Source organism: Lentimicrobium saccharophilum, assembly GCF_001192835.1.
GTDB lineage: Bacteria > Bacteroidota > Bacteroidia > Bacteroidales > Lentimicrobiaceae > Lentimicrobium > Lentimicrobium saccharophilum.
Window position 1 is genome coordinate 2380455 of record NZ_DF968182.1, and the last position, 57671, is coordinate 2438125.

Sequence of the window (57671 nt, forward strand, 5' to 3'; positions counted from 1 at the left end):
ATAGCGGTCACGGATGGCTTTCAGCTTATCCAGGGTCAGGTTCTCGCGGTACACCCTGACCATCTCCTTGATGCCCTTATCTTCATAGAACCAGGCATAAGCTGCATCAAAATAGAGAATGCCGGTATCATACTTTGCTTCTTTCGTCACTTCGCGGAACTCTTCGAACTCCAATACCCTTGGGATGGTGAAATAGGCATGATGCGGCTGAGCCCTGTCAATATAAAGTCCATCACCGGCAGGCTCCAGGTAGAAAAATTTTCTCAGCTTAATAATTCCTTTATCATTGCTGATTTTTCTCATTTTCTTCCTGTAATTAAACCCATGTTCAGCATAAAGCACCTGCAGTTCACGAATATCATCAAACTGCTTCAGATCGCGTATCCGGATTACCTCACAGGTATGATCAAACAGGGTTACACTGCCTGCAGCCGCATCAAAAGGTTTCTTAATTATCTGATGGATGGCCAATGTAGCGCGGACAATTTTCTCAAGCGGGTAATATCCGTCCAGTACCAGAAACAGATATATAGGTTTCATAGCGCCCCGCACGTCGTTGTAATATCCTGAAAACGGGGCAATGGCCTCCAGCATACAGGCATGGGGCATCATGCTTTTATCATCCAGGCAGGTAAGTGATTCTTCCTTTACCAGACCGCCAAAACGTTCAATGACTGATGGCTTTTCCATATCGGCATATATTTATAATTCCATGCTAAATATACGATCAAACAAGGCGATTTACAAGAAACCATCAATGAAATTTAATAAAAACGCAACGGATCATCCGATTTCCGGAGAGTTCAACTTTTGTTTCGGGTAAGGGCGCCTATGACCAACGTGGCATAAGTAGGCGAAACAGGAAGGGACAGATTGGCAATGCCTTCCATTTCTATGCGGAGGCCCTCCTTTTCACGACGGATCAGGCTCACCTTTTCACTGTTGACCATATAGGAGCGATGGCAGCGAACCAGGGCGGAATCTTGCAATTCCCCGTCCAGCCTTTTAAGATTACTGCGGAGCAGATGCCGGCTGAGTTTGCCGTTGTCGAGATAGTGAATATAAACGTAATTATCAGCCGCCTCAAGGTATAAAAGATTTTCCGCCTTCAGCGAAAAGCGAAGCCCGCCTCTTTCATCACAAAAGTGAACCATCCCCTTTACCGGCCCGTCAGGAGCCCCTTCTTTCCTGATCTTTTCAAGCCTGATCTTTTTATCCTCCCACGAAAAGTACAGCCAGAGCACACTGTATGGAAGCAGCAACACAAGGGCGGTATTCTGAACCGACAAAGCCAGCAGGTCAGGGAAAAACCTGGGGTCATGCAAAATCAGCTTCTGATAAAGTGTATAAAACAATCCCATGAAAAATACCTCGGCAAGCACCCATACCAGGTATTGCCAGAGTCTGAGCAGCTTCGTCCTGCGTGTATGGTACATAATGATGCGGCTGATTACCACCACCAGTACCCCGGTCAGCGTAATTACACTGGAATACAGTAATAGCTGCCAGCGTGTGGTGTGAAACCATACATCAACTCCAAAAGGCGCGTAAACATTGATGAAAATAAGTGCAAAGAAGGCCGTAAAGAGAATCAGTCTGACAATATTGCTTTTCAGCATAAGGTAAGCCGGAATCTCTTTCTGCAAGTCGGGCATAAATAACGGATCTTTATTGCAAAGATACAATTACATTATTGATATTATACTGCCCGCCCCTGCCGGTATATTGCAACGAGGACAATGCATTAAATATCAATTGACTTAATTCACCCCTCTCCCCGAACAGAAAACATATATTTAAGCGTTATTCACCGGATCCGTTTGACCTGACTGACACTTCACAGAATCCGCTATTTATTTTACCGTCTGTTCTTCCGGTTTCATCGATTTGATCATTTCACAACAACCTGAATTCCCTTATTTTGCGTATATTTGAGTATGTAAATCACAGCAACCTAAAAAAGCGATGAAGAGAAAACATGTGCTGCTGATCCATCTGTTTTACTGGTTCTACATCATCAATCAGGCCTTATTCCCCATGTACATCGGGAAAGTGGACAAATCTTTCCTGGAGAATCATCAATACCTGTTTGAGGTTTGTCTGGCTACGCTGATGAATGTGATTACGTTTTATACAATCTACTTTACATTTCCGGGGTTGATGAACTTTAAAAACCGGATTGCTGCCGTGTTTTCAGGATTAGTGATTATCGCCATTCTGACGTCATTCAGAACGCCACTGGAATTCATTTCCTGGAAATGGTTCGGCAGTATGCCTCCGGAAGAGCTGGTTTTCGAATGGGCTTATTTCTGGAATAACCTCCGGTTGGTGATTATTACCGGAATTTATGCCGTGCTGATATGGTTTATGATCCGCTCATTTGAAACGCAGAAACTCAGGGATGAACTTGTCAAACAACAACAGGCGGGAGAACTGGCCCTGCTCAGGTCGCAGATTAATCCGCATTTTCTCTTCAATACGCTAAACAACATTTATTCACTGGTCTACAAAAAGTCGGATGAAGCGCCGCCTGCCGTTATGAAACTGTCATCAATCATGCGGTATATGCTCTATGACGCAACCGGTGACCGTGTTCCGCTTGACAAAGAAATTGAATACCTCAGGAGTTTCATTGAATTGCAGAAACTGAGGATCAGGAACCCGGAGTCCGTTTCATTTACGATTGAAGGCAATACCGACGGCAGAACCATTGCACCCATGCTGCTGATCTCATTCGTTGAAAATGCCTTTAAACATGGCAGCAAAACCCATCAGCCCTTTGTCGTGATCAGGTTAGCGGTCAAAAACGACCGCATTACCTATGAGGTGGTCAATCATCTGCGGAAAACATCTCTGGCACGGAATGAAAGTGAAAGCGGCATCGGGTTGAGCCTGATCAAAAAAAGGCTGGCACTTCTTTATCCGGATAAGCATCATCTGAAGATTACCGAAGAAGCAGACACCTTCAGCATCAAACTTGAAATCATGAATTAATATGAAAATCAGCTGCATAGCCGTAGATGACGAGCCCCTGGCCCTCGATATTTTAAGGGAATACTGTGCCAAGGTACCCTTCCTTAATCTGCAATGTACTTTTGACAATGCGCTGGAAACGCTTGAATACCTCCGCAACAACAGCGTGGACCTTTTACTGCTGGATATACAGATGGAAGACCTCACCGGCATTCAACTTCTCAATGCCCTGAAGACAAAGCCCTATGTGATCCTTACCACGGCTTATGACAATTATGCCCTGCAAGGCTTCGAGCTCGACGTGGCGGACTACCTGCTGAAACCCATCTCATTTGAACGGTTTGTCAGGGGAATCGACAAAGTATATGAACGGATGCTCAAAGAAAAAACCGCCCCGGCCATAAAACCTGAAAACCACGTTCCGGCCGCGGGCGAGGCACAGGACTATTTTTTTGTTAAAACCGAAACCCGCATTGAAAAGATTACCACTTCCGAAGTACTTTACGTGGAAGGTATGGGCGACTACTGGCGCATCGTTACCACAAACAGGAGGATAATGACCCTGATGAACGCCCGCGGTATTGAAGAAAACCTGCACGAACCCAGGTTCTGCCGGGTGCACAAGTCCTGGTTTGTGGCCATCGACAAAATCGACTTTGTGGAGCGGAAACACATCAAAATCAGAGACCAGCGCATACCTGTCAGTGACACATACCTGAAAAATTTCTTCGACATCATAGAAAAAAGAAAAAAATAGCATTTACTTCCGGGTGAGCTATTGCTAACACCAGCCCCTGCCCCAGGCCACTCTGACATGGTATTCTTTGCGGATCCGGCTTAAGAACTGCCTTGATAATGATTAATTAAAATATCCTGAATCCGATTATAAAAATCAGCTTAATAATCAGTCCTGTCGATGGTTCAGTAAATGCACGGGGTGATTACTCATTATCTTTTATCAGTTCAGCTTGAAACACTTATAAATATTTTGTATATTTGAGATCATCTGTAAAGGGCGTTTGCTGATTGTTCTTCTCTGCACTGACCTGAAAGCAACAATAATTTCCGGATAAAACCCCTTAATCATCAGCTGGAAATGAGAATCAAGTCTGTGTTAACCCTTATTCTGCTCCAGGCCGCCATTTCAATGACGATGGCACAGCAGTTTTATTTTACAGGATACTCAATCGGAGATGGCCTTTCGCAGAGTGTCGTTAACTGTATCTTTCAGGATTCTCGGGGATTCCTTTGGATAGGCACCCAAAACGGGTTGAACAGGTTTAACGGATACAAATTTGAAGTCTTTACCTATAATCCGGATGATAGCTGTTCGATTCCAAACAACTGGATATATGCCATAACTGAAGATAAAGAAGCTAATCTCTGGATAGGTACCAAGGGGGGACTGGTCAGGTACAACAGAAAAGAAAACCGCTTTACTTCAGTAAGGTATGAAATCCCTTTTGACAAGCCTGTAACTGATTATGTTTACGATGTCAGATGTGAACAACACGGACAACTTATCATCAACACACCTCCTGTACTTACAATCTGTAATCCGGCAACCTTATCGTTCCGTCATTATCTGGTTCCGCTGGAGAATGATCCGAGTGTTAAGGACAACAACATTCCTGTACTTCAGGATAACAATGGTACAATATGGGTTGCATCAACGAAAGGGCTGGCTGCTTTTGATCCTGCAACCAAAACATTCAGCACTTATCATGCTCGGCCCGGCAATCCTGAAAGCCTGTCAGGCAACAATATTACAGCTTTGCATCTGGACCGGCAGGGGAATTTATGGATAGGTACAACCACCGGCCTCAGTTGTATGAATAAGGTTGACAACCACATTGTCAGCTATCAGCATCATCCAGGGGATAAGCATTCGCTCAGCAATAACTTTGTCAGAGCCATACTCTCCGATTCTTCGGGCAATATATGGATAGCTACCGAAGGGGGTGGGCTGAACAGGCTAAAGCCCGCGAAAGAAAAAAAGCGGACTGCTGAAACCTTTACTGCAGAAGACAACGGGCTGAATCACAACATCAACCTCTCCCTTCTCATTGACAACTCCAATAATCTTTGGATAGGAACATTGTCGGGGCTGAATAAAACCGACCTGAAAAAAAGAAACTTCAACCTCTATCAGCGCAACGACACTCCCTATTCCGTTGACCTTGCCGGAAACGTAATTGCTTCGGTATATCTGGACGATCATAACGTTTTGTGGATCGGCAACTGGGGGCAGGGGTTGAATCTTTTTGACCGAAACACCGGCCGTGTTGAACATTTTTCAACTGCAGGCAGGGGCAAAGCATATATTCCGAATGATTTTGTGCACGTAATATTTGAAGACAGAAGGCAATATATCTGGATTGGAAGCAGAGACGGGCTTATGGTATTTGACAGGAAGGAGCGAATGTTTAAACGACCCTCCGGATTCCCGGTCCTGACAAGTTTCCCTGATTTCTCGGGGCTCAGGATCAACAGCATGCTACAGGACAGACTGGGCAATTACTGGATTGCAACCAATCAGGGCGTATATAATCTTGCTGAAAACGGAAAACTCACCGAACACCTGCACACAGTCAGTCCATCAGGGCGCGGTATCAGCGCTAACCTGGTATATGCAATTCTGGAGGACAGCAAAGGCGATATATGGATCGGCACGACAAACGGACTGGATATGATTACGCCCGGCAATCCGTCAGTGACCCATTTCAAAAAATCTGACAATAAACCCGGCACGCTTTCGGATAACTTTATAACGACGCTTTGTGAGGATCATGAAGGTAATATCTGGGTAGGCACGAATTCATATGTCAACCTATACTCGCGCAAGAAAGGTTCGTTTACCTATTATTCCAGAGCCCATGGCTTTCCGGGCAATCTGGTCTACAGTATACTTCCTGATGACAGGAATAACCTTTGGTTTGCAACCGGTAATGGTCTTTGCCGGTACAACCCTGGCGGGAACAGTTTCAGGACATTTACGGAAGCGGATGGCCTTCAGGGACAGGAGTTTAATCTTGGTGCAGCTTTTAAGGGTGCTCACGGTGAGATGTTCTTCGGAGGGATGAACGGCCTGAACTCATTCTTCCCCGACTCGCTCCTCGACAACCCGAATATTCCGGTAATTACCATAACCTCTGCTTATAAAATCAGCAAAGGAAACAAGATGGATATAAATCTTGAAGAGACCGGAAGAGTCAGACTGAAGCACTACGAGAACACGTTTACCATTGAGTTTGCCGCGATGGAATTTACCAATCCTTCGAAAAATGCCTATGCTTATATGCTGGAAGGGATTGATGATAACTGGATAGAGATCGGTACCCGGAATTTTGTGGCATTCACCAATCTCACACCGGGCGACTATACCCTCAGGGTCAAAGGATGCAATAACGATGGAATCTGGAATGAAACCGGGGTCAGTCTGCCAATAAGCATCCGTCCTCCCTGGTGGAAAAGCCATATAGCAATTGCCGCTTACCTTTTTATATTGGCATTCCTGATTTTCCTCTATATCAGAATTAGAGAACGTCATCTTATCAGGGAACGCAAAATACTGGAAGAGCGGGTAAGGCTCAGAACCCAGTTGATTGAAAGACAAAAATCAGAAATCCTCGGGAAGAATGCAGAACTCAATGGACTGAATGCAGCCAAAGACAAGTTCTTCTCCATCATCGCCCACGACCTGCGCAACCCGTTCAATACCATCATCGGGCTTACAGATATCCTGCTGATTACGCTTAACAATATGGATCCCGTTAAACTGCAGAAAGCGCTGGAAAATATCAGAACATCCTCGCAGCAGGCACATGAATTGCTTGAAAATTTATTACTGTGGGCACGCACGCAGACCGGATCAATTGCATTCAGCCCCGAAACTGTCGACCTTAAAGCAATTGCAGAGGAAGGCATCGGACATATCACCGTACAGGCGGCTCGCAAAAACATAGAAATCAGTACCAATTTCAGCAAATGCAGGGCCATTCAGGCGGATGTCAATATGATCAATACAATCATGAGGAATCTGCTGACCAACGCACTTAAATTCACCAACAGAAACGGGAAGATCGATGTCGGCATACAGGAGAGCCGCGGGTTCTGTATCCTGAGTGTTAAAGATAACGGCATTGGCATCCCGCCGGATAAAGCAAGGAAACTCTTTGATTTAGGCACTGTGCACAAATCAAAGGGCACAGATCAGGAGCCCGGCTCAGGCCTTGGACTGATCCTTTGCAAAGAACTGACCGAAATACATAAAGGCCGCATCGACGTCAGCAGCGAACCTGGCAAAGGAAGCGAATTCAGGGTTTACCTGCCAACAGATTGAAAATAGCTCCCCTCTTCTGATCAGATTATTCAGTCTCCAAAAGCAAATCCGCCTGATTTACCAACCCCTGCCAATATATGTACCGGGGGATTTTGTGACTCCCTGAGGAAGATTTTTATCCCGGTAATTTCGGTAAACAAGCCTCCAGGGTCTGTATAACGGCCTGCGCAGCCGGTGAAACGCTTATCGATTCATTTGCAGAGATAATCGATTATATTTGGTTATAACACAGCTTGTTACATAACTTTACTTCACCATAACCAACCTATTAAACGGAGGAAAGTACCATGAAAAAACTTATTGCTGTGCTGCTGCTGGTCATGACAGCCCTTGCCTTAAGGGCAGGCGAAGAAACGATCAATTACCTGACTTCCGGTGGTAAAACCTATTTCTGCCAGAAAGTAAGATCCGGGTTATTCTGTGCAAACATCGTAACAAGCGATGGATTTACCCTTAAAATTCCTTACAGTAAAGTGGATTCCTATTTCTGCAAAGGAAAACTTTACGAACGGCTCCCTGTAATCTACGAAGGTGCGGCTAAAGGCAAAACCGCCCTTATGGAGTATGTAACTTCGCGTAACGGGCTCAGGCTCTATAAGTACTGCGAATACGGCGAATGCGGCGACCTGTTGAAATGCAATTATCAGCCGGCTCATCTCCAGGTGGTTTACTATGTTTTTAAAGATGGCGAATTCTACCTGCTGGTGGATTGTAAAAATGCCGCCACGGTCCTTCCGTTTTTCGGAATTAAGGTAATATAGTCCTTAATACGGAACTTTATTCCTGAACAGGATCCGACCGTAAATTCAGTAACCATTAACAAATCACTGTCATGAAAACAATCCTGATATTACTGACACTGGCCTTAATATCGCCGGGCAGCAGGGCAAAATCATCTGCTGAGGGTTTCATCGTCACGGAAGGGATTACTTATCAATGCCTGAAAATGACAACCGGATTCTCTCACACCCGGATTATGACGACTGAAGGTGAGTTTTTAAAAATCCCCAACAGCAGCGTGAAAGCCTACCGGATAAAAGACCATCAATATGAACTGTTGCCGTTGCTGAATGTCCGGGGCGATACCCTTGACCTCGTGTTCATGGAATTCATTTCCCGGCGCGATGGCTGCCGTCTTTACAGGTATTGCAGTAACTGCGGAAAATATGATCCTTTGAACTGGGAAATTGCTCCTCAAAACCGTATTTACAGGTACTATCTGTTGAGTAACGGACATTTGAAACTGCTGAAAAGTGAAGCAGAAACCAATGACACCCTGGCCTGGTTTAATATCAACGTAATCAGCGATCGCAGGCCAAGATAGTCAAGATGCGATGACCGGCAATATTGCCGTAAACCAGGAAAGGCCGTTTCTATTCCGAAACGGCCTTTCCTGCTATTAACTGACCTCAGCTTATTGCCTGATCAAACGCCGTGTAAATGATTTGTATCCGGTAATTACCTCAACAATATACAATCCTGCCGGTATATCAGAAATGTTGACTTCTGAACTGAAACCTTTCTGCAGAATGAGTTTGCCAAGCAGGTTATAAATCCTGATTTCCTTTCCTTCGGCACCCGATAATCCTATATGCAGCATGTTGTCTGATGCAGGATTCGGATAAATCATCAGGGTGGGTTCTTCAGCAAAATCCACTCCCGATGAAAATCCCTGGTTGGCTGTAAGTACAATGTTAACTGTATAATCTTCAACCTCGCCATAAGAGAAGACTTCACAGGAGGTCGGGCTGGCATTGTACTTCATGGAAACACGCATGCGGGTCGGTCCGGTAAGTGCAGCAGAGGGCACAGTAAAGTTCCTGCTGATGGAAGTGGAGGTCGTTCGGGTAACATTAACCACCTGTTCGCCGGAATCAAGAAAATCGCCATCGTGATTATAATCAATCCAAACCCTGTAGGCTTCACGGTATCGTGATCCCGACCAGGCCGGGACAATCACAATATTGTTGGATGTACCTCTTACCAGATTGGTTGAAAGCGCGGTATAATCGGCATATCCGCCATTATTGCCTGAATTGTTGTTGACAGATCCGAGCTGCACCCGCTGAATCCATTCATCGGCGGTACTGTTGCCCCTTGAAGCACAATAGGTAATCGTATTCTCCAGTGTAGTGATATTTACAAGATTACTTGAAGGGGAAACATTTCCGGCGGCATCTTTTGCCCTTACTGAGAATGTGTAGGAAGTATTCGGCGTTAACCCGACAACCGCAGCTGAAGTTGAAGTAACTGTCTGAACAACTGCACTGCCCTGATAGACATCATATCCGGTTACCCCGACATTATCGGTGGAAGCTGTCCATGAAAGATTCACCGCAGTCTGGGTAATTCCTGATGCAGTCAAATCCGTTGGTGCAGTAGGAGCCTGGGTATCAGGAGGAGCCAGGGTGGTCACATTCAAAACATTCGAGGAAGGTGAAACATTTCCGGCGGCATCTCTGGCTTTTACCGAGAAAGTATAGCTGGTTGAAGCCGAGAGTCCTGTGACCGAAGCCGAAGTTACAGCAACCGACTGAATCAGTGTACTGCCCTGGTAAACATCGTAGGCAACTACGCCCACATTATCGGTGGATGCTGTCCAGCTGAGGTTGACCGAGTTTTGGGTAATACCCGACGCCGTCAGTCCGGTCGGGGCGGTCGGGGCTTGTGTATCAGGACCCTGAGCCGCGATAATTACAGTATAGTCCTCAACTTCGCCGTAAGTGAATGTTTCACAGGCAGTGGGAACTGCATTGTACTTCATCGAAACACGCATCCGGGTTGCGCCCTCTGTGGCAGTAGCAGGAACGGCAACCGAACCGCTTACAGGGGTTGTCTTGGTGGCAGCATTGGTAAATACCTGTTCACCGGCATCGGTAAAATCGCCGTCTTTGTTGTAATCAATCCACACCGAATAACCTTCGGAATAAACAGTACCGGTCCAGGTCGGAGTTATTGTGATGGTATAGGCTGTCCCCTTGTCCAGACTGGTTGAGATAGCCGTGAAATCGGAGTAATACTGGGCTCCGGAAGCATTATTGATGGTATTGAGCTGCACCCTGCCGATATACTCATCGTTGGTATTTGTACTGGCCGAACTGCAGTAATTCAGCTGCACCTCAGTGGTTGTGAACAATACCGAAGCTGAATAAGCCGAAGTAATATTGTCAGGGCATTTGCTCCGAACCTGTGCTTCATACTGTGTCAGCGGACTCAGCCCTGAAAGACTGGCAGAAGTGCCTGTAACGGCAACAGTTGTCCAGGTAGTAGTCCCTGTTACCCGGTATCTTAAATCGTAAGTAGCTGCAGTTACAGCATTCCAGGTAAGGGTTGCCGTGGATGAACCGGTTCCGGTGACCGAAAGCCCGGTCGGAACCTCCGGATTGCAAACCACCGGCGTTGCCGATACACCTGTAATGATAAGGCTGTAGTTCTGGCTTCCGCCTGAGAGGGTTCCTTTATGGGTAACTGTAACAGTATAGGAACCGCTGGCACCGGCAACATCCACCCTTTCAAACGGGTCTTTTACGTTATCTCCGCGGTCGTTGGTATTTACACCGGTAAGCCTCCACGGCAACTGTGATGCACCACCTTGAGTGATTCTCAGATCGAGGTCATTCACCAGGCGCGCAATGGTTGAGTTAGTAGCTGTGGTGGCTGTTCCTGCAGGATCGGTCCACGAAATGGAGGCCATCAGCGGGTTTATCCCATCGGCATCTACCTGAATGGTATAGGTTTGCCCCTGCATAAGGGTCAATTCGCTGATGACAGACTGATTTCCGTTTTGTGAAATAACTTCAGCAGCCCTTTTGGCATTCATCAATCCCCATCCGAAAATGGCATCGGGGCCGGCCATCCCTGCATCATCGGCAGTGTGCAGGGCAAGCCCCTTAAGGGTTGCAGCCCGCATAAAGCTACCATTCACATTGTTTGCATGCTGCTGCAACAGCAACAGTGAACCTGCAATATTGGGCGAGGCCATTGAAGTACCTGTTATACTTGCATAGGCAGTGTTTGAACTTTCATAAGTTGAATAGACCGAAGTCCCGTTGCCGGTAATATCGGGTTTAATGCGGTAATCGTCGGTCGGGCCCTGACTGCTTGAACTGTTGATCGAGACACTTATAAGGTTGCCTGCATCATCAATGTTTGCATCCTGGGCATTGGCCACTACCATATTATTTTTAGAGGTGGAATGACCGGTAAGTTTATCGTACTGCGGATATGACGGGTTTAAGGGAGCTCCGTTATAATTTGTGGTACCATCGTTGCCTGCCGCAACCACCATAAGATAATAAGGAGCATTGTACATCAAAGCATCCCAGTCGCGCGAGTCTGTAATGTAAGCCCCGAAATAGTAGTCGGAAACCAGATCTGACCGGTAGCCATAGGAATGGTTCGAGATCAGCATCCCGTTTGCCGCCGCAGCAGTGGCTTCCGAAAGGTCATTGTTCCATTCATACCCGATGGCATAAGCCCTGGGTGCCATGCCCTTTGCAGATGCTACAACGCCCGAAGCGATGATGGTTCCGGTTACATGGGCCGAGTGATAATTAAGGGTGGTTGTACCGTCGCCAATGCTGAAACGGTCGTTGCCCCCCGGCCCGTCGTATTCCTGATGCGTACTACGCGCCAGACCTCCGTCCCAGATATGGGCGGTCATGCTTTGCCCGTCAAGGTTAAACCCTGTTGAACCGCCGATATTCAGATGGTTGGCACGTGTTGACCTTGATGCAGCAACATTCATGGTACGGTAGTATACAAGAGTGCCATCCGGGTCAACCCGCTGCAATTCGGCATACCCTCCGTCAGGCAGATTTAATACTACTTCAATCCCATTAAGTTGCGCATACAATAGGGCTGCCTGTTTTTCAAGTTCAGCCCGGCCTCTGAATTTCACCTCCAGATTAGCCAGCTCACGTTGATCATATCGTGAGACAATGGTCTCTTTTTGCTGCCTTGTTTGCCCGGTAACCGTCAGGCCTGAAATGATCAATACATTCAGCAACGGCAAAATCAAGCGTAGTTTTCGGATCATACTTTCAGAATTTGGTGAAACAATCGTGTAAATAAGAATTATATAAAAGTAATACGAAAATCAAAAAAAAGAAACACCAAAAACCTTAAAAATCCTGCCAATTGAAAAAATAAATTTTTATGATTCCTGACTTTCCGGTTGTGCCAAATCAGGCTTACTCACTGAACTGAAAAAACCATCTATAAACTGCACAGCAGCATGAAGAATTCATTTTTTCGGTCAACATCTTGGCATAAAAAGAATTAATTTAGCATAAGGTGAACGGGCAAAGGTATTCACATGAAAAAAGAGATTCCTGTATTGTATTTTAACAGCCTAAAGGCCGGCGTATTCACATTGCTTCTGACAGCAGCAGCATTGACAGCAGCAGCAGGAGATAAAGCACATGAACAGGTTCATGTAAATTTATTGCTGAAAGGAAGCAGTGTTCCGGAGAGTTTCAGTTCAATTGTTATTCCATTAAAGCAGGCCGGCAGACTTTTTCTGATAGAAGCCAGGATTGACGATCAGGAAGGAAATCTGATCTTCGACACAGGCGCCACCGGACTGGTGCTCAACCGCACGTATTTCAGAAAATATGCTGCCTATGAAAAGCCCGGCGCAGGAGGTATTACGGGCAATTTCAGCAAAGTTTACGGGACCATCGTTAAAGAGATTGACGCCTCAGGCTTTTTTTATGAAAAAGTTCCGGCAGATATGGCCGATCTTGGTCATATTGAAGACAAACGCGGAGTGAAAATCCTGGGACTTTTCGGAATGAAAATGATCGATGATATGGAGGTGATTTTCGATGCCGCGGCAAACCAGCTGACACTGGTGCAAACCGACCTGGAGGGCAACCGGACAGAGAATAACAATGATCTGCCGCAGTTTAACTTCAGGCAGAAAATAGAAACCCATCACAAAATAATGCTGGTCAGGGGCAGAATCGGCGATAAGACCCTGAATTTCTGCCTCGACACCGGAGCTGAAATCAATGCCCTGCACCGGAATGTATCGAAGAAAGTAATGGAAACCGTACAGATCAGCCGCCGGGCACCGGTCGGAGGCGCTGCTTCGCGGTCATCAGAAGTATTGTATGGCATCATGAATGAACTTGAAGTTGGCAGTCACCAGTTTGGCATTATGGGAACCGTAATCATGGACCTGACAGCAATGACTGAAGCTTACGGATGCACGATTGATGGCATGCTTGGCTATGACTTCTGGATAAAAGGCATTTATAGTATTAACTTCCGGAAAGAAGAGATTGGTTTTAATGTGAGAAAGGGGGACCGGCAATGAAAAAAATCATGCTGATCGCATTGGTCATGCTACTGCTTGTACCGCACATGGTTTTGTCGCAGTCTAAACCAGGGAATGTCTGTTATATCAGCGACAATCGCATCCATTTTCAGCTTGACAACCGATGGTCGGCACAGCGCAAAGACGAAATCTCCCGGCTCTTCAGTCTCGACAGCGCCCTGATGGAGAAGGCCCTGCAAACTTCAGAAAATGAAATTCTTTCGGGAAGCACCATATGGTTTGTCAGCCGCATAAACCAGCATATCGTAGAGATCTCCAAGCAACTGGAAGCCCCTTCGCTGGATATCGGCGCCCATGATGTGCTGCTGCTGGATGAAGAACTGCTTGACGGCGAACCTCCCCGGGGTGCGGAAATCAGGAAGCCCCGCCGCCCGTCATTGGTCAGCATCTTCCGCATGCATCCATGGCATTATGGCATTAACGATTTCAAAGATCCGTCTGTATTCAGCTTCAGTAATGATACGGCAACATTCCTTTTAAAAGAATACCCCAATGCACGCCGGGTAGTTCTTTCCGGGACCTTTAACAACTGGAGCACCCGGAAGCAGTTCATGCGTAAAACCAGCGAAGGATGGATCTGCCGCGTACATCTGAAACCGGGAAAATATCTCTACAAGTATATTGTAGACGGGCAATGGATGCCCGACCCCGCCAATAACCTGGAAGAATATGACGGACAGGGCGGCTCCAACAGTGCCGTTTACTGTTTCAACCACGCATTCAGGCTCACCGGATATCCGAAGGCAAAAAGAGTATATGTGTCAGGCAGCTTCAACAACTGGAACAGAAATCAGCTGAAGATGCGCAAGACAGACGGCGGTTGGGAACTGCCCATGTTTCTGAGCCCGGGAACCCACGCGTATAAGTTTATTGTTGACAGAAAATGGATAACCGATCCGGACAACCCGGTGATGCGCGACAATGGCAACGGCTCTTTCAATTCATACCTGGGCATAGGCGACACCATGACGTTCAGGCTCAGCGGATTTCAGACCGCCGGAAAGGTTTACCTGGCCGGGAGTTTCAACGGGTGGAACCCCAATGAGCTGCTGATGGATAAAACGGATAACGGATGGAAACTGGCTTACCACCTGGCACCAGGTATACACGAGTATAAATTCATTGTCGACGGGCAATGGATGCCCGATCCCGCCAACCCGGAAAGTGTCGGGAAAGGCGTTTCTGAAAATTCCGTACTAACCTTCAAGCCCAATTACACCTTTACCCTGGCGATGTTTACGGATGCGAAAAAAGTCATTGTTACGGGAAGCTTCAACGGGTGGCGCGAAGACGCATGCGCGATGACCCTGAAAGACGGGGTGTGGACCTGCCCCGTATTTCTCAGCCCGGGGAAGCACACCTACAAGTTCATTGTAGACGGGCAGTGGATGGTTGATCCGGCCAACGAAGTCTGGGAGGCCAATGCACAGGGTACCGGCAATTCGGTGCTCTGGGTGGAGCCATAGATGACCGCATTTCTATCTGAAATTCTGTATTCCGGCCAATCAGGAAGCATTGTCATGCCGTTTCGGGATGCGCCTGCTGCAATGCAAACCAGCGAAGCAGGAAAATATCTATGATCAGCACAAGCAGATTCCAGATTACCAGTGCAGATAATCCGGCGGAGGTAAACAGCCAGGTCATATCGAAGGAGGTGATCAGCGCGGAGGCCACGCTGCAGCATCCGTTGATCAGAAACAATGCTTTCAGCAAGGTTCCCATACTGCTTTTATCAAAAGTAAAGGCCATCAGTATAAATGAAAGCCCTATGCCGCCCCATCCGTACATTTCGAGCGCCCAGGCGAAAGAACCGGGATTGGCCATGGTGAAGGCCGGTAAAATGGTTGCTGTTTCAGGGGGATAGTGGGTAGCCAGATAGGGAATGTAAGTGGTTTGAATGATGTAGTTGATAAATACCACAGCCGTAAATACGGTATTTATAATCATTCCTGAAAGTGCATAGATCTTCTTTTCATTACTGGAAAGAAAATACAGCGAAACAAAGGTGAGCAACGAACCGATTACAAGAAGAAATCCAAGAAAGAAGGTTGCGGTCTGCAAAGGATGGAATGATTCCGCAAACAATGCAGCGTCGCGCCAGGCGGGCTGCGGGTGCAGCCACAGGACCAGCAACGGAAATACCAGGCCTGAAAAAATGACCCCGGAGATATTCATATACACGGCAAAACGGCCAAACCGGATGGTCTGCATGTGCAATTCCATATTCATAGCTGATCAGGATTTTGACAATTTTGACAAATATTCTTTGATCATGGCGGAATGTTTCCCGGCGAAATGGTTTCCCGGTATGTTTCCGCATGAAGGACACTTTATGTCATAGGAAGTATTGGCTTTACCGCATGCCGGACAGGCAAAATGAATTTCCATTTCCCTCATCCACACTTCAGGACCAGCTTCGGCAATCCGGGCCTGCGATTCCCATAATCCGGCCCTGTGCGGCATCATGGCCTGAAAATCTTTTAAAGCTTTGCACGGATATTCGTTGCAGGATCCACAAAAATCCACCCCTTTTCCGGCGGCGCAGCTTACCATTTTACATGCCCGGCACCAGGCGGTTTTGGTGTTTGACCGGCATCCGAGGCAGCGTGTTTCTTCGACCGGCTGATTAAGCCTGACGGCATATTGCGCCAGCTTTTCCGTGTCGTTTGATTGTGTTGCCAGAAAAATTCCGCAGGCTCCGCAATAGAGGCCGCATACAGCAGCCTTTTCCGGTATTGCATGATTTTCCATATCTCCGCAATGATAAGTTATTCTTCAATGAAAATTACCGATTCAACATCAACGTTTCCTTTGATCATAGCCCAGACAGGACAAATCGACTGCTCAGAAAGTGCAATTGCTTTTTCCGCATCGGCTGTTTTTACATCGGGAGATTTGATGTGGTATTCCACCCTTATTAAAGAAAAAGATGTAGGATGTTCCGTGTGGCGGACACCGCTTACTTTCATATCGAATCCGGTGATGGTTTTCTGCATTCTCCGCAGCAGGGTAAGCAAAGCGCCGGCAGCACAGGCGCCGAAGCTGATCAGGAAGAGCTGCAGGGGCATGTAGCCGAGTCCATCGCCGTAAGGCGGGATGTAATCCGTATCAATGGGTTCGAAATTACCGGCTTTTCCGGAAATGTGCAGTTTGCTGTTGACCAGGCTTAGCGCCGCTTCGAGCGGGGCTGCGGTTGTTGAATTGGCAGGTGCGTTTGCATTCATGACTTTTTAAGCTTGAAGAATCTCTAATTATTTGAACTGATGAAAAAAGATGTGGCAAATGTAAAGTCATGAAAAAAAGAAGTAAAATAATTGCCTGTGAAGCGCAGATAATCACCAGCGAAAAGCAATTCCGGCAGCATGAACCGTTCATTGTTTACCTTAGAAGTTACCGACTCCGCTAGTCAATCATCCGGACCATCTCAAACTGCTTGCCTTTCAGGGGCAATCCGCTGGAAATCAGGAATTCCGTAATGGCAGTGCAGGCAACATCCGTATTGACTGCTTTAACGGACGGGAGGCTGTTTTTTTTGAGCAATTCCGCCAGGAGCATGCTGCCTACCCCACTCCGTCTGAAGTCCGGGTGCACGGCAAGCTGGGTCAGGTCGCCGGTGGATGGTTCCAGAATGCCGTAGCCTGCAAAATCCGATCCCACAAATGCGCCCAGGATAAAATAATCCTGTTCCTGCCGCCTTATGCTTTCAAAACTGTTCTGCCACGAGGGGTGAAAATCCCACATCGGCATTACTTCTTCAGGCAGAGGCAGAGGAATCGGTTTACAGCGTATCTCCGGACCGGGATTTTTAACGCGGGGGTTAACTGATGCGGAAGGCGCCACAAAATAATTGAATTCACGTGTAACCCTGAATCCCTGCTTGCGGTAAACCTTCACTGCCGGTTCGTTGTGCTGCAGCACCTCAAGCAGGTATTGCCTTATGCCGGCACCGGCCAGAAACGGCAGCGAAGCTTCAAACACCTGAGAGGCAAGGCCCCTGCCCCGGTATTCCTTCAGGGTACCTGTACCGGTGTCATAAGCAGTGGGCTTGCCCTGAAAAGTTCCGGTTCCGTTGAAGGTAAAACTTACCAGCCTGCCTTCGTCGAATGCGCCAAACGAAAGGGAAGCATCAAAACCCCGCCGCTGAAGCATCCGGATGTGCTCTTCCCGGTTAACAGAAATTTCATAATCCGCAAAAGCGGCGTCAAACGCTTCAAACAGCGTGTCAAAACTTAAGTTCCCTAGGTTCTGTATGGTAATCATGAACGCAGATTTTATAAATTATGAGTCGCTCTCCTTATTCCATATACAATTTCATCAAGCAGCTCACCGTTTTTGATCAACACTTTTTCGAACCGGGCCTCGCAAGTGAAACCAGCCTTTTCGAGTACCCGTTGCGAGGCCAGGTTGGTGCCGAAAGGGCGCGCATAGATGCGGGTAATATCAAAGGTGCTGAAACCATAATCCACCATCCGGCGGATGGCAGCGGTCATAATTCCCCTGCCCCAGTATGACTCTGACAGCCAGTAGCCCATCTCGGCATTCAGCCGGTGAATATCCTCCTGCGGGAAAATCCCTATGCACCCAACCGCTTCTCCCTCAACATCAATGGCAAAAACATTGGGCGGGTCCTTTGCCATTGCCATTTTCAGGAAACCTCGGCCGCTCTCACGTGTGTATGGATGGGGAAACTGATCGGTGAGCCGGTCGGCAATCTTCCGGTTATCGGCATGTTTCATCAGACTTTCAAGGTCTGACAACTGCCATTTTCTCAATGTAAATAATTGCATTTAAATAAATTAATAAATCAACAACCACGGCATTCAGGTAGCCGCTTTTAAATCGCAGATACTGTTAAATTGCGGATGCCTTCAGCAAGATACAGATCCGAAGCCCGGATCAACGATGATCCTTCCGAAGCCTGTGTAAGGATGCAGCTCCCTGATGGCAAAGCGGATCAATCCGTTACTAACCAGCGGAAGGCTGGCCAGCACGGCTCCGGCTTTTTCCCTGCTTTCGCATTCCAGCACCAGCACGGCGTAATGGTTTTCATCAAAATAAAGCTCTCGGATACTTCCTTCAAGGTACAGTTCATGGGCCCTGAAAGCCTCACTGCGCAGCAACTCAGGAGTAAACGCCTGTCCGTCTGCACCGGTATCCTGTTCAATGGCAAGGTATTTCATGGTTATGCGATGTTAATTTCTCCGGTAAGATAAAGTTTTGCCTCCCCTCCGATCAGGCAGCGCGCTCCCAGATCGGTGCAGCAGAGCGAACCTCCCCTTTTTGAGAGTTGCCGGGCAGTCAGTTCATTTTTCCCGAGTCTGGCCGACCACAGGGGAGTAAGCGAGGTGTGGGCGGAACCCGTTACCGGATCTTCGTTGATGCCCACTCGGGGCCCGAAAAAACGGGAAACAAAATCCGCAGAATCACCCGGGGCGGTAACGATCAGCCCCCGGCAATCAAGCTGGTTTACCCTTGTAAAATCAGGAGACAGCTGCTTCACCGCACTTTCATCCTCCAGCACGGCAATCAGATCGGATCTTCCTTTCCAGGTTTCCAACGGGCGCAACCCTATGGCCGCCTGAATTTCATCTTCAAGTGACACCCGCTTCAGTATATCGGACGGAAAATCCATCAGCAGCAAATCACCGCGCCGGGACACTTTCAGCATCCCGCTTCTTGCAGAATGAAAGATAATTTCCTGCCCGGGATAACCCAGGTACTCAAACAATACATAAGCCGAAGCCAACGTGGCATGTCCGCATAAATCAACTTCCACTGCCGGGGTAAACCAACGTATCTCATACTCTTTCCCTGCCGGGACAATGAAAGCGGTTTCTGCCAGATTGTTTTCCGCCGCAATATCCTGCATCAGTGCTGCAGGGAGCCATTGATCCAGCGGACATACCGCCGCTGGATTGCCCTCAAACAGCCGGCCGGTAAAGGCGTCTACCTGAAAGATGCTGATTTTTTCCATATGCTTGATTCTGTTTAAGTCTTGACAAATATCTTACAATTCCCCGGAAACTGCAGGGTCGGGACCTGAAGTTTTTATAGGCCCGGAAGCCACAGATTTTAACTCCAGACGCCAGTTAAGCAGGGCTCCGGATGCTGCCTGAAGAAGAAAACCGTTGTTTGTCAGCACCTTTTGCGAAGCAAGATTGTCTTTTTCAGCAGATGCACATATAGCCCTGATCTCCGGTCTGCCGGCCGCCCAACCGATCAGTCCGGCAATGGCTTCTGCCATGTAGCCGTTTCCCCTGAATTCCTCGTGAATACCGTATCCGATTTCAATGGTTCCTGCTGCATCGGGCCGACCCATCAGGCAAAAATCGCCCACCATCACCCGCCGGGACTTTAAAATTATGGTCCAGAGGGTGAAATAAAGATAATCGGATCCTGCACCGGCAACATTGGTAAGGATGGATGTTTCGAGCGCTTCCTTCAGCTCGGTATTAAGTTCAGCAGGCAGCGCCTGCACGTTCAGTTCCTGCTCCAGCGAACGGTCAGCCAGGCTGTATTTTAACAGCTGGGCGTATGGAAGCGGCCGGATATACAAACGTTCTGTTTCGATCATAAACTTTCAGGTCTGATTATGCTGGAATTGCGCTGAAACAGCCTGTCGCAGCAGCATCAGCAGGCAAATACGGATAATTCCGGAACTACTGTTCCGGTACTGAAAATTACAAAAATGCGGCATATCCCGTTACAGCACAAAAGAATCAGGTTAGATGGCATGAAACAGCCTGTGGAAAGAAATATTCTCGCGATGAATTGCTGTCTGACCCGTCAAAGATTCTTTAAACCCCGTATAATTTAACAGCCACCTGAAAAAAAGCAAGCGAATAATTATTCAGGGATGTCAATCCCTGACACACAGGACAACCTGAATATCCGGATGTAAATCAAGATTCATTTTTCACCTGCTCTTCAGGCTTTTCTTACACCCGTTTCAAATGCCTTTTCAATTGTCTGAATCAATAGTGTCCGAAAAACCATCAGAAGATTCCTCACTTTTATAAGGAATGACGAAGCTTTCAAGGTGTAAATGGAGTGGAAGATGAGAAGGGTGGCGAAGTTTTCTCTCTCATCCTTCTTAAATTGCTAATTGATTATCACTCCGATACCGCATTTTACGGGAGTGGAATCTCTGACTCCATTTTTCAAAATTTAGCATTACCCTAATGCAGAAATATTAATAATACCCATCAACCTCTGGAATCTTTGTGCAAGCAGGTAATTGATGCCCGGATAAAAGGATTAGTACCTTAACTTCCTTCAAAGTCTGCAGGGAATATTAATTGAACCTCAGAAAGGGATATAAGACATGTTGTTCCTCTTTGATTTCCATCCAAAGGCCAGACCTGACTTTATAAAATCTTTATACAGTCTAAACTCAATTTTGCAAAAGATTTACAACTGCTGGCCTTATTTTGCCGATCAATCATTGCATTTGTCGGACAGATGGGCAACTTTAATTTTCGCGTCGTTTTCAGGATCATCAGCAACAACCTCTTTATATTATCCGCAGCTCTTTTGATAAGCGGTGCTGTGGCTATCTTAGCCGGAGAGCAGGTAAAACCGTTTCTGGAAACAGCCGTGCTTGCTTTTGCCGTTGGTCTGATGCTATATTATGCTGCACGCAGCAAAGCGGATCACCACCCGCTCAGCCGGAAAGAAGCCTATCTGACCGTTACGCTTACCTGGCTGATCATGAGCCTTACAGGCAGCCTCCCCTACCTGATTTCAGGAGCCATTCCTTCGGTAACTGATGCCATTTTTGAATCAGTCTCTGGTTTTACGACTACCGGATCCAGTATTCTTACCGATATCGAAGTTCTTCCAAAATCCATACTTTTCTGGAGAAGCCTTACCCACTGGATCGGAGGTATCGGCATCATTGTACTGGTAATTATCATAATGCCTGCACTGAAAATCGGGGGTTATCACCTGTTCTCGATGGAATCCTCCCTTCAGGAGAAAATCAGTCCAAGAATAAAAACTGTAGGTATTTATCTCTTATATATTTACATTTCGCTGACGGTTGCTGAAATCATCCTGCTTTTAGCCGGAGGGATGAACATTTTCGAAAGCACCTGCCATGCATTCGGCACGGTAGCTACGGGTGGCTTCTCTCCGCGGAACGACAGTATTGCAGGATATTCACCTTATATTCAATATGTTATAACAATATTTATGCTACTTGCCGGAGTTAATTTCATCATTCCCTATTATCTGGTGAAAAAGGATTTTCTAAAAATCAGACAGAATGAAGAGTTCCGGTTTTATCTGGTAGTAGTATTCATTATTGGAATTTTCATTTCACTATCACTGATGAAAGATATGGGAAAGTCTGCAGAAACCGCTTTCAGGGAAGGGTTCTTTCAGGTGGTTTCCATCATCACCTGTACCGGGTTTGCCACTGCCGATTACCTTCAGTGGCCGGTTTATGCCTGGCTGATTATCTTTTTCTGCATGTTCCTGGGAGGAAGTACGGGTTCAACGGCAGGAGGCATCAAGATGGTAAGGCACCTGATCGTTATGAAAAACGTAAGAATCATATTCAGAAGGTTAAGTTCCCCCCATGCCATGATTCCCATCCGTCTGAACAAAAAAATGCTGAATGAAGAGGCAAACAACTCCGTGCTGACATTTGTCACGCTCTATCTGATGGTTTTTATCACAGGCAGCGTTATTTTAGTGCTACTGGGTCTCGATGGGGCTACCTCTGCCAGTTCGGTGGCTACCTGTATGGCCGGTATTGGGCCCGGTATTGGCAGTGTGGGGCCTGTAAGTAATTTTGCCCATCTGCCGCAGGCCGCAAAAATCATCCTGTCAGTGCTGATGATCACCGGAAGGCTGGAAATATATACCGTATTGATTCTTTTTTCACCGTCTTACTGGAAAAAATAAACCAATTTACAGATGCCTTTTATCCTTAAATTTGAGTATGAAAACCGGAAAGCCTGAACAAGGCGGAATCAGCGGTTCGCGAAAGCCTGAAACAGGGCAGTACCTTATATCAGCAGCCATAACAGGTATTGCGGCTTTAAGTTGCGCTCCCCTTGCAGGAGGCAGTCACTATCATGTGGTTTCATTTATCCTGCTTTTCGTGGTTTCCATTATGTCAACTTTTCTGGGGATAGGGCCTGTACTGCTGGCCTCCACATTGAGTGCACTGATATGGAATTTCTTTTTTATCCCTCCCCAGCTTACATTTCACATTGACAAACCAGAAGACCTTTTGATATTCGGGCTTTTCTTCATCATTGCACTGGTTAATGGCATTCTGACCACACGTATCCGCAGGCAGGAGGTGCTGGCCCGCGAAAGGGAAAAACGCACCGAAAGTCTTTTCAGGTTGACTCATGAACTATCTAAAGCCAGCGGAATAGATGAGATCGTGGTGATTGCCGCAGAAAAAATTGAAGAGCAGTTTTCCGCACCCGCGTTTCTGATTCTTCAGGACGGAAACAACCACCTGATGGTCACAGGGCGGGGCAGGAAAAATATCCCGTTATCGCTCAACGAAGCGGAGGCAGCCGGATGGGTATTCAGTCATGTTAAAAAAGCAGGCAATTTTACTGCCCACCCGCTCACAGTAAATTACACCCTATATCCTTTGCAGGGAAATAAAATAAACCCTGGAGTGGTAGCTATCCGGCAAACGGAGGCATTCAACGAAGAACAACAATCCTATTGGGATACCTTTATCGCGCAAATTACCAACGCCCTTGAAAGGGAATTCCTGGGTGAACTGGCCAGGCAGGCAAGGTTTCTGGCCGAATCAGACCGGCTTTACAAAACCCTGTTCAATTCTATTTCGCATGAACTCAGAATTCCTGTTGCTACGATAATGGGAGCCTCGGACACCATCCTGAATACCGAGGAATCAGGCAATATACAGAAGGAATTGATTGGTGAGATCTTTACCGCATCGCTCCGGCTCAACCGGTTGATCGAAAACCTGCTGAACATCACCCGCCTCGAAAGCGGGCACATCTCGGTAAGGCTGGACTGGTACGACATCAATGACCTGATCAACATGGTACTGGAGGAGCTGGAGGATGAATTGAAACCTTTCTCGGTTCAGGTCAGCATTCCGGATGATATGCCGCCAGTAAAGATTGACTTCGGATTGATGGAGCAGGTGTTATATAATCTGCTTTACAATGCGGCCCAACATGCTCCCGCTGCATCTGAAATCCTGCTTACAGCCGGAACTACTGAATCAGGATTTACACTTCAGCTCACCGATAAGGGCCCGGGGTTCCCGGAAACGGCGCTGAAACAGGTTTTTGATAAATTCTACCGCGTCGACAATAAAAAAGCGGGCGGCCTGGGCCTGGGGCTTTCCATAGTGAAAGGATTTACCGAAGCGCACAAGGGCAGCATCCACGTTGAAAATGCCCCGGGAGGAGGCGCATTGTTTACCCTGCATATCCCTTCCGAAAAACCCGACTTTGATATCCCGAACCAGACCATAAAATGAACAACAGCGAAACCATACTGATTATTGACGATGAATTGCAGATCAGACGACTGCTCGAAATCACCCTGTCTGCCAGCGGGTACCACATCATTGTTTCAGCAACAGGTAAGGAAGGTTTGGTAGATGCGGCAACCCATCATCCATCACTGATCCTGCTTGATCTGGGTTTGCCCGACATTGATGGTCAACTGCTGCTGAAAAAACTCCGGGAATGGTATGCCAAACCGGTGATTGTATTATCAGTGCGCAATTCGGAAACGGATATCATCCAGGCGCTCGACAATGGCGCTAACGACTACCTGACCAAGCCCTTCAGAACCGGAGAACTGCTGGCACGGATCAGGGCAGCAGCTAGGGCTGCCCAAAGCCTACCCGACTCCGCAGTGGTTGAAACCGATTCGCTTAGCATTGACATGGCCAGTCATATCGTACGCAAAAACGGGGAAATCCTGAAACTTACCGCCACGGAATTCTCCCTGCTCTCCCTTCTGGCCAAAAACAGCGGACGCGTACTTACCCATCAGTATATTCTTAAAGAAGTCTGGGGTCACGGGTATACCGGTCAAACCCAATATCTGCGCGTGTTTGTGGCACAACTTAGAAAAAAGATTGAAGACAACCCCGCCAGGCCGGCCTTGCTGATCACAGAATCGGGCATCGGATACCGCTTCGGGGAGTGAATTCCTCCGAGTGATTAACTTTTTTTTGATTTGTTGTATTCTTATCCGGCAATATCCATCAATCCAAATTACTGATTCTCTTAAATTTAAATATTTCCATCAGGAATGCTTATTAGAGCAACGAGACATTCTTATATCCAAACTGATGACAATATTACCATACATTGTGGAGATAAGAATATTACAACACCTGTTACAGATTTTTCTTCCCAATATCCTTAAGCGGGCGAAACATTGCACGGATTACAAAGGTTCCGGCAAACTGCCTCAGGCTGAAACATCCGGGCCAGTATGTATTTATTCGTGTCCCTAAGGCGATCGGAATCGTGGCTTTTTCTGTTAACCTCAGGGGTATTTCTTCCGCATATATTCCACCGTCGACTGAATCAGCCTGATCAGGACATCCTGCCTGTTGTCAGCCAGCTTTTTGACATAAAAATACAGGTTTACTTTCACAGTTCAGAATCAGAATGCCACGAATGCACGAATGGAGTTTTTGCTGAGTAACAATCAAAGGACAACTCTCTTATGATTTAACCTGGACTCACCAAAGTTCAACAGCAATGCCATTTATTACCTGACACGATCAAGTCGGATTCATGCTCAATGGTTGTTATTACCATCCATGCAAATTCTTATCAACCTGTAACTTTCTTCCTTATACAGGATATCACTCATAATGGCTGTTCTTTAGGAAGATTACAAATTATTCGTGTATTCGTGGCTTTCTCTTTTACCCTCAGGGGTATTTCTTCCGCATATATTCCACCGTCGACTGAATCAGCCTGATCAGGACATCCTGCCTGATGTCAGCCAGCTTTTTGACATAAAAATACAGGTTTACTTTCACATTTCAGAATCAGGAAGCCACGAATGCACGAATGGAGTTTTTGCTGAGTAACAATCAAAGGACAACTCTCTTATAATTTAGCCTGGACTCACCAAAGTTCACCAGCAATGCCAGTTTATTTCCTGATACTTTCAAATAATTGATGGACTGGGCAACAAATTCTTCCCTGATTGTAGATACGCTTTTTACTTCTAAAATAATCTTATCAAACACAACAAAGTCAGCATAGAAATTGTGAGGAAGAATAATGCTTTTGTATTTCACATCATATCTCTTTTCTCTTTCAAAGGGAATACCTGCTTTGACAAATTCATATTCCAATGCATCCTTATATACAATTTCCAGAAATCCTGCACCCAGATTGTTATGCACATCCATGCAAATTCTTATTAACCTGTAGCTTTCCTCTTTAAAAATTATATCACTCATACAAACTAAATTTTATCAAAAAATACATGATATTCGTGCATTCGTGGCTTTTTCTCTCAACTTCAAGAGTATTTCTTACGCAGGTAATCCACCGATGACTGAATCAGCCTGATCAGGACATCCTGCCTGATGTCAGCCAGCTTTTTAACATATATACAGGCTTTGCCCATCTTGTACTTACCCAGCTCTTTCAGCATTTCATCCTGACCCGGAGCGCCCGCGTAAACATACAATGAAATGGCTGCTTTACGCGGCGAAAACCCTGCCAGCGGCCAGTCGCCCTCCTGCCGGCTTCTTTCCGATTTGTAATGATAACTGCCAAACCCGATGATGGAAGGCCCCCACATAACAGGTTGATAACCGGTGATTTCCTCCATCAGCTTCAGCAATGTAAAGCTGTCAGCAATTTTTTGTTCTGTATTTGCAAATGTCCGGATAAATTCATGTACGTCCGTGTCAACCGGCCTGGTTTTGATTTCTGCCATATGCTGATTTTTAATATTTTATACTGAATTTCTGAATTTATTTCCGTAAAATTTTCTCCATAGGCCTGCCTTTGGCCAGTTCGTCCACCATCTTGTCGAGATAGCGGATCTGCTGCATCAGCTTGTCCCCGATTTCTTCCACCCGGATGCCGCAAACAACTCCGGTAATTTTGGATGCATCAGGATTGATCCGCGGCGCACCTGAAAAGAAATGCTCAAAGTCAGTCTGATTGTCAAGCTGTTGTTGCAGGGCTTGTGCATTATATCCGGTCAGCCAGCAGATGATCTGGTCCACTTCGGCCCTGCTGCGCCCTTTCTTCTCCGCTTTCGCAATGTAAAATGGATATACCTGAGAAAAAGGCATCCTGAAGATTTTTGTATTTGCGTTCATTCGATTGTTATTGGGCTCAGGGTTTCAGTTTCCAGATTTTTTCCGAAGCCGGCAGGTATTCGGGAAGCGCGGCGGAACCATACCAGCTGAATAACTCATAATCCAGCAATCCGTTTTTAATGGCCGGGTCGGTCAGCAGGAGCGCCCTGGCCTCATCTTCCGATGGGATATTATGCAGAATAAAGATTCCGCGGTATTGAAGTTCATTTTTCCCCATAGGCCCGGCGACCACCAGTTTATTTTCCTCCACCAGGCGGCTGATATTATCCAGATGCCCTCTGAAACTATTGGTTATCAATTCCCTTTCCGCAGTAGTATTCGATCCGGTCTTCAGGATAACCAGAAAGTAAGACTTCATCCCGTAGTCATCTCCGCCCAGCCTGCCGGCCAGTGCAGCATCGTAAGCGGGATTGGCGGAAGTGGTATCCTGCACATACTGCCGGATCATTTTATAGGAAAACCCTTTACCGGCTCCGTCGGAAACTTCCACAAATATTTCATTGGCCGAAAGTTCCCGGTAAACAATCTTTTGGGGAAAATCGTGTACGGGATTGACAAAATTCCAGACTCCCTCAGCGGCGACAAGCTTAAAATCTACTCCTTCCCCCTGATTCTGGTCAGCAAGTGTGGCGGTGTAAACCACATCCTGGTTTTTCCGGCCGATTTCAAGGTATTCGGTTACCCGGATTCTCCCCTCCTCCAGCTTATAGGCGAACCCTTTCAGCGAGGATTCATTGAGTTTATCCCAATGTTCATAGGTATCGCGGTTTTCCGTTTTCCAGGTTCCCTGCAGAAAGCCGGGGAAAGCCGGTTGTCCGTAAGGGATTGAGGTTATGCATGCTGCGATAATTGAAAGCAGGATTTTCATGGTTTTATGTGGATTGGTTAAGGACGGTTTTATAAGGTCCAGCATGACGGGCACGGATGGAATCGGCTATTCATGTTTCAGGTAAGGGTTGTATGCAATTTCCCATAGATTTCCGTCAGGATCTCCGATGTAGCTGCTGTAGCCTCCCCAAAAGACTTTCTGCGGTTCTTTCACCACGTGTACGCCCCTGCTTTTCAACACAGCGATCAGGTCATCAACTTCCTGCACACTCCTGACGTTATATGAAATCGTAAACCCTCTGAAACCCTGTCCAACAGCATCAACACCGGCATCATGCGCCAGCGCGTTTTTGGGATATAATGCCAGGTAAAGACCGCAAAGTTCAAAAACGATCAGGTCGTCGCTGCCCTGAGCGGAACGCTTCCACCCGAATTTATTTTCATAAAAGTCAATGGATGCATTTATATCATTGACTCCCAATGTAATAAATGTAATACGCTGTTCCATTTCTTTATCGTTTCTGCCTTGTCCAATGGCAATAGAACCTAAGAATAACAATCCGGCGGGCAAAATGATCTGTTTCATAGCCCGGGAATTTGACTGATAGTCTCCAGCGGACAAATAAACCTGTATTGATCAGTCCTGCTGCGTTTCACATTGAACAAACATAACGATTTCAGGAATATTGCATGGTTAAATCTGATTGCATGGTCTGCTTTCTTATGCAGGGGTCACGCATCAACAATACTTCCAGACCCTCTTCAGCAAAGTAACAATGTATAAACTTGTTTTTCAACGAAAAAAAACTCTGGCCGGTTCAAAGCAATTTTTGAATAATTTTTTTCTTCAGCCGCTTGTATATTTCAAATTTAGCTTTAATTTTGCAGTCCCTTTTGAGGGAAAAACACTCCTCCTTAGCTCAGTTGGTTAGAGCATCTGACTGTTAATCAGAGGGTCGCTGGTTCAAGTCCAGCAGGGGGAGCAAGAAAAGACAAGCCGGCAGAAATGCCGGCTTTTTTTCTATCGCAGATATAATCAGTCGGTTAGAGCAGAACCTGTCTCAATTGGCCGCATATTCTAATTTTAACTTAAGTTCAATTGCCTGTAACCCCGCACCTGCATGATTAATCGGCCGCTCATTCCGTAAACGGACCGATTCGGGATCCGGCAAAACAGCAAAGCAGGTGAAGAGAATATCGATCTGCAAATTTCTGTTTATATTAAATTCTCCCGGCTTAATTCGGTGTTCATAGCCTCCGGTTTTTACCTGTCTTTTCCCCGCAAATAATAACTTTCTATTCCTGGAAGAACTTGCTTTTAATCGGATTTTTCCGTAAATTAGAATGAATTTTGGAGAACTGCCTTTGAAGGATTGTTGTTTCTCCCCTTTCTTTTCACTTCCTTCTTTTTCCTTCCGCGGCAGCGTATCCGGTTTAATAAGCGGATAACACAGTTACAGGATTTTTCACCATTCAATCAATCAAGGCCATGAAACATTTAGCTTTAACCTGCATTCTTTTTTGCCTGGCACTCACAGGTTTGTGCCAGTTTGTGCCTCAGCCGCTGAATTATCCCGGCGTGGGATACTGGCCATATTATTACGCCATCACAGACCCGGATCATGTCTGGATCGGGACGTTCCACGAGAATGGATTACCTTGTCCTTTTTCAGTGAAGACCACCGATGGCGGTGAATCCTGGATCTTTGACACAATCCCGGTTCCCGGCATTCCTCAATGTGTTTCTGTATGCGGGTGGGATGCAAATACCGGTTTCTTCGTGTTTGCAGATTCCGATGGCAGCACTGATCCTTCCATATGGAAAACCACCGACGGCGGTACTAACTGGTCCAACATGATCACAACGCAGTTTACCGGTAGTTTTATCAATTTCTACCATGCCTTCAGCGCAGATTCAGGGCTCGCGGTGGGAGATCCCAGGGATGGTTACTTTGAAATACAACTTACACACAATGGCGGAACGACATGGTCAAGGGTCCCCTCTTCTGACATCCCTGATATCCTGCCGGATGAAATGGGATTGAACCATAGTTATTCCGGCGTGGGGAATTCTGTCTGGTTTACGACCAGCAAGGCCAGGCTTTTCCGCTCTGCCGACAGAGGCCTGACCTGGGAAGCTACAGAACTGGTTCCGAATGCAAGCCTTGATCTTGGCGTGTGTTTTTCCACAGCACAGCATGGAGCGGTCTGGAACAGATCTGTAAATACCAATCAGCTTTTCATCACCAACGACGGCGGTGTTACCCTGGAGCCGGTATCATTCCCGGCGGGATACTATATAATGGACATGAGCTGTGTGCAGGGGATTGATGGCGGTTTTGTGATAACCGCATACAAAAACTCAATGAGGGTATATTTCACCCCGGATATGTTCAGCAATCTGTTCATTATCAAATCCAGCATATTGTCAAACGGAGCGGTTGAATTTTACGATGAGGCCACAGGATGGCTGGGTGGCGGAGAATCAGGATACAATGAGATTTATAAATATACCGGGATACTGACATCCACCAATGAAACACTGACTGAACATGCCCGGTTGACAATCATTCCCAATCCATCGGATGCCGAAGCCCTGTTAAGATTGCCGCAGAATGGAAACCTGAAATTTACAGGGCTCCGGGTTACAGACCTGACCGGCAAGGTGATTTACAGCCGTTCCGTCAGATCTTCCGGTGGATGGATTAAACTGGATGCATCCGCTTTAATAAACGGGGTCTATATTCTGGAAGTCCTGTCGGGAAACAAGCCATCAGGCCGTGCAAAGTGGATTGTAAACCATTGATCAGAACATTCAGCCGTTGAACAGATTTTTACATCCCATGCAATTTTTGTTTTACTAGCTGCATATCTGATCAATACCTGAAAAGACAGGCTTTAAGATCCATCTGATTAATGCAAATCATGAACACTGATAAACGGGCTGGAACAGAAGATTTAATGCCTGCTCAATAATGAATTTCTGACTGAATCCTGATCTGACATCAAACCTTCCACGGCCCGCACCATCTGAATACCTGATTAGAGGATAAACAAATAACCAGCACTACCTGACAACGATTTTTGCTGAGGCCGACCGGTCAGTATCTGAGAACCTGGCAAAATAAATGCCGGGAGCAACCTTTCTTCCGCTTTGATCACACAGGTCCCACTCCAGGGTGTTGTTTCCTGCTTTGAAAATATTTTCGCTGATTTCCTTCACTTTTTTTCCGTGCATATCGTAAAACGAAAGCGTTATAGCTCCGGAATGACATGTACTGAATCTGATAACTGTTTTATCTGAAACAGGATTCGGATAAGCGGACAGACCTGTTTTTGATGTTGAACTGGTGAGGTGAGATGTTCCAACAGGATCATTGATGACCTGCAGTACGGCAATTCCCCTTCCAAGGCAACTCATCCACAATTCATAACCATTGTCTGTAACTTTTACTTCCAGATCGCTGATGGTACTGTTTGGCAGGCCACCCCACTGGGGTATTCCCCCTGGTGATGAGGGGTAAATGCCAATATTCTCACCATCGTACCATAAAATTCCGGCGTCAGTTGAGGGATACTCAGAATCGTATTGCATCCACAGCAGCCCGTCGGGTGTAATGGTGAGGGGTCTTACATGCTCCCCGGGGAATGGCCATCCTTCATCATATGACCAGGTCTGGAAGGCGCCCGTGTTGGTGTTAAGACGTATTAAAGTGCTTCCGGTGCTGGTAAACTGCGACCAGGTTCCAACCCACACAATACCATTTGCATCAGCTGCAAAACCGGTAAACCAGGCTACGCTGCCCGGAAAGTCTTCAATTCCGCGGCTGTATGTGTTAATTCCATCTGTGCGTTGAATTTCGTAATCGGTCATGGCCCAATATGTAAGTCTTCTTAGCGTGTGATGACCTACCTGGCAGTGGAGCAGCAGACCTTAGGTGAGGCAATCTTTTCCTCTTTTTTTCAGTACCTGAATTGCCTTGTAAACCGCTGCCTTTTCAATTCCTGGTTTAGTGGAACCTTCAGCTGATTTCATAGGTTTTTCTGATTCCCTGAGGGTCGTCAGTACAATTTCTTATGGTTCCATTTTCTGATCAGTTCACTGTTTTTGTTTTTAAAGCCGCCATTTTGTGTCCTAAAAACCCAAGTATCAGCCAGGGAACAATACCATCGGCGAAATGGGCAAATATATCAGGCGCTTTATACCAGATAAAATTGGCATAAGGGATAAAGAAGAACCCGATCATTCCTACTGCAAGCGCAAGCAACAAGCGGTTGGTCAGGGTTGGATTCTTTTGTTGCAGGAACAACCAGAAGAGAAGGAAAGAAATTACAAAGCACACCAGCAATCCCCTGATCATCGGCATGGCCATACTCATGGAATTTGCCTTCTGGTAATTAATTACAGCCCAGGGTTTACCTTCCAGCTTGTCCATCGAAGCCTGTTGTTCAGCCCTGCTCAGCGATGGATCAGGCTGTCCCAGCAAGTACATTCCCTGAGAAAGCCCGGCCTCTTCAAGCATTTGCAGAATGCTGTCCTGGGCCGGTGTATAGGTCGATGCCGCCCTGTGAAAGTTGGGCATGGCATAAGATAAAAACTGCCAGGCAAAAATGATGATTGCCCCGATCAATGAAAAGAGAAGTTTCTGCTTCATGTCTTGTCGTTTTGTATTATCAAAGATAATAAAAATATTCATATTAAAGTATATCGATATTCTGATTAAAGGGCAAAAGATATCAGCGTGTCAGTTTCAAAAAGATATACTGCCCTTCAAAAGTCCGGATACATGCAATAGCTGATCAAATGCTATATCAAAGGATCTGATTATATTTCCCGTATCCTTACAATTATACTTTCCCGGTCAGAAATAGGACGGGAATTTCATGCCGGAACACACTATAAAAAACCCGGATTTACCGCAGGCACTTACGAATTCATTGTCATAATCTACCGGTAAATATAAATTCTACCCCCTTTTAAATTGAATACGTTCAGGTTCTTTATTACTTCACCCTCGCTCTGCCCGGGGCTTCGCATTATTACGCGGATTGCTGCTTCATGGCAACCATAGCCAACAGCCGGGATCAATTATTCTGGCATAATCCGGCAGCCCCCGCAAAGTGGATTGTTATCACTGTAAAGGAAAATTTCCCTGAGATAATATTTTTACATTCCGTTACCGGAATTCACCGGTTAAAAATCTGAAAAATGGATTAAAATAGGCTTTCACACGAGCGATATAGTCTCTTTTCCAGAGCAACCACAAACCTCTTATTGTTCACCAGTTTCCATTACGAAAGCAAGTTTGCCTGTTCAATGAAAGTAGGCCATTTCCGGTAAAAAGTACTATCCGCCAACAGGCAGATACCTGAATGGCGGATAGCGGTCAAAACGCAGGATCTCACTTAAGGATTCAAACATAACTTTCATTCTCCGGTTATGCTGAATGAATCCCATTTATTGAATCTGGGCAACTTTTCCTGCCTGGTTTAGCCAACCGGCTATTTATTCTGCACCGGTTGTGAAAGGTCGCCGCTTTTTTCTGATGCACTCCCTTTCGCCGGAGCACTTACCGGAGCTGGCGGTTGTACAGGTTCGGCCACTCCATTGCCACTGCCGGCGGTATTGATTGCCGGAATCACTTTAGCGGGAGCCTTTGACTGAGTTTCTTCTGGTTCTCCTGTTCCACCGGCCGGGCTGGCAACAGAAGATTTTTCTGTAACAGCCTCCCGGGTCAGAACCGGTTCAAGATTCCCAATGCCAACTGCATTGTATTCATTTCTATCACTCTTAACAGGTCTTATTGAGGGTTTCGGAAGAATCGTTTCTACAGCAGGTTTATTCGGATCAGGCATCACCGAAGGATGAACTCCCACTATCAGTTGGCCGCTCTCATAATATAAGCCTTCCCCGTTTGTCTGAGTGTCGGCATCGTTGTGCAGCCCGCTTGCCAGTTTGCCTGTATATCCGGCATCAATAACTTCGCGCGGCAGGCTGGGGTTCTCATATCCTGACCGTTTCCCTATAGCAATATAATTTATCATTACATTGCTTTTTCCGGCATTGTTCTCTACAACTGTAAAACCGGCGCCTGAAACTTCAGCGAGATAAACTCCGTTGGAATTACCAATCGGAGTTACTGTAACAACAACAGGTGCGTCAGCAGAAACGGCAGCGGCAAAGGACGGGTCAAAGGCAATGTTTGCCCTTCCGTTTGAAAGTGTCGCCACACCGCTGGTCTGCACGGTGACATCTGTTGAAACATTGGTATAGAGCACGGTATTGGTTCCTGTTCCGTTTTCCTGGAGATGCACATCCAGCTTGTTTTTATAAACATCACCATTCGAGAACATGGCATAGTTTTCCCCTTCGGCATATAAGCCATAAACCTTGCCGTGAATATCGGCCCCCATAAGGTCTCCCCAGGCGCCTATTCCGATTCCGGTATCAGCCTGACCCGGAGATTTTCCTGCACCACTTGTATAACTGGTGAAATATCCGCCATAGGTGGTGCTGCCGCTGTTTTTATATCCGAGCGAGCCCCAATAGTTACCACCCTGGTATGCTCCCAAAACACCGCCACAGCGCGTATAATCGTTGTAGTTATATCCGGCTGTTCCAAAAGAATAAACATCCCCCCAGTAAGAGTACCCTCTTAAGGCAGAGTTGCTCAAATAATACGCGTAGCCCGTTCCATCATTCTGTGTCGAACGGGATCTAAAACCATATAGTGCAGTTTGCCCGTCACCATCAGATTCCAGTTCATAGTGATAAAAATAACTGGGGATAGTAGCACTGTAGCCTAATTGACTATATCCATTATTATCAACCCTTACATCCAGTCTGCCATTGGGAGCGGAGGTTCCGATTCCGACATTGCCACCGGCCTGCTGAAAAATTAATGGATTGTTACCCGAATAGGTACCTATCCCAAAAAATGCATTGCTCGCTGTTGCATTATAATTCCAGATTAAAAATCCCTTATTGGAAGTACTTTGTCCGACATATAACAAAGAAGTTGCATTATCATCTCCAATGGATAGATTTGTACCTGTAGTAAAGCTGCTGATTGGCGTACCAAAAAGACCGGTATAACTTGACCCGCTTTCTGCAACCTGAAAACGGGCAACGGGAGCACTGACACCAACGCCGACATTGCCACCCGCAGCCTGGAGTACCAGTGGATTTGCGCCGGAATAGGTGCCTATATTGTAATATGCATTAGCAGGATCTGTGGCATTCTGCCAGAAAAGGAATCCCTTATTACTGGGACTTTGCCCGATGTATAATACAGATGGCCCGTCCGGATCTCCGATGCTTAAGTTTGTACTCGAACCCCAGGTACTGATGGGCGATCCAAACAAACCCGTATAACCGGGACTATCTTCCGCAACATGAAATAAGGCAGCCGGTGAAGCTGTCCGGATGCCGACATTGCCCCCATATTCCTGAAGGGTCATATTATTGCTCCCGTTGTAGGTCCCGATGCTGTAATATCCCAGGGCCGGATCAGTATTATATTGCCATATCAGGAATCCTTCATGCATAGGAGCCTGACCAACATAGAGCACCGCATCTTCATTGTCATTTCCAATCGCAACATTGGTGCCTGTTGTCCAGGAACTTACGGGCACACCAAATGCCGCGGTGTAGCCGGGGGTATTCTCAATCACATGCAATCTGGCAGAGGGCACTGATGTACCGATTCCGATATTGCCGCCACTTTTGACAAGAAGGTCAGGACTATAACCCATAGCATTATCAGCATTGATATACAATGCATTATCGAAACAATTGTAATAGATCCAGGCCTTGTTTACAGAATTATATTTGAATTCCAACCCGGCATTTCCATTAACATAAGTATTGTTAAATCTGATAAAAGGGTAATTGGTAGCATTGGAAAGATGATAGTAACCATCTACATGCAGTTTCTCAACCGGGGTTGATGTTCCGATACCGACATTTCCAAGATTATAGTAAATGCTCGTTCCATTGTTCAGCCATTGTCCCGCATTGCTGCCCACGAGTAACCAGGCCGGAGCGGCAGGGGTTCCTGAATTGTAATAATAACCCGGAATGTCGGTTGTCTGATAAATCATCAGGCCGGTGGCCGGTGATACGATGGCATTCCGCTGGGCGAGGGTCATCCTGGGCGCCAAAAGGCCCCTGGTAGTGCTTTTAACATCCAGCATTGCCGAATTATCGGGTGCTGCGCCATCGGTATTGACGGCAACCTGGGCCTGGATACTTATCCCTATGGCCAACAGGAAAATAAGTAATAATGCTTTCATACTTTTCGGTTTTATGGTAAAACATGCAATAAGGAATAATGCGTTATTAGTCCGGACAACAGAAAACCATTAAAATGAAAGGCGGGAAGAAAGCGCAAGAAGAAGGCGGGAAGTAAACTTGCCTGTTCGAAAACAAGGTACCCAGGGCACTATGATTATAAAGTGGTTAAGGTACGAATAGTTGCCGAAAAATGCAAGTTTTTTTTAAAGAAAGAATATCACAAGGATCGCCCCTGACTGAAAAACCAAATACATTTTTAAAGCCTGGTTATCAATGTATTGCAAGCTTCGGCTTAGTAATAGTAAACCGTATATTGCCGCATCATATTCACGACAGGCCTGGCCATTCTTATGTAATAAAACTGAAAGCAGGTTTTACGATCCGGCACACCACCAGGCACCGCCGTATACTTCCCGGTAAGGCTCAGAAGTTAGCATACAGTTTGCTGCGAACGGAGGGAGAAACCTGACTATGAATGCCATCCGTTGTCTACTGCCCTATTTACCGTCACAACCATGAACAATGCTCATTGTCAATGGCATATTCATACCTGAGAACATTCCCTCAGTATCCGAACACACAGGATCATTTATCTTGGATGATCCGTCTCTTCCCGTTCTTTTTTTCAGGAACTATCCTTGTCCCGGTTTATTGATTTTTATATGTTTAACCCATACATGATCCATATTACTTAATGCTGGTTTTTATGCTGTTACCGCTCAAAAGTCGCATCTGCTACTTTTCAACGCTGAGCAGTAACAGTTTCTCTATGTTTACCATCCTCAGAAGCAAATTTTCATTTTCCTTTCTCAATTTTTCGTTTTCTGCTTTTAATTCTTTGATGGATTCAATTAACAGTGGAGTCATTTTCCCATACTCTATGGACAAGTATCCGTCTTCACCCTGCGATACTACTTCGGGAAGTACATCTATCATTTCCTGTGCCGAGAAACCGATTTGCCTGCTTTGATCAGTGCCGGTATTCCAGAAGTAATAATAACCATTGATTTTCAGAATTTTTTCAAGGGGATCATCAATTGCTGAAAGGCCTTTCTTAAGCCGGACATCGGATAAAAGGTTCCATGCGTTTGCGCGGGCCTGTGTGCCGTCGCCGGCTTCGCCAACCTGCAGTTTGTAAGCAGGGGATGTGGTTCCTATCCCGAGGTTTCCGCTATTGATGAAGTTGTTACCATTCCCGTAAAGAAAAACTGTATTTGTATTGTCAGCGTTCCAAAGGTAAAAGGCTCCCGAGCCATTGCTTGTCTGTCTTAACTGCACCCGGTCATTACCATCGCTGTTCCTGCAAACGATCATCGGACGGCTGCCATTATCAGGGGCCTGGACAACTAACTGCCATTCAGGGGAGGCAGTACCGATTCCTACATTGGAATTGGTATAAAAGCGCCCACCTGTGAAAAATCCGGAATAACCGGAAGCAGAAGTTACTTTTCCCTCAACGCCACGCGATTCGCCTGTGGTTGCCAAAACCTCTCCAAATATGGCACGGCCTGTTGTTACCGAAGATGTTGTGCCATATACTCCCGAATTGGACCCGGTTGTTGATGTAGCCCATCCAAATACGCCCTGTCCCTGGGCCGCTGCCGATTTTCCATAAACGCCGCTGACATACCCTGTGGCCGATGTAGCTTCGCCAAAAACACCGATTCCGGGGGAGGTATCACTGATGCCTTTTATCCCGTAACGACCTTCACCATAAACGCCATATCCATCTGGTGAATTGGACCGGCCAAATACTCCGTAGTTTGTTCCCGAAATTGCCTCCGCTTCACCATAAACACCCATCCCGTCCGAAGAGTGTGATAAACCGTAAACTCCATGATTTATTCCGGTAACTGATGAAGCATAACCCATAACACCATATCCTTCAGGAGACCAGGCAACACCATGCACACCGCTTGTGGTACCTGTAGGTGAGGCAGCCCTTCCATAAACTCCTCTGCCGTTTGACGAATTGGAAATCCCCGTTACTCCGAATACGAATCCTGTTGCGTTTGATGCCTGACCAATGATTGCATGCTCCAACAGATTGGTTACAGAGAATCCGTAACCAACTGAATTTATATCACCCGAATAAGGGAGTGTCAATCCGCCAACCTTCTCCCAGGCCGGAGAACCGCTCGTTCCGCCGTTATAATAATAGCCCGGCATATTATCAGTCTGATAAATTATCAACCCGGTTGCCGGTGCTGTAATCGCATCCCTTTGTGCTAGCGTCATCCGGGGAACAAGCACTCCTTTTGATTCGCTTTTCACATCCAGCATCGCTGAGTTGTCAGGTGCGCTGCCATCGGTGTTGATGGCGACCTGGGCCAGGGAAATATCAGCAACCAGGAGCATTAGAAACAATACAAACGTTCTCATGACTAAGTATTTTGAAAGTTAGGTTCTTAATCAACTCATTTTAAAAGTTTAAGAATCACCCCCCCCGATTCATCCGTTAAGGACATACCACCGGTGAAGCGGAAAGTGAGCCTTCGTTGTCAACAATCACCCGCCAGCACTGCCCGTCGGGAGATCTGAGAATAATCCCTTTGGTTGCATCTGTTACATACACATCATGATCTACCACTTCAACCCGCCCGTGAAACCTAAGCAGAGGGTTGTCAAACTCACCATATACAAGCGGAGAAAGGGTATCTGAATTTGAAATGTAAAGTTTATCCGATCCGGTTTCGTTAAAACCTGCCAGACTGCCGATAAAAACATTGCCGCTTCCTTCCGAATTGTTGTATCCGGCACCACGTCCGATGAATGTGTTATAATGGCCGGTGCTGTTCAGGTAGCCTGCCGAAAGTCCGATATAAGTGTTCCTCCATCCGGTAGAATTGTTTGCTCCCGCGTAGGATCCCACAAAGGTGTTGCGCGAACCTTCCGTGTTCCGTCCACCGGCATACGGCCCCAGAAATACATTCATGCTACCCGACACATTGTCCTTTCCGCTCATGGCTCCGGTGAATACATTCTGCGCTCCCGTGGTGTTATCCTCTCCTGCCAGATCACCGACAAATACATTGTAAGCCCCGGTTGTCAGCGCACCTGAACGGGACCCGAGTATCACATTGCTGTCGGCCGAGTTGATTTCTATCCGCCTGGCATTGAACATCAGTATCTCTTCATCGAAGATTCCGTATATAAGCGGATTATCAGTCCCGGAACCTGATATATACAATCTGTTGGAACCTGTTTCATTTATGCCGGCCATGTAACCGATGAAAACATTATGGTTTCCGGTTTCATTGTTTCGGCCGGCATGGTTGCCCACATAAACATTGTTAACGCCTGTGCTGTTGCTGAAGCCCGACTCAGTACCTACGAATGTATTGTTTTCAGCATCTGTATTGTGATAACCCGTCCTGTAACCGATAAACACATTATGCCTTCCCGTAAGGTTTTCGAAACCCGTTTCATAACCGAGAAATGTGTTGTTCCAGCCGGTGTAGTTGTTTCTTCCGCTCCAGGCTCCGACAAATGTGTTATAATGATGATGGTTATTGTAACCTGCGAAGCTCCCGAGTGCAACATTGTCCACCCCGATATTGGCTTTGGCACCTGCATTGAACCCGATGAAAAGATTGCTGCTGCCCGTTGTGTTAAAGGTTCCGCAACTGTCACCGATAAAAATGTTGCAATAACCACTGCTCACCACCAGCCTGTTGCTGTCGATCCAGACATGGTTCGCGTTTCGGGAGTAGAACCGGATGATGTCCTGGTCCGGGCCCTCATCCGTTGTAATAAAGGTATCCCCGTCGGCATCGGTGATGGAGCCATGGTCTGTTGCATTAAAGCCCACCATTTCCCAGGAAGGAATTTCAGGGGTACCTGCATTAAAATACAAGCCTGGAATACAATCTGTTTGAAACACCAGCAAGCCATGCGCCGGACTTTCGATCTCCCTGACAGCATAATAGGGCATCCCCGGGATTAATACCCCTCTGGAGCCTGATCTTACATCCAGCATTGCCGAATTATCGGGTGCGCTGCCATCGGTATTGATGGCGACCTGGGCCTGCAAACCTGCAGCCAGTAAAAGCAACAGCAATGCAATTCTTGTTTTCATAATCAAACGCTTAACATTAAAAGCAGAAATTTCTCAGAAGATCAGAAACTGGAAATGAAGCATGATGACCGGCAGCGTGATGAGCCAGATTGCGGAAATTGCAGAACAGGTGAGGAGCGTGGAATACCGGATTCCAATGCTATAAATATAAGAAATAAGACTCAAATAATCAAGGGTTTTGAACGAAATCCGGCATTATAAAGACGGGCTGATGTGTTATTCTTTGTCTGAGGCGCCGGCAACAACATTTTCTCAGAAGAATTATACCGGCAGGCTTTATAATTTCAATCTGCCGCGCAACTTTCTGCCTGGTAAAACCCTCTCTATTGAAGAGATAACGTATCGGGAATATCAGCGTTAAAACTAATAGCCGATCATTATTGTCCTGGGAAAATATTATAATTTGACCGGAATGCTTTATTGGTGTTGGTTTCAGAACATTGTTGCAGCATGTAACTTACTTCTAAATATTTCGCCACTAAGCGATGTACTGAGCCTGCCGAAGTGGCACTATGGCACCAGGTTGCACAAAACCTGTTTTTCTCATTTAGTGACACTTAGTGTCTTTGGGTCTTTGTGGCAAATTCTTTCTTCATTTTATCCGGACTATGGTGTATCCGAATATGTTTCTTTCAGGTCACAAGGCCGGCCTGCTGAAACATAAATCAGCAGAGAAAATCAGGCCTTCGTGGAATGCCAGGATATAAAATATAAAGTTTGGTTGATATCAAATCAGAAAAGCAGCGCGGGCCTGAAGGGTTTATGCGCTTGCTATCACAGCCGTTCTGCAGAATAATCATCGCGCTGAATAAATATTGATCAGGGATAAAAAAAGGCCTGCCGGAGCAGACCTTTTCAAAAAAAATACAAAAGATTATTCCTTGACAATCACCACTACTGAAGCATTGCCGCCTGAAACAATCCGCAGGAGGTATGTTCCGGACTTCAGGTTACCGAGATCCATGGCATTGCCGCTCAGTTGCTGTTGCATCAGCTGCCTGCCATCGAGGGCATAAAGGGTGGCTTCGGCCAGGGTGGCACCTTCAATGTAAAGGCGGTCGGTAACCGGATTTGGATAAACACGCAAACCGGCCACAGGACTAATCTCCAGACCAGTGGTCATAAAGATTACCTCTTCCACATCAGCGCCTGAAATGGTTACACTGCCTTCGTAGAAATCGAATCCCGGCGCAGCAGCTGTGTAAGGATACACTCCATCGGGGAGCTCAATCTGCGCAACGCCTTCTTCGCTGGTAATCAGCAAAGTGCCGTTGATATTGATTTCAACACCCTCAAGCACGCCTGCCTGAGCACTTACCGTAAAAGTAAGCATCCAGGTTTCGGGGGCAACAGGTTCAAGCACCACGACAACTTCTTCTGCGGCCCCATTGATGGTAACGCTGCCACTGCCTGAAACATACCCTTCGAGGGATACGGTATAGGTATAATCGCCGTCAGGCAGATTGACAGATGCCGTGCCGTCGGCGCCCGTGGTGAGCGACTGTTGCCCGGGAATTTCAATCAGGGCAGCCTCAAGGGGTGTGGCGTCAGGATCGGTAACCAGGAATGAAAGGGTATAGGTGGGTACCGAGGTGCTGTTAAGCTGAATGGCAAGTTCTGAGTTGCTGTCCTGAACCACAGCTTCACCATTCACAGGATAGTAACCTTCTTTTGAAACCGTATAAGGATACATTCCGTTCATCACCTCTATGGAAGCCGTACCATTGGCGGCTGTCAGCAGCACGTTTCCGTCCACATCAATGAAAGCCCCTTCAACAGGTGCAAATGACTCGTCATAAATATAAAAACTGAGCAGATATCTCGGGAGGTTCATAACAATAACGACCTCCGTAGCAGAAGTACCCACCTCAAAAGTACCGTTATTGTTAGCATAACCCTCCAGAATGGCCGTATAGGTATAGTTGCCGGGCGTCATCATGGCAAAGGCGCCGCCCTGCGCATCCGTTACCAGGCTTTCAGCGAGACCGTCAATGGCTATTTCAACGCCTGCAAGCGGTTCACCGGATTCACTCTCAACGGTAAAATATGTCTGAAACTGATAAGCCGGCATAAAGTGAACCCTGCCCAGCGCGGGATCGTCCACGACGTGGTTAACAACCCCTTCGATACTGGCTGAATCCTGGGTCGCTACACCCCATTGATTGAACATGGCATACTGCTCAACCGGGCCGTTGTTGAAAAGGTCGTACAGCACGCCACCATTTCCATTATTTGAGAACTGGTTTCCGCCGGGATTGAAATTTGCAGGATCTGCATTCCCCATATTGACGCGGGGATACCCGATAATGGTTATGCCCCAAAGGTTTCCGGAGATTACATTTCCGGTAACAATCACATCCTGATCTGCAGATGAGTTGCTTGCCGTAAGGTTGATTCCGCTTCCTCCCAGGTTGGGATTGTTCTGGATGTTGTTATCGGTAATGATGTTATGCCGGATTGCTCCGCTGATCGGGCTTCCGGTCAGGGTGATGCCATAGCGGTTCAGGTCCACGGTATTGGAGTCGATCACGACACTTCCGGGGACTCCCAGCAGTGAAGAATACGCGATACCCCCGGCATTGGTTGAACCGTTACCGATTACAGTGTTTCCAATGATAAACGTAGTATCTCCCTCACCGGCAGGGCCCATGTTGATCTGCGGGCGGTTGCTGTTTTCGGTGGTATTTCCGAACATATAATTGTTCCGGATAATTGCTTTGGTTCCAACGTTTGAACCTGAAGCCACTGCTCCGCGCTGATTCAGTATAAAACTGCAGTTAATGACCTCCCCGTAGCCTGAAAGATCAACTGCTGCGCTGGAAGCATAGGAGCCTGATGTTGAACCGCTTTTGTAGAAATTCTTGTAGAATTTGCTTCCTTCAACGGTGAAAATACCTGTTTGGGACCGTATTCCCCCACCGAAGAGAAACTCTGCATTGCGGATATGGGTGATGTGTCCGGCAACAAGTTTAAAACCGCGCCACTTATTGGTTGAAGTGCTGTCGATGGCAGTAAAGGTAGCTTTTACAGGTGCATCGATGGTCAGGGCACCTTCCGATTCTATCCCGGCAAGGTCATGGAAAACAACCGTGACATCCTCAAAAATATTGAGGGCGTCGGCTGCAGCAATGGTCACTGTGTTGGTGATTTCATAGTGATCGTCGTTCCAGGTAACCACCCCGGCCGAATTGTTAACAAGGGAATCGAGGTTCCACACAACCCCGGTTCCCGGGGTGCTGAACTGCGCCTGCACCAGCAGTGTAGCGAGTGCGAAAATGAGTGTAAACAGCTTTTTCATAGTAAAAAGAGTTAAATGAGTAATTAGAGTTTGATCGCTGGATTTTGTTCGCCTCCCGGCAAAAAAAAACCGCCCCGCTATTGGGGGAGGTAAAATTATTTTACAGAGAAGGAGTGTCGTCAGGCAAAACTACTCATTTTTTCGGGAATGGCAGCATAAAAAATGCAAACAATATATAATGACAATCTGAAATCAGCCAGAAATAGTATACTGGCATATTTAATAAAGCCTCCTTGCCATCTAATGCATGCGCATTTCTCTGAATCCAATTAAACAACAGGCCAATAACAAAGAGAAGCATCCTTTAATACTTTTCACAACAGCATATAGTGCAATTATTATTGGGAAATAATATGTTTTGCACACAAGAACTTATCCATGACAACTCACTAATTAAGGCAGAATGAAAAACTTCCACTGATCAACTAATGATTGAGCTGCGTATAGGTATACTCGATTCTTACCCCATAGAAATACATATTGCTATTTAAATGCATTTGAAAAAAATACATATAATTCTGATTGTCGATTACAGGAGTATCTATTGTATTGTCGGAAAGATAATTCCTCTGTGTGCTTTGCCAGTAAGTATCATTTTCCGACATAATGTTTCCGCCTCCTGAAGCAAGGCTGATTCTGTAAAGAATTATTGTTGCACTGCCGGTAGAATTATCCATCCAGTAGGAGGTTACATTTGTGATCGTGACATCTTGAGGAAGGTACAAGGGTGCGTAAAAAGAAACCCAGTCGTTCAAAATATCTGTGGCTGAAATCAGGTCTCCCCTGTTCAAATACTCTTTGCCATTGTCATAACAAACAAAAGCAGCAGGAGGAATTATTCTATAGGCTGTTCTTGCTGAAGTATTAATATCGCCCGATACATTCAGGTCCCCGTTCACGGTTAAATTGTTATTGATGGTAGTAGGCCTTGTGGAAACCACATTGCCTGCCGGTTGCAACTGAAGGTTGGCAGCCGGTTGAAGGTTAATATCTCCCAGATCGGTATCAATAATTCCCCTGGTACCATCGTGTTTCAATGATATGTAAGTGCCCCAGCTGGCGGATGCTTTACCATGCACAGCCAGTTTTGCATCAAATGCCCTTGTGCTGCTGAAGGTTGAATAAAATCCGAAGTATTCATCCGACACATCGTCTCCGGAAATAAAGTGAATGTAATTATTGAGGAACCTGATTCCGGGCCGGTCGGGGTTGGTTGACACACCGTTGATCACAAGTTGCGGACCGGTCAGAGAAGCCACTTCAAGCCTTCCTGAAGGATTTGTTGTTCCAATTCCGACATTTCCGCTATTGGTGATGGCCATCACGGCATTACTTAAGGTGGGATTGTTCGCATTGGTCTCGGAATTCTGTAAAAACAAAAAGGATCCCCGGTTCCAGGAACCATTATAAATATAGGCCAAAGCGCCTTTCCCCGCTAAATTGGTTCCTGAACCCCCTGCAGAAAAAAGGATTCCGGCTGCAGCTTCATTGACAGTTTCATTTTTGTTTTCAATCTTCAGCGGATAAGCAAGACCGGCGAGTGACTGACAAACGTATAAAGGACGGTTTGGATTTGTTTCATTGATCCCAAGGTTACCGCCAACATAGGTCTTTCCGGTAAAATGGCCGGCAAAACCGGCTCCGGTTGCATTGCCCTGAATGGCATAACCGGTGGAAGTATTGCCCTTAACTCCTGCCCCTGCCGCACTGCTGCCATAAACCCCTTCCGTTGCTGCTCCGATCCAGCCGCTGTTTCCGGAAGCAGAATGTATGCCATAAAGCGCATAGCCATTGGTTGTGTTACCGCGTAATCCATAACCATTTTCACTATAGCCATATCCTCCCTCATTTGAGGCCCCAAGCCAGCCATAACTTCCGGAAATTGAATGCTCCCCGTAAACAGCCTGACTGGCAGCAGCCAGCCGGGCATCATAAGCCGGGCTGACCGCCTGAACTCCGGCAACCGGCGAAGCAGTGCCAATACCAACATTCCCGCTATTGTAGTAAATATTACTTCCGTTGGTTATCCACTGGCTAAAGGTGCCGGCATTGCTGCCAAAAAGCACCCACGAAGGTGTTGCAGGAGTTCCTGCATTATAATAATACCCGGGTGAATTATCCGTCTGGAAGACCATCAGACCGGTAGCCGGACTGGCAATGGCATTGCGCTGTGACTGCGTCATGCGGGGAACCAGAACCCCTCTGGAAGTTGACTTAATATCCAGCATGGCTGAATTATCGGGGGTCGAACCATCGGTGTTGACTGCAACCTGGGCTTGCAAACCAATAGTCAGCAACACCAGAAAAAGGAAAATTCCTGTTTTCATAACCAGTTGGATTATTTGCGTTAATAGAAAACTAAAATGAGTTATTGTGGAAAACAAAGAAAGGTTAATGACCGGTGGATAAATGAGTCAGATTGCGGAGACTTTGAAGCAGGTAATAAGAAGTGGATACCGGGTCAATTTATCAAAGATAAGGAATCTGACACTTAAAATCAAGCACTTAATAATGGATTTGTATCTCAATGAATAAAATAAATATGCTCCTCATACTTGCAATCTCCCGGTAATATCCCCAAATTCGCAAACCATTAAAATATTAGATTGTTAATAGATTCACATTACTCAGCCTATGCTTACCAACATAAGTCTTGAAGCCATGAATGCAATGTCGGCCGGAACGCTGATGGAGCAGCTTGGCATTATTTATACTGAAGTGGGCCCGGATTACATCTGTGGTACCATGCCGGTCGATCACCGCACGGTACAGCCGGCAGGTCTTTTGCATGGCGGCGCTTCGGCAGCGCTTGCCGAAACGCTGGGCAGCATGGGTTCGGTGGCGATCATGGGCCGTAAGCACGCCATCGTGGGCATTGAAATCAATGCCAACCATATCCGCAAGGTGAAAGACGGGCATGTGCATGGCAAAGCCACCCTGGTGATGCGTTCCCGGCGGCTGCACATCTGGGAGGTAAAAATTCACAACGATGCCGGTGCGCTGGTCTGCCTCTCCAGACTCACCATTATGGTGATTGAACAGGAAGAAAATAAAGGGGAATGAACGGAGGATCGATAACGCTGAAAGCGCTGCAGCAGCATCTGCTGGGTACTCAAACTGCTTTTGTTTCCTACAGGCTTCCGGGTGAAACAACCCCGGAAAGCATCATCAGTACCAAAGGTTTTTATGAAATCCCGCACATCCGTGAAGTGTTCAACGGTAAATCCGGGTTTATCATCTCCCCTTTTCTGAAATCACTTCCGCCGTTGTTTCTGGATGCTGAATTTACCCTTAGCGGAACACAATTCACTGACCCCGGGATCGGACGTCAGGAAGCATCTCCGGTTCCTGAATGCAGGATCACAGCGCCGGGCAAGGAGGAATATATTGAAAAACTCAGACAGGTGATCTCAGGAATTAATTCAGGAAGAGCGGATAAAGCAGTAATATCGCGGCCCATTGAGATTCCGTTCCGGGAAGCCGGGCTCTCCATCCCGCTGTTTGAGCAGTTGTGCATCGATTATCCTTCAGCCTTTGTTTACCTGGCCTGGATCCCCGGCTACGGATTGTGGACCGGTGCTTCTCCTGAGTTACTGCTCAGGATCGAAAACGAAACGGTCACCACCATGGCGCTGGCCGGAACCCGTGATGCCGGTTCACGGGCCTGGACAAGCAAAGAAATGGACGAGCATGAATGGGTTTGCAGACATATTGAAGAAAAATTAGCAGCTTCCGGGTGCAATGATGTCTCCCGTTCTGAAACCGGAACCATCACTGCCGGGATGGCCGTTCACCTGAAAACCGGATTCAAAGCAATTATTGAAGATGACAACAAGGGCAAACTGCTCGAAGCCCTTCACCCCACCCCTGCTGTCTGCGGCTGGCCTGAAATCGCAGCGCTTGACATGATAAGGAACACCGAAAAATATGACCGGAGTTTTTATACCGGGTTTCTCGGCCCTGTTAAGTCAGAGAAACAGGCTGCCTTTTATGTTAACCTCCGTTGTATGCAGATATTTCAGGATAAGGCGTTTGTTTATGCAGGCGGGGGCATTACAGCAGCCTCTGACCCGCTGGCGGAATGGGAGGAAACCGTGCTTAAAAGCCAGACCATGTTGACTGCTATCGGAAAAATACAGAATTTAGCATACTTTTAACCTATCTCCGGAAATGAGTCAGGAACATCTGAGTTTATTGGCCGCCATCATCGCTGAAAAAGGAATTACCCATGCAGTGGTATCGCCTGGCTCGCGCAATGCCCCGGCTATCATCGCCTTCAGCAGAAGCGGCAGGCTGAAGCTTACCAGCATACCCGACGAGCGGAGTGCCGGTTTCTACGCCCTGGGGATGGCCCAGCAGCTCGGTCGTGCGGTTGCCCTGCTCTGTACCTCGGGATCGGCTGCCCTGAATTATGCCCCTGCTGTGGCCGAGGCCTATTATCAAAAAGTGCCCCTGCTTGTGATTACCGCCGACAGGCCGGCGGAATGGATAGATCAGGGCGACGGACAGACCATCAGGCAACAAGAGGTTTATTCCAATTTCATACGCAAGAGCTTTCATCTTCCCGTCAATAATTCAACACCCGCAAACCATTGGCATTTCAGCCGGATGGTAAACGAAGCGGTTGACCGTACCCTTTTCCCCGCCCGCGGTCCTGTACATCTTAATCTGCCCCTTGCCGAGCCCCTCTACGATCTGCAGCTAAATCCGGAGCCCGGGGATATAAGAATCAATAAATTGATTGAGGTGGAACACCGCATTCCGGAATCCGCGCTGCAAGAGTTGGTCGCACAATGGAACAAAGCCGGGTCGAAGCTGATCCTTGCCGGACAGTTGCCGCCCGGTCACGATCTGAAGCACTGGCTCTGTCAACTCGCCGACGATCCATCGGTGGCCGTATTCACCGAAACAACCTCCAACCTGCACGTCCCCGGCAGCATTCGTTGCATCGACCGCACCATAGAAGGCATCACCGATGAGCAACTACCCGGCTACACCCCTGACATTCTGCTTACCTTCGGAGCAGCGGTAGTCTCAAAAAAGGTGAAAGCCCTGCTCAGGAAGATGAAACCTGCACAGCACTGGCACATCAATCCGGACCCTGACGACTTCCACCTGGACACCTACCAGTCGCTTACGCTCACCATTCCGTCGGAGGCCGCGGTCTTTATCAGGCAGCTGGCAGCAGTTGTTACACCCGCACAAAGCGATTACCGTGCATGCTGGCAATTGCTTTCGGAGCGTCACCTCATAAAACACGGCGATTATTTAGCAAACGCATTCTTCTCAGACCTTACGGTATTTGAAACCCTCTTCCGGCAGATTCCTGATGATACTCATCTTCATCTCGGCAACAGTACCCCCATTCGCTATGCCCAGCTTTTTGATGAAGCTTCGCGGTATGCAACCTGGTCGAACCGTGGTACTTCAGGCATCGACGGGTGCGTTTCAACAGCCGCGGGCGCTGCAGCCATTGGCAAACATCCTGTAACCGTGATCACCGGTGACATAGGGTTCTTCTACGACAGCAATGCCTTGTGGAATAACCATCTTCCTTCTTCCCTGAGGATCATCCTGATTAATAACGGAGGCGGAAATATCTTCAGGGTCATTCCCGGCCCCGACCGTTACGAGGAGTTGGAACCCTATATCGAAACCAGCCACCGCTTTAATGCTGAAGGCATCGCAAAGAACTTTGGTGTAAACTACTATTCGGCCGGTGACCAGCCCACCCTGCTAAAGGTACTCCCCGGCTTTTACGGGAAACAAAACAACAACCAGCCTGCCCTGCTGGAGATTTTTACGCCGGCAGTGAGCAGTGCGGAGGCATTAAAGAACTATTTTAAATTCATTGTATCATGACCAAAAGAAACTGGACAACTATAAAAGAGTACGAAGAGATCAGATTTGATTTTTTTGAAGGCATCGCCCGCATCACCATCAACAGGCCGCGTTACCGCAACGCTTTTACGCCGGACACCATCAAAGAGATGATCGATGCCATGCATTATTGCCGTGAAGCCGACAACGTAGGTGTGGTCGTGATCACCGGGGAAGGCGACAAGGCCTTTTGCAGCGGAGGCGACCAAAACATCAAGGGACACGGGGGTTACATCGGCAAGGATGGCATTCCACGCCTGAATGTGCTGGATTTGCAGAAGCTGATCCGCTCCCTGCCTAAACCCGTAGTGGCCATGGTGAACGGTTACGCGATAGGCGGAGGGCATGTGCTGCATGTGGTGTGCGACCTGAGCATTGCCTCCGATAACGCCATTTTCGGGCAAACAGGCCCCAAGGTTGGCAGTTTCGACGGCGGTTTCGGATCATCTTACCTGGCCCGCATCGTGGGGCAGAAAAAGGCCCGCGAAATATGGTTCCTCTGCCGGCAGTATTCGGCACAGGAAGCGCTTGAGATGGGCCTGGTGAACAAGGTGGTACCCTTTGATCAGCTGGAAGATGAAGTGGTTGACTGGTGCAAGACCATGATGAAACGCAGCCCGCTGGCGCTGCGCATGCTCAAGCTTGCCATGAATGCCGAACTGGATGGTCAGGCGGGGTTACAGGAGCTGGCCGGAAATGCCACCCTGCTTTATTACCTCACCGAAGAGGCGCAGGAAGGAAAACGGGCCTTTCTTGAAAAAAGAGAGCCCGATTTTCAGAAATTTCCTAAATTCCCCTGATATCAGGGTAATCAAAGGTTAAAGAGAAATTATGAAAAAAGAAAAATACAAGGCTTGGATACACGCCACCCGTCCACGCACGCTGCCCCTGGCATTTTCCAGTTCGCTGATGGGGAGTTTCGTGGCATGGCATGACGGCTATTTCAGCTGGTTGGTCTTCATGCTGGCACTGCTTACTACCCTTTTTCTGCAGATTCTAAGTAACCTTGCCAATGATTACGGCGACTCGGTGAACGGCGCCGATAATCCCGAAAGGGTCGGTCCGGCGAGGACAGTGCAAAGCGGGGCGATTTCGCTCAGGGAAATGAAAACGGCCGTAATTATTACGGCAGCCCTTGCACTGATATCGGGGATTCTGCTTATCGGCTCAGGGATCGGCTTTACCCTTTCAGGCGGATGGCTGGCTTTTCTCGGTCTGGGGATTACCGCGGTGGCTGCAGCAATTATGTACACCGCCGGTTCAAAGCCATATGGTTACATCGGTCTTGGCGACCTGTTTGTATTTATCTTTTTCGGCCTTACCGGCGTCATCGGAACCTATTATCTGCACACCCACCACATCAACGCGGCTCTGTGGCTTCCGGCTGCTGCGCTGGGACTGCTCAGCACCGCCGTACTCAACCTTAACAATATGCGCGATGTAAAAGGGGACGCCCTTTCGGGGAAGCGCACCCTGGTGGTTATCATGGGCAGCGGTTGGGCAAAATATTACCACGCCTTGCTTGTTCTTGGCGCCCTTTCAGCCCTTGCCCTGTGGACCATTCTGAACTACCACCACCCGCTTCAGTTCATTTTTCTGCTTATGGCCCTCTTCTTTGCCAGACATCTTGCCGTTGTTTTCCGCAACAAAATCCCCGCTGAGCTGGATCCGCAACTAAAGCGGCTGGCCATGGCAACCTTTGCCACAGTGATTATTTTCGGGTTCAGTATACTGTTTTAGCCATGCTCAGCGCCACTTACCACAGGCACAGGCTGATCTTCAGGCAGCCGGCAGGCACCTCGCGGGGCGTGCTGCATCACCGCGACAGCTATTTTTTACTGCTCCGTGACACCCTGAACCCCGAAACAACCGGAATCGGGGAGTGCGGAGTAATCCCCGGCCTGAGTCCTGACGACAGGCCCGGTTTTGAAGAGAGAATCGTCAGCCTCTGCAAAGAAATCAACCAAACATCTACGGTGAATATCTCCGGACTGGAAAGCTGGCCTTCCATCCGCTTCGCATTGGAAACCGCCCTATTCGACCTTACCGGCGGGGGGAAAAGAATACTGTTTGAAAGTGCATTCAGCTCAGGCGAACAGCCCATCAATATCAACGGGCTGATCTGGATGGGGGATGAAAACTTCATGCTTCAACAGATAGAAGAAAAACTGGCCGCAGGCTACAGGGTGATCAAAATCAAGGTAGGCGCCATTGACTTTGAGACCGAACTGAAGCTGATCGCCGGCATCAGAAAACGCTTCGGTGAAGATCGGATAACGATAAGGCTTGACGCGAACGGCGCTTTTTCAGCGGAAGAAGCGGCTGAAAAGCTGAAACGCTTGTCGGACTTTGCCATTCACAGCATAGAACAACCCATAAAACACGGTAACCCATCAATCATGGCTGAAATCTGCCGTACTTCACCCATCCCGGTGGCCCTGGATGAAGAACTGATCGGCATCTGCGGAAGTGACAGCAAAAAAAAGCTGCTGGAGCAGATCAAACCACGGTACATTATCCTTAAGCCTTCCCTGCTGGGCGGTTTTTATGCCTGCCGTGAATGGATTGACCTTGCAACCGGGGAAGGCATCGGCTGGTGGATTACCTCCGCCCTGGAATCCAACATCGGACTGAACGCCATCGCCCAATGGACAGCCACCCTCGGCAACGACCTGCCGCAGGGGCTGGGTACCGGTTCGCTATACGCCAACAACATCCCGGGCCCGCTGGAAGCAGCAAACGGCGTGCTTCATTACCTGCCCGGAAAACCATGGGACCTTACTTTCACCGGTTTGTCCAATCCTCATTCTGCAGGTTCATGAAAATTCCCGACCGCCTCTCCGTCAATGGCCGGGTGTACTCCGGAAAATCCCTTAAAACAGTGGCTGAACGACTGTGCGCTTCATCAGTCCAATGGGAAAAAGAATTGGGAGAATTTCTGCAACAGTGGACTTCCGGGGATGAAAACATCACTGCTTTTACATCCGGTTCAACAGGCCCAGCCAAAGCCATACGGCTGAATAAAAATGCCATGACGGCATCGGCCGAAGCCACTATAAATGCACTGAACCTTAAATCAGCCCATCAGGCATTGCTTTGTCTTTCATGCAGAACCATTGCCGGGATGATGATGGTGGTGCGTTCGATGGTAGCTGAAATGAACCTCATCTCGCTACCACCGTCGGGCAATCCGCTGAAAGGTGCAGGGAAAAAGTTCCGGGCTGATTTTGCGGCAATGGTACCCGCCCAGGTCTACAACTGCCTGAATGATGAAGGAAGCAGGGAAACATTCCTGTCGATAGGAACGGTCATCATCGGGGGCGGAGAAATCAGCCCGCAGCTTGAAGCACAGCTCAGGGAACTGCCCAACGCCCTTTACGCAACCTATGGTATGACGGAAACCATCAGTCACATCGCCCTGCGCCGCCTCAACGGACCTGAACGGAGTGATTTTTACACGGCCCTTCCGGACATCGCCATCATGGCTGACACAAGGGGATGCCTGGTGATTGATGCCCCGAGGATCAGCGAGCAGACAATCACCACCAACGACCTCGTTGAAACGGAAGGTGGCAACCGCTTCAGATGGCTGGGCAGGTACGACAACATCATCAACCGCGGAGGGAAAAAGCTGATGCCCGAATCCATCGAGAAAAAGCTGTTCCCGTGTATTATACTAAGGTTTTTCATAGCCGGTCTGCCCCATGAAAAATACGGAGAGGCGCCGGTACTGCTGATAGAATCCGCTGAAATACCCGGAGAGAATCTTCAACTGTTGCAAAAGAGCATCGCTGCGGCACTGAGCCGCGATGAAACGCCCCTTCGCATTTTTACAGTCCCGGTCTTTTCAGAAACGGAAAGCGGAAAAATTAACCGGAAAGAAACCCTGAAACAATACAAGCATTTGCTTTGCCTATAGTGCATCAAAGCTACACAGACCTGCCTCCCCCTCCCGGAACTTGCCGGATTTCAACAACGTGAAAACCAGCTCTCAATAATCTCCAGCCACTGATTTCCACCTCACATTCTCAAATCAACAAATCAGCAAATCAGCAAATCATCAAATCACTGTTGTCCAGTTAATTTATGAGATTCTTAGCTAACGCTCAGAATGACTTTGACTTACATGGATTTGAAGGGAAGGGGGCTTGGTGGCGGCTATTCCGCCACCAAGCCCCCTTTAATTATCGTTAATGTATTGTCATTCTGAACGTAACGTAGTGAAGTGAAGAACCGATCCCGATACCATCGGGAGAGCTCACCGAAGGTAATCTCATAACTCCTTTCAAAAGTTTATCGGACAATAATGATCATCAAATTAACTCATTAACTCATTAACTCATTTTCTCATTACCTTTGCACCCGTTTTAAATCCAAACCATGCTTGAACTGAATTATATCCGCGAAAATACCGCTGAAGCTGCAGCGAGACTGTCCATCAAAAACGTTGATGCGGATGGCATCCTGAAACAGATTCTTGAAATTGATGTTCGCCGGCGTGAAGCCCAGAAAGAACTGGACGACAACCTGGCCGAATCCAATGCCCTGGCCCGGCAGATCGGAGACCTTTTTAAATCTGGCAAAGCCGCTGAAGCAAGCGACCTGAAAGCCCGCACCGCAACATTAAAAGTACTGGCCAAAGAGCTCCAGGAAAAATTTGACGGACTGCTTCAGGAGCAAAACAACCTGCTGGTGCAACTGCCGAATGTTCCCCATCCCTCAGTGCCCCGTGGTAAAAGCGCCGAAGACAACGAAATCGTGCACCGCGAAGGCGAAATACCTGCGTTATATGAAGGTGCCATCCCTCACTGGGACCTTGCTTCGAAATACGACATCATAGACTTTGAGTTGGGCAACAAGGTAACCGGAGCCGGATTTCCCTTTTACAAAGGGCAGGGCGCCCGGTTGCAGCGTGCGCTGATTAACTTTTTCCTCGACAACGCCATTGAAGCCGGATACTATGAAATCCAGCCCCCGCTGGTTGTGAACGAGGCTTCGGGATATGGCACCGGCCAGCTGCCCGATAAAGACGGACAGATGTACTTCTGTGACCTCGACAAGCTATACCTTATTCCTACTGCCGAAGTACCCGTTACCAACATCTACCGTGATGTGATTCTGAAGGGCAGCGACTTCCCGGTGAAAAATGTAGCCTATTCCAATTGCTTCCGCCGCGAAGCCGGTTCTTACGGAAAGGATGTGCGCGGCCTGAACCGCCTGCACCAGTTCGACAAGGTGGAGATCGTACAGATTCAGCACCCCGAAAAATCTTATGAAACGCTGGAGGAAATGCGCAGTTACGTCACCGGCCTGCTCCGCAAACTGGAACTGCCTTTCCGGATACTAAAGCTATGTGGTGGCGATATGAGCTTTACCTCTTCCCTGACGTATGATTTTGAAGTTTACTCGGCTGCACAACAACGCTGGCTTGAAGTGAGTTCCGTTTCCAATTTCGAGTCATTCCAGGCCAACCGCATGAAACTGAGGTTTAAGGATGAAAACGGGAAAACCCGATTGTGCCATACCCTCAATGGCAGCGCGCTCGCCCTGCCCCGCATCGTGGCTGCGCTGCTCGAAAACAACCAGAGTCCGGAAGGAATCCGCATCCCGTCAGCACTGGCAAAATACACGGGATACGACACCATCCGTTAATCAATGGTTACCGTAATCGGAGGCGGGTAAAACATTTGCCCGCTTTTATCGTTCTCAATATAGCCTGAAACGGCAAGAGACAACATTTGCTACATTATGAAAAAGCTCTTCATCCTTCTGTGCATCGTCAGTCTGGTCCTTTTCAGGATTCCGGTATCAGCACAGGCGGTAACCGATGAGCAACTTGGGCTGATGTACTACAACAACAAGGAGTTTGATAAGGCGGCCGCCCTTTTCGACCGGCTTTTCGGCGAAAAACCCAACCTTTTCAACTACACTTACCTGATTCAGAGCTTACTGGAACTCAACGATTTTGACCAGGCTGAGAAAATTGTAAAAAAGCAGGCAAGGCGTTTTCCCGATGATGCCCGCTATGTGGTGGATCAGGGTTATTTGCTGCTGCGCACCAATCAGGGCAATAAGGCCGCTAAGATCTTCGAGCAGGCCATCAAAGACCTGCCCGCCGAGCAGCGCAAGGTGGCAGAACTGGCCAACTCATTTATCTCGAGGCGCGAAAATGATTACGCCATCCGCACCTACCTGAAAGGGAGGCAGATGCTGGCACCACAGTACACCTTTGGCTTCGAATTGTCGAACCTGTATGAGATTTCAGGCAATTTCGACAAAATGGCCGAAGAATATCTGGGACTACTCGAAACCAATCCTGAATTCCAGAATCAGGTGCAGGCCCGGTTGCAAAACTCCCTCAATAACGATCCGGAAGGATTGAAGTCAGAGGCATTCAGAACGGCCTTGCTCAGGAAAGTGCAAAGCAATCCGGATGACGTGATGATGTCGGAAATGATGCTCTGGCTGAGCATACAACTGAAGGACTTTGAAGCTGCGCTGATTCAGGCCAGAGCCCTCGACCGCCGGCTTGATGAAAACGGCAGCCGTGTATTTGCCCTTGGCGGACTCAGTGTGAATAACGGGAACTACAAAACCGGCGCTGAAGCTTATCAGTATGTGATTGACCGCTCCAGCGATATGGGCCTGGTGGTACAATCGAAGGTGGAACTGCTCAGGGCGGATTACGAGCAACTTATCCGCACCTACCCGCTCAGCCTTCCGGCATTAAAGAATCTTGAGCAGCGGTACGTAAAAACACTGGATGAAGCCAACCGCAACCCCCTCTCATTCCCCCTGATGCGCAACCTGGCGCACCTGCAAGCATTCTACCTCGACAACACCGAAGGAGCCATTCAGCTGCTCGAGGAGCTGATTACCCTGACAAACAACAACAAATTGCTGCAGGCAGAATGCAAACTCGAACTGGCGGATATCATGCTGTTTACCGGAGAGCCCTGGGAAGCAACCCTGCTCTATTCGCAGGTGGATAAAGCCTTTAAAAATGAACCGATCGGACATGAAGCCCGTTTCCGGAACGCGAAACTTTCATTTTACATAGGAGAGTTCAATTGGGCAAGGGCACAACTCGACGTGCTGAAGGCCGCCACCTCAAAACTGATCGCCAACGACGCCATGGCCATGTCGCTGATTATCAGCGACAATATTGATATGGACAGTTCCACCGTTCAGCTGGGCACTTATGCCAGGGCCGATCTGCTGCTATACCGTAATCAGCCCGATGCGGCCATTGCGGTGCTCGATTCCCTGCTGCAGGCCTGGCCGGGGCACCCCATCACCGACGACGCGCTGATGAAAAAAGCAGAAATCAGGATGAAGCAGGGCATGTTTTCAGAGGCTGAAACCCTATACAAGCAGGTAATCAGCGAATACGGCGAAGGCATACAGGGCGACGATGCACAGTACCGCCTTGGCCTGCTGTACGAAGAGCAAATGAAAGATAACACCAAAGCCATGGCCGCCTATCAGGAAATGCTGGTAAAATACCCCGGCAGCGTTTTCAGTGTGGAGGCACGGAAGCGGTTCAGGTTGCTCAGGGGAGATATGGTGAATTGATTTTGGATTGCAGATTGCAGATTGCAGATTGCGGTCCCGATGGCTATCGGGAGTGGATTACCTTTGGTAAACTCACTCCATTCGGTTGTGGATTGTGGCTCCGGCAGCACATGGTTACGGGTGCCTGAGAAATCAATTACTAATTACTAATTTCTAATTTCTAATCTTCTCTAATCTAAATCCCGAAATCCGAAATCTAAAATTAGGAGTGTTCAAAACATCAAACGACATTTCAAAAAGTTCTTTGGCATCATGAAAATCAAAGGTTTTTAACAAAACAAGGTATTGTAATTAACAGTGATGTCTTTGTTTGTCTGAAAATAGCTGGTTATCAACAAAATATGTTTGCCACTGTTGGCAAAAACTCTCTATAATCAAGACAATCAACTTGTTAAGGACTTATATTTGTTCCTGCAATGGGAACAGATTGTAAGCAGGGTATAAAAGTCCAAGACTTACTCAAGCTTATACCTGATGACTTGTTGGCTGATTTGAGTTCAGAAACCAACGTTGATTATCAGGTAAAAAAGCTTTATGGCAGGAATGTCTTTAGCCTTTTACTGTTTGGACTGATAGAAAGCGATCGTCTTGGTCTCAGGTCGCTAGAGGATTTTTATAACTCCACCCATTACAAGGTGCTGTTTAATATTCCAAATAAAAACACAACCAAATATAACTCTCTATCTGCTCGTCTTGCAACTATGAATGTTGACTTTTTTCGAAAGGCCTATGAA

The 57671-nt window shown here is 47.4% G+C and carries 44 protein-coding genes and 1 tRNA gene (2 of these 45 cut by a window edge); 22 read left to right on the top strand and 23 right to left on the bottom strand.

All coding sequences use genetic code 11. The features are described from left to right. Both TBC1_RS09205 and TBC1_RS09210 read right to left on the bottom strand, forming a co-directional pair. Positions 1-690, bottom strand: the 5' portion of a protein-coding gene (locus TBC1_RS09205) for a hypothetical protein (RefSeq protein ID WP_062041199.1). It extends 18 nt beyond the left edge of the window; only the first 690 of its 708 coding nucleotides appear in the window; its start codon is at positions 688-690; the stop codon falls past the left edge of the window. A 113-nt stretch (positions 691-803) separates the two neighbouring features. Further along, positions 804-1655, bottom strand: coding sequence for a LytTR family DNA-binding domain-containing protein (locus TBC1_RS09210; RefSeq protein WP_062041213.1), 852 nt, complete (start codon positions 1653-1655; stop codon positions 804-806). Between the two features lie 310 nt (positions 1656-1965). On the opposite strand from TBC1_RS09210, the gene TBC1_RS09215 reads away from it, so the two are divergent. The 5 genes from TBC1_RS09215 to TBC1_RS09235 all read left to right on the top strand — a co-directional run bounded on the left by TBC1_RS09215 (position 1966) and on the right by TBC1_RS09235 (position 8639). Continuing rightward, positions 1966-2994: a sensor histidine kinase gene (locus TBC1_RS09215; RefSeq protein WP_062041216.1), complete on the top strand. Its 1029-nt coding sequence runs from the start codon at positions 1966-1968 to the stop codon at positions 2992-2994. A 1-nt stretch (position 2995) separates the two neighbouring features. Beyond that, on the top strand, positions 2996-3730 hold the full coding sequence (locus TBC1_RS09220) for a LytR/AlgR family response regulator transcription factor (RefSeq protein WP_062041219.1): 735 nt from the start codon (positions 2996-2998) through the stop codon (positions 3728-3730). Positions 3731-4069: 339 nt separating this feature from the next. Then, the gene (locus TBC1_RS09225) at positions 4070-7315 is read left to right on the top strand and encodes a sensor histidine kinase (RefSeq protein ID WP_062041222.1); all 3246 of its coding nucleotides are present in this window, start codon (positions 4070-4072) and stop codon (positions 7313-7315) included. A gap of 287 nt (positions 7316-7602) precedes the next feature. After that, a complete protein-coding gene (locus TBC1_RS09230; RefSeq protein WP_062041225.1) occupies positions 7603-8076 on the top strand; it encodes a hypothetical protein in 474 nt (157 codons plus the stop codon). Between the two features lie 71 nt (positions 8077-8147). Beyond that, complete coding sequence (locus TBC1_RS09235) at positions 8148-8639, top strand: hypothetical protein (protein WP_062041229.1); 492 nt, start codon at positions 8148-8150, stop codon at positions 8637-8639. 90 nt (positions 8640-8729) lie between these two features. Here TBC1_RS09235 and TBC1_RS09240 read toward each other — a convergent pair whose 3' ends face one another. Then, the gene (locus tag TBC1_RS09240; RefSeq protein ID WP_082189542.1) at positions 8730-12353 is read right to left on the bottom strand and encodes a GEVED domain-containing protein; all 3624 of its coding nucleotides are present in this window, start codon (positions 12351-12353) and stop codon (positions 8730-8732) included. A 279-nt stretch (positions 12354-12632) separates the two neighbouring features. Between TBC1_RS09240 and TBC1_RS09245 the strand changes: the two genes are divergently transcribed. Together TBC1_RS09245 and TBC1_RS09250 are read left to right on the top strand one after the other, a co-directional pair. After that, positions 12633-13637 (top strand): aspartyl protease family protein, encoded by a 1005-nt coding sequence (locus tag TBC1_RS09245; RefSeq protein ID WP_062041231.1) that lies wholly within the window; start codon positions 12633-12635, stop codon positions 13635-13637. Further along, positions 13634-15124 (top strand): glycogen-binding domain-containing protein, encoded by a 1491-nt coding sequence (locus tag TBC1_RS09250; RefSeq protein ID WP_062041235.1) that lies wholly within the window; start codon positions 13634-13636, stop codon positions 15122-15124. The genes TBC1_RS09245 and TBC1_RS09250 overlap by 4 nt, the downstream gene beginning before the upstream one ends. Before the next feature lie 52 nt (positions 15125-15176). On the opposite strand, the gene TBC1_RS09255 is transcribed toward TBC1_RS09250, so the two are convergent. The 8 genes from TBC1_RS09255 to TBC1_RS09290 form a co-directional block, all read right to left on the bottom strand. Then, positions 15177-15887 (bottom strand): hypothetical protein, encoded by a 711-nt coding sequence (locus tag TBC1_RS09255; protein WP_062041238.1) that lies wholly within the window; start codon positions 15885-15887, stop codon positions 15177-15179. A 6-nt stretch (positions 15888-15893) separates the two neighbouring features. Continuing rightward, entirely contained in the window at positions 15894-16409 is a 516-nt protein-coding gene (locus tag TBC1_RS09260; protein WP_062041241.1) for a DUF3795 domain-containing protein, read from the bottom strand. A 17-nt stretch (positions 16410-16426) separates the two neighbouring features. Continuing rightward, the gene (locus TBC1_RS09265) at positions 16427-16882 is read right to left on the bottom strand and encodes an OsmC family protein (protein ID WP_062041244.1); all 456 of its coding nucleotides are present in this window, start codon (positions 16880-16882) and stop codon (positions 16427-16429) included. A gap of 178 nt (positions 16883-17060) precedes the next feature. Next, positions 17061-17918: a GNAT family N-acetyltransferase gene (locus TBC1_RS09270; RefSeq protein ID WP_316931804.1), complete on the bottom strand. Its 858-nt coding sequence runs from the start codon at positions 17916-17918 to the stop codon at positions 17061-17063. Positions 17919-17929: 11 nt separating this feature from the next. Continuing rightward, a complete protein-coding gene (locus TBC1_RS09275; protein WP_062041247.1) occupies positions 17930-18445 on the bottom strand; it encodes a GNAT family N-acetyltransferase in 516 nt (171 codons plus the stop codon). A gap of 81 nt (positions 18446-18526) precedes the next feature. Beyond that, a complete protein-coding gene (locus TBC1_RS09280) occupies positions 18527-18838 on the bottom strand; it encodes a hypothetical protein (protein ID WP_062041250.1) in 312 nt (103 codons plus the stop codon). A gap of 2 nt (positions 18839-18840) precedes the next feature. After that, positions 18841-19632: a PhzF family phenazine biosynthesis protein gene (locus TBC1_RS09285; protein ID WP_062041253.1), complete on the bottom strand. Its 792-nt coding sequence runs from the start codon at positions 19630-19632 to the stop codon at positions 18841-18843. A gap of 33 nt (positions 19633-19665) precedes the next feature. Next, positions 19666-20232, bottom strand: coding sequence for a GNAT family N-acetyltransferase (locus TBC1_RS09290; protein ID WP_082189543.1), 567 nt, complete (start codon positions 20230-20232; stop codon positions 19666-19668). A 974-nt stretch (positions 20233-21206) separates the two neighbouring features. Here TBC1_RS09290 and TBC1_RS09295 point away from each other — a divergent pair. From TBC1_RS09295 to TBC1_RS09305, 3 genes are read left to right on the top strand one after another with little or no spacing between them, the layout of a single operon-like run. Beyond that, positions 21207-22568: a TrkH family potassium uptake protein gene (locus TBC1_RS09295; protein ID WP_172668865.1), complete on the top strand. Its 1362-nt coding sequence runs from the start codon at positions 21207-21209 to the stop codon at positions 22566-22568. Positions 22569-22605: 37 nt separating this feature from the next. Beyond that, complete coding sequence (locus TBC1_RS09300) at positions 22606-24147, top strand: ATP-binding protein (protein WP_062041259.1); 1542 nt, start codon at positions 22606-22608, stop codon at positions 24145-24147. Next, on the top strand, positions 24144-24827 hold the full coding sequence (locus tag TBC1_RS09305; RefSeq protein ID WP_062041261.1) for a response regulator: 684 nt from the start codon (positions 24144-24146) through the stop codon (positions 24825-24827). Before TBC1_RS09300 ends, TBC1_RS09305 begins: the two co-directional genes overlap by 4 nt. Positions 24828-25731: 904 nt before the next feature. Here TBC1_RS09305 and TBC1_RS09310 read toward each other — a convergent pair. The 5 genes from TBC1_RS09310 to TBC1_RS09330 all read right to left on the bottom strand — a co-directional run bounded on the left by TBC1_RS09310 (position 25732) and on the right by TBC1_RS09330 (position 28396). Next, positions 25732-26106 (bottom strand): GxxExxY protein, encoded by a 375-nt coding sequence (locus tag TBC1_RS09310; protein WP_062041264.1) that lies wholly within the window; start codon positions 26104-26106, stop codon positions 25732-25734. Positions 26107-26168: 62 nt separating this feature from the next. Further along, positions 26169-26591, bottom strand: coding sequence for a DUF1801 domain-containing protein (locus tag TBC1_RS09315; RefSeq protein ID WP_062041267.1), 423 nt, complete (start codon positions 26589-26591; stop codon positions 26169-26171). A 37-nt stretch (positions 26592-26628) separates the two neighbouring features. Further along, positions 26629-26982 carry a DUF2200 domain-containing protein gene (locus TBC1_RS09320; protein WP_062041269.1) on the bottom strand — a complete coding sequence of 118 codons (354 nt, stop codon included), beginning with the start codon at positions 26980-26982 and terminating at the stop codon, positions 26629-26631. A 16-nt stretch (positions 26983-26998) separates the two neighbouring features. After that, complete coding sequence (locus tag TBC1_RS09325) at positions 26999-27850, bottom strand: DUF6265 family protein (protein WP_062042937.1); 852 nt, start codon at positions 27848-27850, stop codon at positions 26999-27001. 66 nt (positions 27851-27916) lie between these two features. Then, positions 27917-28396, bottom strand: a complete 480-nt coding sequence (locus TBC1_RS09330; RefSeq protein ID WP_201781647.1) for a VOC family protein — start codon at positions 28394-28396, stop codon at positions 27917-27919. 323 nt (positions 28397-28719) lie between these two features. Here TBC1_RS09330 and TBC1_RS09335 point away from each other — a divergent pair. Further along, positions 28720-28793, top strand: a tRNA-Asn gene (locus TBC1_RS09335). Positions 28794-29299: 506 nt separating this feature from the next. Continuing rightward, entirely contained in the window at positions 29300-30616 is a 1317-nt protein-coding gene (locus TBC1_RS09340; RefSeq protein WP_062041273.1) for a T9SS type A sorting domain-containing protein, read from the top strand. 261 nt (positions 30617-30877) lie between these two features. On the opposite strand, the gene TBC1_RS09345 is transcribed toward TBC1_RS09340, so the two are convergent. The 7 genes from TBC1_RS09345 to TBC1_RS09385 form a co-directional block, all read right to left on the bottom strand. Continuing rightward, the gene (locus TBC1_RS09345) at positions 30878-31684 is read right to left on the bottom strand and encodes a T9SS type A sorting domain-containing protein (protein ID WP_062041275.1); all 807 of its coding nucleotides are present in this window, start codon (positions 31682-31684) and stop codon (positions 30878-30880) included. A gap of 220 nt (positions 31685-31904) precedes the next feature. Beyond that, entirely contained in the window at positions 31905-32465 is a 561-nt protein-coding gene (locus TBC1_RS09350; RefSeq protein ID WP_137305557.1) for a hypothetical protein, read from the bottom strand. Positions 32466-33312: 847 nt separating this feature from the next. Further along, positions 33313-36105 carry a hypothetical protein gene (locus tag TBC1_RS09355; protein ID WP_062041282.1) on the bottom strand — a complete coding sequence of 931 codons (2793 nt, stop codon included), beginning with the start codon at positions 36103-36105 and terminating at the stop codon, positions 33313-33315. A gap of 736 nt (positions 36106-36841) precedes the next feature. After that, positions 36842-38488 carry a tail fiber domain-containing protein gene (locus TBC1_RS09365; RefSeq protein ID WP_082189545.1) on the bottom strand — a complete coding sequence of 549 codons (1647 nt, stop codon included), beginning with the start codon at positions 38486-38488 and terminating at the stop codon, positions 36842-36844. A gap of 76 nt (positions 38489-38564) precedes the next feature. Continuing rightward, entirely contained in the window at positions 38565-40184 is a 1620-nt protein-coding gene (locus TBC1_RS09370; RefSeq protein ID WP_062041291.1) for a hypothetical protein, read from the bottom strand. Between the two features lie 874 nt (positions 40185-41058). After that, complete coding sequence (locus tag TBC1_RS09380) at positions 41059-43482, bottom strand: carboxypeptidase regulatory-like domain-containing protein (protein ID WP_062041297.1); 2424 nt, start codon at positions 43480-43482, stop codon at positions 41059-41061. Between the two features lie 425 nt (positions 43483-43907). Further along, on the bottom strand, positions 43908-45809 hold the full coding sequence (locus TBC1_RS09385; protein WP_062041300.1) for an autotransporter outer membrane beta-barrel domain-containing protein: 1902 nt from the start codon (positions 45807-45809) through the stop codon (positions 43908-43910). A 307-nt stretch (positions 45810-46116) separates the two neighbouring features. On the opposite strand from TBC1_RS09385, the gene TBC1_RS09390 reads away from it, so the two are divergent. From TBC1_RS09390 to TBC1_RS09435, 10 genes are all read left to right on the top strand, one after another. Next, complete coding sequence (locus TBC1_RS09390) at positions 46117-46545, top strand: hotdog fold thioesterase (RefSeq protein ID WP_062041302.1); 429 nt, start codon at positions 46117-46119, stop codon at positions 46543-46545. Then, positions 46542-47639, top strand: a complete 1098-nt coding sequence (locus TBC1_RS09395; RefSeq protein WP_062041305.1) for a chorismate-binding protein — start codon at positions 46542-46544, stop codon at positions 47637-47639. Before TBC1_RS09390 ends, TBC1_RS09395 begins: the two co-directional genes overlap by 4 nt. Before the next feature lie 13 nt (positions 47640-47652). Continuing rightward, complete coding sequence (menD, locus tag TBC1_RS09400; protein WP_062041308.1) at positions 47653-49344, top strand: 2-succinyl-5-enolpyruvyl-6-hydroxy-3-cyclohexene-1-carboxylic-acid synthase; 1692 nt, start codon at positions 47653-47655, stop codon at positions 49342-49344. Further along, positions 49341-50162 carry a 1,4-dihydroxy-2-naphthoyl-CoA synthase gene (gene menB, locus TBC1_RS09405; protein WP_062041310.1) on the top strand — a complete coding sequence of 274 codons (822 nt, stop codon included), beginning with the start codon at positions 49341-49343 and terminating at the stop codon, positions 50160-50162. Before menD ends, menB begins: the two co-directional genes overlap by 4 nt. Before the next feature lie 31 nt (positions 50163-50193). Then, positions 50194-51102 carry a 1,4-dihydroxy-2-naphthoate polyprenyltransferase gene (locus tag TBC1_RS09410; protein WP_062041313.1) on the top strand — a complete coding sequence of 303 codons (909 nt, stop codon included), beginning with the start codon at positions 50194-50196 and terminating at the stop codon, positions 51100-51102. Between the two features lie 2 nt (positions 51103-51104). Then, positions 51105-52184 carry an o-succinylbenzoate synthase gene (locus TBC1_RS09415; protein WP_062041316.1) on the top strand — a complete coding sequence of 360 codons (1080 nt, stop codon included), beginning with the start codon at positions 51105-51107 and terminating at the stop codon, positions 52182-52184. Further along, a complete protein-coding gene (locus TBC1_RS09420; protein ID WP_062041319.1) occupies positions 52181-53281 on the top strand; it encodes an AMP-binding protein in 1101 nt (366 codons plus the stop codon). Before TBC1_RS09415 ends, TBC1_RS09420 begins: the two co-directional genes overlap by 4 nt. A 461-nt stretch (positions 53282-53742) precedes the next feature. Continuing rightward, a complete protein-coding gene (gene serS, locus TBC1_RS09425) occupies positions 53743-55014 on the top strand; it encodes a serine--tRNA ligase (protein ID WP_062041322.1) in 1272 nt (423 codons plus the stop codon). A 96-nt stretch (positions 55015-55110) separates the two neighbouring features. Further along, positions 55111-56937: a tetratricopeptide repeat protein gene (locus TBC1_RS09430; protein WP_062041325.1), complete on the top strand. Its 1827-nt coding sequence runs from the start codon at positions 55111-55113 to the stop codon at positions 56935-56937. Positions 56938-57353: 416 nt separating this feature from the next. Then, positions 57354-57671: the start of an IS4 family transposase gene (locus TBC1_RS09435; RefSeq protein WP_062036967.1), read on the top strand. 861 nt of this gene lie beyond the right edge of the window; the window shows 318 of its 1179 coding nt (coding positions 1-318); it begins with the start codon at positions 57354-57356; the stop codon falls past the right edge of the window.

Bases quoted from the DNA above. Each gene is read 5' to 3' on its own strand.
- TBC1_RS09260 (WP_062041241.1), bottom strand. From the start codon at position 16,409: ATGGAAAATCATGCAATACCGGAAAAGGCTGCTGTATGCGGCCTCTAT.
- TBC1_RS09325 (WP_062042937.1), bottom strand. From the start codon at position 27,850: ATGAAAATCCTGCTTTCAATTATCGCAGCATGCATAACCTCAATCCCT.
- TBC1_RS09265 (WP_062041244.1), bottom strand. From the start codon at position 16,882: ATGAATGCAAACGCACCTGCCAATTCAACAACCGCAGCCCCGCTCGAA.
- TBC1_RS09340 (WP_062041273.1), top strand. From the start codon at position 29,300: ATGAAACATTTAGCTTTAACCTGCATTCTTTTTTGCCTGGCACTCACA.
- TBC1_RS09225 (WP_062041222.1), top strand. From the start codon at position 4,070: ATGAGAATCAAGTCTGTGTTAACCCTTATTCTGCTCCAGGCCGCCATT.
- TBC1_RS09290 (WP_082189543.1), bottom strand. From the start codon at position 20,232: ATGATCGAAACAGAACGTTTGTATATCCGGCCGCTTCCATACGCCCAG.
- TBC1_RS09285 (WP_062041253.1), bottom strand. From the start codon at position 19,632: ATGGAAAAAATCAGCATCTTTCAGGTAGACGCCTTTACCGGCCGGCTG.
- TBC1_RS09235 (WP_062041229.1), top strand. From the start codon at position 8,148: ATGAAAACAATCCTGATATTACTGACACTGGCCTTAATATCGCCGGGC.
- TBC1_RS09430 (WP_062041325.1), top strand. From the start codon at position 55,111: ATGAAAAAGCTCTTCATCCTTCTGTGCATCGTCAGTCTGGTCCTTTTC.
- TBC1_RS09300 (WP_062041259.1), top strand. From the start codon at position 22,606: ATGAAAACCGGAAAGCCTGAACAAGGCGGAATCAGCGGTTCGCGAAAG.
- serS (WP_062041322.1), top strand. From the start codon at position 53,743: ATGCTTGAACTGAATTATATCCGCGAAAATACCGCTGAAGCTGCAGCG.
- TBC1_RS09420 (WP_062041319.1), top strand. From the start codon at position 52,181: ATGAAAATTCCCGACCGCCTCTCCGTCAATGGCCGGGTGTACTCCGGA.
- TBC1_RS09410 (WP_062041313.1), top strand. From the start codon at position 50,194: ATGAAAAAAGAAAAATACAAGGCTTGGATACACGCCACCCGTCCACGC.
- TBC1_RS09415 (WP_062041316.1), top strand. From the start codon at position 51,105: ATGCTCAGCGCCACTTACCACAGGCACAGGCTGATCTTCAGGCAGCCG.
- TBC1_RS09385 (WP_062041300.1), bottom strand. From the start codon at position 45,809: ATGAAAACAGGAATTTTCCTTTTTCTGGTGTTGCTGACTATTGGTTTG.
- menD (WP_062041308.1), top strand. From the start codon at position 47,653: ATGAGTCAGGAACATCTGAGTTTATTGGCCGCCATCATCGCTGAAAAA.
- TBC1_RS09390 (WP_062041302.1), top strand. From the start codon at position 46,117: ATGCTTACCAACATAAGTCTTGAAGCCATGAATGCAATGTCGGCCGGA.
- TBC1_RS09350 (WP_137305557.1), bottom strand. From the start codon at position 32,465: ATGAAGCAGAAACTTCTCTTTTCATTGATCGGGGCAATCATCATTTTT.
- TBC1_RS09315 (WP_062041267.1), bottom strand. From the start codon at position 26,591: ATGGCAGAAATCAAAACCAGGCCGGTTGACACGGACGTACATGAATTT.
- TBC1_RS09275 (WP_062041247.1), bottom strand. From the start codon at position 18,445: ATGCAATTATTTACATTGAGAAAATGGCAGTTGTCAGACCTTGAAAGT.
- TBC1_RS09305 (WP_062041261.1), top strand. From the start codon at position 24,144: ATGAACAACAGCGAAACCATACTGATTATTGACGATGAATTGCAGATC.
- TBC1_RS09370 (WP_062041291.1), bottom strand. From the start codon at position 40,184: ATGAAAACAAGAATTGCATTGCTGTTGCTTTTACTGGCTGCAGGTTTG.
- TBC1_RS09270 (WP_316931804.1), bottom strand. From the start codon at position 17,918: ATGATTACCATACAGAACCTAGGGAACTTAAGTTTTGACACGCTGTTT.
- TBC1_RS09310 (WP_062041264.1), bottom strand. From the start codon at position 26,106: ATGAGTGATATAATTTTTAAAGAGGAAAGCTACAGGTTAATAAGAATT.
- TBC1_RS09320 (WP_062041269.1), bottom strand. From the start codon at position 26,982: ATGAACGCAAATACAAAAATCTTCAGGATGCCTTTTTCTCAGGTATAT.
- TBC1_RS09250 (WP_062041235.1), top strand. From the start codon at position 13,634: ATGAAAAAAATCATGCTGATCGCATTGGTCATGCTACTGCTTGTACCG.
- TBC1_RS09280 (WP_062041250.1), bottom strand. From the start codon at position 18,838: ATGAAATACCTTGCCATTGAACAGGATACCGGTGCAGACGGACAGGCG.
- TBC1_RS09365 (WP_082189545.1), bottom strand. From the start codon at position 38,488: ATGAGAACGTTTGTATTGTTTCTAATGCTCCTGGTTGCTGATATTTCC.
- TBC1_RS09210 (WP_062041213.1), bottom strand. From the start codon at position 1,655: ATGCCCGACTTGCAGAAAGAGATTCCGGCTTACCTTATGCTGAAAAGC.
- menB (WP_062041310.1), top strand. From the start codon at position 49,341: ATGACCAAAAGAAACTGGACAACTATAAAAGAGTACGAAGAGATCAGA.
- TBC1_RS09355 (WP_062041282.1), bottom strand. From the start codon at position 36,105: ATGAAAGCATTATTACTTATTTTCCTGTTGGCCATAGGGATAAGTATC.
- TBC1_RS09345 (WP_062041275.1), bottom strand. From the start codon at position 31,684: ATGACCGATTACGAAATTCAACGCACAGATGGAATTAACACATACAGC.
- TBC1_RS09380 (WP_062041297.1), bottom strand. From the start codon at position 43,482: ATGAAAAAGCTGTTTACACTCATTTTCGCACTCGCTACACTGCTGGTG.
- TBC1_RS09215 (WP_062041216.1), top strand. From the start codon at position 1,966: ATGAAGAGAAAACATGTGCTGCTGATCCATCTGTTTTACTGGTTCTAC.
- TBC1_RS09220 (WP_062041219.1), top strand. From the start codon at position 2,996: ATGAAAATCAGCTGCATAGCCGTAGATGACGAGCCCCTGGCCCTCGAT.
- TBC1_RS09230 (WP_062041225.1), top strand. From the start codon at position 7,603: ATGAAAAAACTTATTGCTGTGCTGCTGCTGGTCATGACAGCCCTTGCC.
- TBC1_RS09245 (WP_062041231.1), top strand. From the start codon at position 12,633: ATGAAAAAAGAGATTCCTGTATTGTATTTTAACAGCCTAAAGGCCGGC.
- TBC1_RS09395 (WP_062041305.1), top strand. From the start codon at position 46,542: ATGAACGGAGGATCGATAACGCTGAAAGCGCTGCAGCAGCATCTGCTG.
- TBC1_RS09255 (WP_062041238.1), bottom strand. From the start codon at position 15,887: ATGAATATGGAATTGCACATGCAGACCATCCGGTTTGGCCGTTTTGCC.
- TBC1_RS09330 (WP_201781647.1), bottom strand. From the start codon at position 28,396: ATGAAACAGATCATTTTGCCCGCCGGATTGTTATTCTTAGGTTCTATT.
- TBC1_RS09240 (WP_082189542.1), bottom strand. From the start codon at position 12,353: ATGATCCGAAAACTACGCTTGATTTTGCCGTTGCTGAATGTATTGATC.